The organism is Kitasatospora sp. NPDC056273 (assembly GCF_042268845.1).
Classification (GTDB): domain Bacteria; phylum Actinomycetota; class Actinomycetes; order Streptomycetales; family Streptomycetaceae; genus Kitasatospora.
This window is the reverse complement of sequence record NZ_JBHJSJ010000033.1, coordinates 1-55,402: the sequence shown is the minus strand read 5'-3', so window position 1 is coordinate 55,402 and position 55,402 is coordinate 1. Positions and strand designations below refer to the sequence as shown.

51 protein-coding genes (1 of these 51 cut by a window edge) are annotated in these 55,402 nt (G+C 74.2%); 29 read left to right on the top strand and 22 right to left on the bottom strand.

Annotated elements, in window-relative coordinates; genetic code table 11:
* Positions 1-373 carry the 3' portion of an NUDIX domain-containing protein gene (locus ACFCY1_RS26260; RefSeq protein ID WP_375876249.1) on the top strand. The gene continues 53 nt to the left of window position 1, outside the view, so 373 of the gene's 426 nt are visible here — the last part of the coding sequence; the start codon falls outside the window, past its left edge; its stop codon occupies positions 371-373.
* Between the two features lie 129 nt (positions 374-502).
* Here the strand turns inward: ACFCY1_RS26260 and ACFCY1_RS26255 are convergent, their stop codons facing one another.
* From ACFCY1_RS26255 to ACFCY1_RS26245, 3 genes are all read right to left on the bottom strand, one after another.
* Entirely contained in the window at positions 503-1,915 is a 1,413-nt protein-coding gene (locus tag ACFCY1_RS26255; RefSeq protein ID WP_375876248.1) for an MFS transporter, read from the bottom strand.
* Positions 1,916-2,342: 427 nt separating this feature from the next.
* A complete protein-coding gene (locus ACFCY1_RS26250; protein WP_375876247.1) occupies positions 2,343-2,936 on the bottom strand; it encodes a TetR/AcrR family transcriptional regulator in 594 nt (197 codons plus the stop codon).
* Positions 2,937-2,968: 32 nt separating this feature from the next.
* Positions 2,969-3,931: a quinone oxidoreductase gene (locus tag ACFCY1_RS26245; protein WP_375876246.1), complete on the bottom strand. Its 963-nt coding sequence runs from the start codon at positions 3,929-3,931 to the stop codon at positions 2,969-2,971.
* 403 nt (positions 3,932-4,334) lie between these two features.
* Here ACFCY1_RS26245 and ACFCY1_RS26240 point away from each other — a divergent pair, with 403 nt between their 5' ends.
* The gene (locus ACFCY1_RS26240; protein WP_375876245.1) at positions 4,335-8,180 is read left to right on the top strand and encodes a phosphodiester glycosidase family protein; all 3,846 of its coding nucleotides are present in this window, start codon (positions 4,335-4,337) and stop codon (positions 8,178-8,180) included.
* Between the two features lie 65 nt (positions 8,181-8,245).
* Here ACFCY1_RS26240 and ACFCY1_RS26235 read toward each other — a convergent pair whose 3' ends face one another.
* A complete protein-coding gene (locus ACFCY1_RS26235; protein WP_375876244.1) occupies positions 8,246-9,040 on the bottom strand; it encodes a pyridoxamine 5'-phosphate oxidase family protein in 795 nt (264 codons plus the stop codon).
* Positions 9,041-9,521: 481 nt separating this feature from the next.
* On the opposite strand from ACFCY1_RS26235, the gene ACFCY1_RS26230 reads away from it, so the two are divergent.
* The 3 genes from ACFCY1_RS26230 to ACFCY1_RS26220 all read left to right on the top strand — a co-directional run bounded on the left by ACFCY1_RS26230 (position 9,522) and on the right by ACFCY1_RS26220 (position 12,623).
* Positions 9,522-10,049, top strand: coding sequence for a hypothetical protein (locus ACFCY1_RS26230; RefSeq protein WP_375876243.1), 528 nt, complete (start codon positions 9,522-9,524; stop codon positions 10,047-10,049).
* Complete coding sequence (locus ACFCY1_RS26225; protein ID WP_375876242.1) at positions 9,968-10,534, top strand: hypothetical protein; 567 nt, start codon at positions 9,968-9,970, stop codon at positions 10,532-10,534. Before ACFCY1_RS26230 ends, ACFCY1_RS26225 begins: the two co-directional genes overlap by 82 nt.
* A gap of 250 nt (positions 10,535-10,784) precedes the next feature.
* Positions 10,785-12,623 carry a serine/threonine protein kinase gene (locus tag ACFCY1_RS26220; protein ID WP_375876241.1) on the top strand — a complete coding sequence of 613 codons (1,839 nt, stop codon included), beginning with the start codon at positions 10,785-10,787 and terminating at the stop codon, positions 12,621-12,623.
* A gap of 173 nt (positions 12,624-12,796) precedes the next feature.
* On the opposite strand, the gene ACFCY1_RS26215 is transcribed toward ACFCY1_RS26220, so the two are convergent.
* The gene (locus ACFCY1_RS26215; protein ID WP_375876240.1) at positions 12,797-13,354 is read right to left on the bottom strand and encodes a hypothetical protein; all 558 of its coding nucleotides are present in this window, start codon (positions 13,352-13,354) and stop codon (positions 12,797-12,799) included.
* 134 nt (positions 13,355-13,488) lie between these two features.
* A complete protein-coding gene (locus ACFCY1_RS26210) occupies positions 13,489-16,494 on the bottom strand; it encodes a BTAD domain-containing putative transcriptional regulator (protein WP_375876239.1) in 3,006 nt (1,001 codons plus the stop codon).
* Between the two features lie 142 nt (positions 16,495-16,636).
* Here ACFCY1_RS26210 and ACFCY1_RS26205 point away from each other — a divergent pair, with 142 nt between their 5' ends.
* The 3 genes from ACFCY1_RS26205 (at position 16,637) to ACFCY1_RS26195 (ending at position 18,470) form a co-directional block, all read left to right on the top strand.
* Positions 16,637-17,419, top strand: coding sequence for an alpha/beta fold hydrolase (locus ACFCY1_RS26205; RefSeq protein ID WP_375876238.1), 783 nt, complete (start codon positions 16,637-16,639; stop codon positions 17,417-17,419).
* 111 nt (positions 17,420-17,530) lie between these two features.
* A complete protein-coding gene (locus tag ACFCY1_RS26200) occupies positions 17,531-17,836 on the top strand; it encodes a hypothetical protein (protein ID WP_375876237.1) in 306 nt (101 codons plus the stop codon).
* Positions 17,837-17,930: 94 nt separating this feature from the next.
* On the top strand, positions 17,931-18,470 hold the full coding sequence (locus tag ACFCY1_RS26195) for an NUDIX hydrolase (protein ID WP_375876236.1): 540 nt from the start codon (positions 17,931-17,933) through the stop codon (positions 18,468-18,470).
* A 52-nt stretch (positions 18,471-18,522) separates the two neighbouring features.
* Here the strand turns inward: ACFCY1_RS26195 and ACFCY1_RS26190 are convergent, their stop codons facing one another.
* The 4 genes from ACFCY1_RS26190 to ACFCY1_RS26175 all read right to left on the bottom strand — a co-directional run bounded on the left by ACFCY1_RS26190 (position 18,523) and on the right by ACFCY1_RS26175 (position 20,837).
* A complete protein-coding gene (locus ACFCY1_RS26190) occupies positions 18,523-19,098 on the bottom strand; it encodes a GNAT family N-acetyltransferase (RefSeq protein ID WP_375876235.1) in 576 nt (191 codons plus the stop codon).
* A 127-nt stretch (positions 19,099-19,225) separates the two neighbouring features.
* Complete coding sequence (locus ACFCY1_RS26185) at positions 19,226-19,789, bottom strand: hypothetical protein (RefSeq protein WP_375876234.1); 564 nt, start codon at positions 19,787-19,789, stop codon at positions 19,226-19,228.
* A 14-nt stretch (positions 19,790-19,803) separates the two neighbouring features.
* Positions 19,804-20,238, bottom strand: coding sequence for an ATP-binding protein (locus ACFCY1_RS26180; protein ID WP_375876233.1), 435 nt, complete (start codon positions 20,236-20,238; stop codon positions 19,804-19,806).
* A gap of 110 nt (positions 20,239-20,348) precedes the next feature.
* On the bottom strand, positions 20,349-20,837 hold the full coding sequence (locus tag ACFCY1_RS26175) for an NUDIX domain-containing protein (RefSeq protein WP_375876232.1): 489 nt from the start codon (positions 20,835-20,837) through the stop codon (positions 20,349-20,351).
* A 393-nt stretch (positions 20,838-21,230) separates the two neighbouring features.
* Here ACFCY1_RS26175 and ACFCY1_RS26170 point away from each other — a divergent pair, with 393 nt between their 5' ends.
* From ACFCY1_RS26170 to ACFCY1_RS26110, 13 genes are all read left to right on the top strand, one after another.
* A complete protein-coding gene (locus ACFCY1_RS26170) occupies positions 21,231-22,124 on the top strand; it encodes a helix-turn-helix domain-containing protein (protein ID WP_375876231.1) in 894 nt (297 codons plus the stop codon).
* A gap of 8 nt (positions 22,125-22,132) precedes the next feature.
* Positions 22,133-22,366 carry a DUF397 domain-containing protein gene (locus ACFCY1_RS26165; protein WP_375876230.1) on the top strand — a complete coding sequence of 78 codons (234 nt, stop codon included), beginning with the start codon at positions 22,133-22,135 and terminating at the stop codon, positions 22,364-22,366.
* Between the two features lie 454 nt (positions 22,367-22,820).
* A complete protein-coding gene (locus tag ACFCY1_RS26160; RefSeq protein WP_375876229.1) occupies positions 22,821-23,033 on the top strand; it encodes a DUF397 domain-containing protein in 213 nt (70 codons plus the stop codon).
* A gap of 10 nt (positions 23,034-23,043) precedes the next feature.
* Positions 23,044-23,256 (top strand): DUF397 domain-containing protein, encoded by a 213-nt coding sequence (locus tag ACFCY1_RS26155; protein ID WP_375876228.1) that lies wholly within the window; start codon positions 23,044-23,046, stop codon positions 23,254-23,256.
* A gap of 104 nt (positions 23,257-23,360) precedes the next feature.
* The gene (locus tag ACFCY1_RS26150; RefSeq protein ID WP_375876227.1) at positions 23,361-23,567 is read left to right on the top strand and encodes a DUF397 domain-containing protein; all 207 of its coding nucleotides are present in this window, start codon (positions 23,361-23,363) and stop codon (positions 23,565-23,567) included.
* A gap of 4 nt (positions 23,568-23,571) precedes the next feature.
* Entirely contained in the window at positions 23,572-23,817 is a 246-nt protein-coding gene (locus ACFCY1_RS26145; RefSeq protein ID WP_375876226.1) for a DUF397 domain-containing protein, read from the top strand.
* On the top strand, positions 23,807-24,013 hold the full coding sequence (locus ACFCY1_RS26140; RefSeq protein WP_375876225.1) for a DUF397 domain-containing protein: 207 nt from the start codon (positions 23,807-23,809) through the stop codon (positions 24,011-24,013). The genes ACFCY1_RS26145 and ACFCY1_RS26140 overlap by 11 nt, the downstream gene beginning before the upstream one ends.
* A 10-nt stretch (positions 24,014-24,023) precedes the next feature.
* Positions 24,024-24,236 carry a DUF397 domain-containing protein gene (locus ACFCY1_RS26135; RefSeq protein WP_375876224.1) on the top strand — a complete coding sequence of 71 codons (213 nt, stop codon included), beginning with the start codon at positions 24,024-24,026 and terminating at the stop codon, positions 24,234-24,236.
* A 9-nt stretch (positions 24,237-24,245) separates the two neighbouring features.
* Complete coding sequence (locus ACFCY1_RS26130) at positions 24,246-24,470, top strand: DUF397 domain-containing protein (protein ID WP_375876223.1); 225 nt, start codon at positions 24,246-24,248, stop codon at positions 24,468-24,470.
* A 141-nt stretch (positions 24,471-24,611) separates the two neighbouring features.
* A complete protein-coding gene (locus tag ACFCY1_RS26125) occupies positions 24,612-25,991 on the top strand; it encodes an alpha/beta hydrolase (RefSeq protein WP_375876222.1) in 1,380 nt (459 codons plus the stop codon).
* A 274-nt stretch (positions 25,992-26,265) separates the two neighbouring features.
* Positions 26,266-26,709, top strand: a complete 444-nt coding sequence (locus tag ACFCY1_RS26120; RefSeq protein ID WP_375876221.1) for a peptidase inhibitor family I36 protein — start codon at positions 26,266-26,268, stop codon at positions 26,707-26,709.
* 47 nt (positions 26,710-26,756) lie between these two features.
* Positions 26,757-27,197 (top strand): peptidase inhibitor family I36 protein, encoded by a 441-nt coding sequence (locus tag ACFCY1_RS26115; protein WP_375876220.1) that lies wholly within the window; start codon positions 26,757-26,759, stop codon positions 27,195-27,197.
* A 56-nt stretch (positions 27,198-27,253) separates the two neighbouring features.
* Complete coding sequence (locus ACFCY1_RS26110) at positions 27,254-27,688, top strand: peptidase inhibitor family I36 protein (protein WP_074005337.1); 435 nt, start codon at positions 27,254-27,256, stop codon at positions 27,686-27,688.
* Positions 27,689-27,785: 97 nt separating this feature from the next.
* Here the strand turns inward: ACFCY1_RS26110 and ACFCY1_RS26105 are convergent, their stop codons facing one another.
* The 4 genes from ACFCY1_RS26105 to ACFCY1_RS26090 all read right to left on the bottom strand — a co-directional run bounded on the left by ACFCY1_RS26105 (position 27,786) and on the right by ACFCY1_RS26090 (position 33,211).
* Entirely contained in the window at positions 27,786-28,964 is a 1,179-nt protein-coding gene (locus tag ACFCY1_RS26105) for a hypothetical protein (protein WP_375876219.1), read from the bottom strand.
* Between the two features lie 206 nt (positions 28,965-29,170).
* Positions 29,171-29,902: a hypothetical protein gene (locus tag ACFCY1_RS26100; RefSeq protein ID WP_375876218.1), complete on the bottom strand. Its 732-nt coding sequence runs from the start codon at positions 29,900-29,902 to the stop codon at positions 29,171-29,173.
* A 151-nt stretch (positions 29,903-30,053) separates the two neighbouring features.
* Positions 30,054-31,475 (bottom strand): uracil-xanthine permease family protein, encoded by a 1,422-nt coding sequence (locus ACFCY1_RS26095; RefSeq protein WP_117485036.1) that lies wholly within the window; start codon positions 31,473-31,475, stop codon positions 30,054-30,056.
* Positions 31,476-31,735: 260 nt separating this feature from the next.
* Entirely contained in the window at positions 31,736-33,211 is a 1,476-nt protein-coding gene (locus tag ACFCY1_RS26090) for a helix-turn-helix domain-containing protein (RefSeq protein ID WP_375876217.1), read from the bottom strand.
* Between the two features lie 181 nt (positions 33,212-33,392).
* On the opposite strand from ACFCY1_RS26090, the gene ACFCY1_RS26085 reads away from it, so the two are divergent.
* The 4 genes from ACFCY1_RS26085 (at position 33,393) to ACFCY1_RS26070 (ending at position 38,223) form a co-directional block, all read left to right on the top strand.
* A complete protein-coding gene (locus ACFCY1_RS26085; RefSeq protein ID WP_375876216.1) occupies positions 33,393-34,130 on the top strand; it encodes a DUF4232 domain-containing protein in 738 nt (245 codons plus the stop codon).
* Between the two features lie 148 nt (positions 34,131-34,278).
* Complete coding sequence (locus tag ACFCY1_RS26080; protein ID WP_375876215.1) at positions 34,279-37,290, top strand: BTAD domain-containing putative transcriptional regulator; 3,012 nt, start codon at positions 34,279-34,281, stop codon at positions 37,288-37,290.
* A gap of 148 nt (positions 37,291-37,438) precedes the next feature.
* Positions 37,439-37,924: a hypothetical protein gene (locus tag ACFCY1_RS26075; protein ID WP_053112619.1), complete on the top strand. Its 486-nt coding sequence runs from the start codon at positions 37,439-37,441 to the stop codon at positions 37,922-37,924.
* Complete coding sequence (locus ACFCY1_RS26070; protein ID WP_074005344.1) at positions 37,921-38,223, top strand: hypothetical protein; 303 nt, start codon at positions 37,921-37,923, stop codon at positions 38,221-38,223. Before ACFCY1_RS26075 ends, ACFCY1_RS26070 begins: the two co-directional genes overlap by 4 nt.
* A 97-nt stretch (positions 38,224-38,320) precedes the next feature.
* Here ACFCY1_RS26070 and ACFCY1_RS26065 read toward each other — a convergent pair whose 3' ends face one another.
* On the bottom strand, positions 38,321-38,971 hold the full coding sequence (locus tag ACFCY1_RS26065) for a CatB-related O-acetyltransferase (RefSeq protein ID WP_375876280.1): 651 nt from the start codon (positions 38,969-38,971) through the stop codon (positions 38,321-38,323).
* A gap of 280 nt (positions 38,972-39,251) precedes the next feature.
* Here ACFCY1_RS26065 and ACFCY1_RS26060 point away from each other — a divergent pair, with 280 nt between their 5' ends.
* Complete coding sequence (locus tag ACFCY1_RS26060) at positions 39,252-42,371, top strand: phosphocholine-specific phospholipase C (protein WP_375876214.1); 3,120 nt, start codon at positions 39,252-39,254, stop codon at positions 42,369-42,371.
* Between the two features lie 135 nt (positions 42,372-42,506).
* Positions 42,507-43,832, top strand: a complete 1,326-nt coding sequence (locus tag ACFCY1_RS26055; RefSeq protein ID WP_375876213.1) for a M14 family zinc carboxypeptidase — start codon at positions 42,507-42,509, stop codon at positions 43,830-43,832.
* On the opposite strand, the gene ACFCY1_RS26050 is transcribed toward ACFCY1_RS26055, so the two are convergent.
* From ACFCY1_RS26050 to ACFCY1_RS26020, 7 genes are all read right to left on the bottom strand, one after another.
* Positions 43,829-46,078, bottom strand: coding sequence for an MMPL family transporter (locus ACFCY1_RS26050; protein WP_375876212.1), 2,250 nt, complete (start codon positions 46,076-46,078; stop codon positions 43,829-43,831). The two genes, ACFCY1_RS26055 and ACFCY1_RS26050, sit on opposite strands and share 4 nt — an antisense overlap.
* A gap of 178 nt (positions 46,079-46,256) precedes the next feature.
* Positions 46,257-48,263 carry an NHL repeat-containing protein gene (locus ACFCY1_RS26045; RefSeq protein ID WP_375876211.1) on the bottom strand — a complete coding sequence of 669 codons (2,007 nt, stop codon included), beginning with the start codon at positions 48,261-48,263 and terminating at the stop codon, positions 46,257-46,259.
* 144 nt (positions 48,264-48,407) lie between these two features.
* Entirely contained in the window at positions 48,408-49,427 is a 1,020-nt protein-coding gene (locus ACFCY1_RS26040; protein WP_074005349.1) for a TIGR03571 family LLM class oxidoreductase, read from the bottom strand.
* A gap of 71 nt (positions 49,428-49,498) precedes the next feature.
* On the bottom strand, positions 49,499-50,335 hold the full coding sequence (locus ACFCY1_RS26035; RefSeq protein WP_375876210.1) for an aldo/keto reductase: 837 nt from the start codon (positions 50,333-50,335) through the stop codon (positions 49,499-49,501).
* A 50-nt stretch (positions 50,336-50,385) separates the two neighbouring features.
* Positions 50,386-50,820 carry a heme-binding protein gene (locus ACFCY1_RS26030; RefSeq protein WP_375876209.1) on the bottom strand — a complete coding sequence of 145 codons (435 nt, stop codon included), beginning with the start codon at positions 50,818-50,820 and terminating at the stop codon, positions 50,386-50,388.
* Between the two features lie 62 nt (positions 50,821-50,882).
* Entirely contained in the window at positions 50,883-52,085 is a 1,203-nt protein-coding gene (locus ACFCY1_RS26025) for an MFS transporter (RefSeq protein ID WP_049659333.1), read from the bottom strand.
* Positions 52,086-52,298: 213 nt separating this feature from the next.
* Entirely contained in the window at positions 52,299-52,766 is a 468-nt protein-coding gene (locus tag ACFCY1_RS26020; protein WP_375876208.1) for a MarR family winged helix-turn-helix transcriptional regulator, read from the bottom strand.
* A 327-nt stretch (positions 52,767-53,093) separates the two neighbouring features.
* Between ACFCY1_RS26020 and ACFCY1_RS26015 the strand changes: the two genes are divergently transcribed.
* On the top strand, positions 53,094-53,684 hold the full coding sequence (locus ACFCY1_RS26015; protein WP_049659083.1) for a lytic polysaccharide monooxygenase: 591 nt from the start codon (positions 53,094-53,096) through the stop codon (positions 53,682-53,684).
* Between the two features lie 226 nt (positions 53,685-53,910).
* Positions 53,911-55,008, top strand: coding sequence for a chemotaxis protein (locus ACFCY1_RS26010; RefSeq protein WP_375876207.1), 1,098 nt, complete (start codon positions 53,911-53,913; stop codon positions 55,006-55,008).
* Positions 55,009-55,402: the final 394 nt, after the last annotated feature.

The following is a 55,402-nucleotide window of genomic DNA, read 5'->3' as shown; positions in this document are numbered from 1 at the left end:
CGCCGTGATCATCCGGGACGGCCGGCTCCTGGTCGTCAGCAAGCAGGCCGCCCCCGAGGTCTTCTACCTCCCCGGCGGCAAGCCCGACCCCGGCGAGGACGCCCTCCAGGCGCTGGCCCGCGAGCTGGGCGAGGAGCTCGGCGCGGCCCCGGTCGACCCCCGCCACCTCACCGACATCCGCGCCACCGCCGCCCTCGAAGGCGTGCCCATGCTGATGACCGTCTTCACCGCCACCCTGGACCGCGAGCCCGTCCCCGCCGCCGAACTCGCCGACCTGCGCTGGACCGACGGCCGCGACGACACCCTGCGCCTGGCCCCCGCCGTCCGCGACCACCTCCTGCCCCTGCTGCGCGAACGCGGCGACCTGGCCTGACCCGCAGGCCCGGCCCGCCCGGAGGCCCAGAGGCCCGCAGGCCCAGAGACCCGCAGGCCCAGAGGCCTACAGACCGCGACGGCCCCCGCCCGGGCGGGCGGGGGCCGGAACGGCACGGACGGTCCTCCGTCAGCGCGCCGTCTGCGCCACCCGCTGCGCCGGAACGGCGCCCCGCGCGGTCCGCGTGCCGGCGGAGGCGCCGGCGGGGGCAGCAGGGGCGGCCGGGGAGGCGCCCAGCGCGGTGCCGCGGGTCTCCTCCGCCCACGCCACGCAGACCAGCAGCCCGAGGGCGGTGACCCCGGCGGCGATCAGCATGGTCGGGCCGGTGCCCAGCCCGGTCAGCGACAGCGGCAGCAGGTAGGTGCCGACGGCCGCGCCGATCCGGCTCACCGAGGTGGCGACGCCCACGGCGGTGGCCCGGATCTCGGTCGGGAACAGCTCGTTGGGGTACGTCCAGTCGAGCACGTTGGGCCCGCCGCACAGGAAGGCGTACGCGCACAGCGCCAGCAGTGCGACCGCGGCCGGGGCGGTGGGCCACACGCCCAGCAGCGCCAGCGGGACGGTCATCAGCGCGAAGGACCAGATGATGACGGGCCGCCGGCCGCGGGTGTCGATCAGGCGCAGCGCCGGGTAGCAGCCGAGCAGGAAGACCAGGCTGATCAGGCCGGTGCCGAGGGTCTCCATCACGGTGCCGCCCGGCATGCCGAAGGAGGAGAGGATCTGCGGGCCGAAGGTGAGCATCGCGAACAGCGGGCCGACCTGGCACATGAAGAACAGGCCGCAGAACAGGGTGCGGCGCCGGTAGGGCTGGGTCATCAGCAGGCGCAGTCCGGCGGGGCGGCCGCGCTCGGCCGGATCGGGCATCAGCTCCCGGCCGTCGACCCGGACCCCGAGGTGCTTCTCGACCACCCGCACCGCGTCACCGACCCGCCCGTTGGCGGCCAGCCAGCGCGGCGACTCCGGCGAGCCGCGGCGGATCACCAGGAACACCACGCACAGCACCGTGGAACTCGCCAGCATCCACCGCCAGCTGCCCGGCCCGGCCAGCTCCAGGAACAGGTAGCCCACCACGTAGGCGAGCACCGAGCCGGCGTACCAGGCGACGATCTGCTGCCCGAGCAGGCGGCCGCGCTTCTTGGCGGGCAGCCACTCGGCGAGCAGCGAGGTGGCGATGGGGTAGTCGGCGGCCACGGCCATGCCGAGCACGAAGCGCAGCAGGGTGATCGCCCACACCGCGTCCACCCAGAAGGAGAGCACCGAGCAGGCGACCATCACGAGCAGGTCGGCGGTGTACATCACCTCCCGGCCGATCTTGTCGGTCAGCACGCCGAAGAGCGCGCCTCCGACGAACATGCCGACCAGGGCGGCGGCGCCGATCAGGCTGACCTCGGCGGTGGAGAGCCCGAGGTCGGGGCGCATCCCGATCAGGGCGACGCCGACGATGCTCAGGATGTAGCCGTCGAGCAGGGGTCCGCCCGAACAGGCGAGGGCCAGCCTGCGGTGGAACGCGGTATACGGGGCGTTGTCGATGGTCTGGGACATGTACTTGGGGTCCTCCGGAGCGTACGGCACGCACTGCGCACCGTGCGCCGGGTAGACGGCAGGGGAAGACGCCGCCCACCTCGGACGGCGCCACCGCCCGGTCACAACGGGCGACCGTCCACGGTTGCCCCGGTTCCGAGGGGGCGCCACCGGGGCGAAGGTCGAGGGGATTCGCGACCAAGGTCCCGAAGCGGACGGGCCCTTCGCCCGTGCCGCCACGGCGCCCGCCCAGTCCCGCCACGGGGCCGCGCCGCCGGGCGCCGCGAACGCGCGCCGGACGTGACCCTGGTCACTTCGGACCGTCAACGACCCCTGGAATGTGGCCCGTTCCACACCGGGGCGGTGCCCGTCCGTACGGGACCGACCCCGCCGCGTCACCGCCGAGGCGCCGTCACGGGCCCTGGGCCGGTCCTCCGTCAGGGCGTCGTCAGTCCTCCGTGAGCCCCAGCCGGGCGAGGCCCGAGTCCAGTGCCGCCTCCAGATGGTCGGTGGAGCCGGTGGCCATGAGGATCAGCACCCCGCCCTGGATCCCGGCCAGCAGCGCCGCGGCCTCCCGCTCGGCATCCAGGCCGGCGGCGCCCGCACCGCCGTCCCGCAGGTGGCGGATGCCCGCGGCGAGCTGTCCCCGCCACTGCCCCAGCAGCTCGGCGGCCACCGTCCGGCCCGCACCGGTGGCCGTGCCCAGCTGGGACAGGGCCGCGTGCAGCGGGCAGCCGACGCCCTGGGCGCGGTAGCGGGCGAGGACCTTGTCGCGCCACCGCAGCCAGGCCTCCCGGGAGGTGAGGGCGCCCAGCTCCGGCTGCTGGTCGTCGAGCACCCGGGCCGCCTCGAAGCGGGCCACGGCCAGCAGCAGTTCGTCCTTCCCGCCGGGGAAGTAGTGGAACAGCTGGCTCTTGCTGGTCGCGGTGCGGGCCATCACGTCCTCCAGGCGCAGCGCGAACACGCCCGCCTCGCGGATCTCCCGGGCGGCTCCCTCGACGATGCGCTGCCTGGTGGCGGCGCCCTTGCGGGTCGGCGGCACGGAGCCCGTGCTCCTCGGTACGGTCCGCGCGCTCACGGCAGCAGCACCAGCTTGCCCGTGGTGCGCCGGGACTCCAGGTCCGCGTGCGCCCGGGCCGCCTCGGCCAGCGGGTAGCGGCCGGTGATCCGCGGGGTGAGCCGCCCCGCCAGGACGAGGTCGAACAGCTCGCCGGTGCGCCGCACCAGCGCCTCGCGGGTGGGGACGTGGTGGTGCACCACCGGGTACGTCAGCAGGATGCTGTTCGGCAGGTCGGTGGGCCGCAGTTCGGGCACGCCCATGAAGGGGCCGTAGTAGGCGTGCACCCCGTGCGGGCGCAGGGCCAGCTGGGAGGAGCGGAAGGTGTCGGCGCCGCCGCCGTCGTAGACGACGTCGGCCCCGCGCCCGCCGGTCAGCTCCTTGACACGGTCCTCGAAGCCGCCGCCGGAGTGGACCAGTACGTGGTCGGCGCCGGCCTCCCGCGCGACGCCGGCCTTCTCCTCGCGGGAGACCAGCCCGATCACCTTCCCGCCGCGCGCCTTGACCAGCTGGGTGAGCAGCCGGCCGACCCCGCCGGCCGCCGCGTGCACCACCGCCGTGTCGCCCGGGGCGACGGGGTGGGCCTCGGTGCTCAGGTGGCTCGCGGTCAGGCCCTGCATCAGCAGGCCTCCCGCGACCTCGTCCGGCACCCCGTCGGGCACCGTGACCAGCGACGCGGCCGGGACGGCGAGCAACTCGGCGTAGCTGCCCGGATGGTAGAACCAGGCCACCCGGTCGCCGACGGCCAGTTCCTCCACCCCCTCGCCGAGGGCGACGACGTACCCCATGCCCTCGGCACCCAGCACCACCGGCGCCGCCCAGCCGGGACCGCCCTGCGCGCGGGCGCCGACGTCCATGTAGTTCACCCCGGCCGCGCCCAGGCGCACCAGCGCCTCGCCGGGGCCGGGGACCGGGTCCGGCAGCTCGGTCCAGTGCATGGCCTCGGGGCCGCCGTGCTCCTCGATCCGGATCGCGTGCATGGGCTGGCACCTTCCTGTGCGGGCTCGTTCGGGAGGAGAAGAAGGGAACGCGCAGCACGGTAGGCAGCCGAAAATGGACCCACAAGTCCAGAAACCCGTACGGCGACGGACCGCCCCGCGGGCGGCGGCGGGGACGGCGGGCAACCCGGCCGGGGCGGGGCGGCAGCACCCGCACCCCCTTTGTGGCGGTACGTCAGCCTTCCCACCGGATCCGCCCGCCTGTTCGCGACGCCGAGCGGGCCGGTTCACCGGCGCGTGAACTGGAGGCCGTCCGTGCACGGTTGACTTCCCGCGGCCTGGGAGGAAACGCCCCCGGGCCGCACCGTCCGCGGGCGAACGGCACTTCCGGCGCCCCGCACGCCGCCGGAGACGCCCGAGCCCGCCGCCGCACGAGGAGACCCCCATGCCACCCCCGCCCGCCGGCACCCGCACCCGCACCCGCCGCCGCGCCCTGGGCGCGCTCGCGCTGGCCACCGCGCTGGCCGCCGGCCTGCCCGGCCTCGCCGCCCCCGCCTGGGCCGCCCCCGCCCCCACGCCGAGCCGGGCGCAAGCCGACCCCGGCCTGGTCCTGGACCGCCCCGGCGAGTCGGTGGTCACCCGCCGCGAGGTCACCCCCATCGCCCCCGGCCTGACCATGACCTCCTTCGACCGCCTCGGCGGCCCGGGCTGGATCCGCGGCAAGGTCCTCGTCGCCGACCTGGACACCGAGGGCCTGAGCGTCGACTACCTGTCCTCCGGCAAGGTGACCACCCGCCAGAGCGTCACCGACATGGCCCGCGGCGCCGGAGCCGTCGCCGCGATCAACGGCGACTACTTCGACATGAACGCCTCCGAGGCCCCCCTCGGCGTCGGCGTCTCCCGCAAGGACGGCCTGGTCCAGGCCCCCGTCGAGGGCTGGAACCAGGCCGTCACCGTCGGCACCGACGGCCTCGCCCGGATGGCCCAGGTCTTCCTGGAGGGCCACGCGAGCCTGCCCGGCGGCCGCGAACTGACGCTGAACGGCGTCAACACCTACGGCCTGCCCGCCGACGGCGTCGGCGTCTTCACCCCCGCCTGGGGCGACGCCAACCGCGGCAACGTCGCCAACGGCTCCGCCGAGGTCACCGAGGTCGAACTGCGCGACGGCCGGGTCACCGCCGTCCGCGACACGCTCGGCGCCGCCGTCCCCGAGGGTGCCACCGTCCTGGTCGGCCGCGAGGCCGGCGCCCGCGCCCTGCGCGACCTCGGGCCCGGCGACCGGGTCTCCGTCGGCTACCGCCCGCGCGCCTCCTTCGGCGAGGTCGCCGTCGCCGTCGGCGGCTACCAGGTCCTGGTCGCCGACGGCGTCGCCCAGCGCTCCGGCGAGAACGACGGCAACGAGCTCAACGCCCGTACGGCCGTGGGCTTCTCGGCCGACAATCGGCGCATGTACCTGGTCACCGTCGACGGCCGGCAGGCCGACAGCCCCGGCATCAGCCTGCCCGACCTCGCCGTCCTGCTGCGCGACATGGGCGCCCACAACGCCCTCAACATGGACGGCGGCGGCTCCGCCGCGATGGCCGCCCGCCTGCCCGGCGCCGAGCGCGCCGGCACCGTCAGCAGCCCCTCCGACAACGGCGGGGAGCGCGCCGTCGCCAACGGCCTCGGCCTGTTCTCCACCCCCGGATCCGGCCAGGCCAGGGGCTTCCGGCTGCGCCCGGCCCCGGCCGTGGACACCGCCGCCCGCCTCTTCCCCGGCCTGCACCGCACCGTGCGCGCCCTGCCCCACGACGAGGCCTACGGCGCCGTCACCGCGACGGTGCCCGCCACCGCGTGGTCCACCGCCACCGGCGCCACCGCGAGCGTCGAGGGCCGCGGCCTGGACGCCGTCGTCACCGGCCGCGCCCCCGGCGCCGCCGAGGTCGCCGTCACCGCCACCGGCGCCGCGAAGGCCGTCCTGCCGCTGACCGTGCTCGGCCCGGCGGTACGCGTCAGCGCCGGCAGCGCGCCGATCGCCCTCGAAGGCGCCGGCGCCACCGCCCGCCTCACCGTCACCGGCTACGACGCGCTCGGCCACACCGCACCCGTCGAGGCCGCCGACGTCAAGGTCGCCGGCGGCGAGGGCGTGGTCGAGACGAGCGCCGCCCCCGACGGCACCATCGCCCTCAAGGCCCTGGCCGACGGGAAGTCCGCCACCCTCAAACTGACCGTCGGCACCCTGGAGAGCGCCGTCGCCGTCACCGTCGGCATGACCGAGAAGCCGTTCGCCGACTTCTCCGATGCCGCCGCCTGGAAGTCCGGCAACGACCGCGCCCCCGGCGGCTCGACGGCCCCCGCCCCCGGCCCCGACGGCACCCACGGCCTGCGCCTGGCCTACGACTTCACCCACTCCACCGGCACCCGCGGCCAGTACGCCATCGCCCCCGAGAGCATCGTGCTGCCCGGCCAGCCCCGCTCCATCACGATGTGGATCGAGGGCGACGGCAACGGCGCCTGGCCGCGTATCCAGTACCGCACCGCCGCCGGCGTCACCGCCAACCTCGACGCCCCGATGGTCACCTGGACCGGCTGGCGCAAGGTCGAGTTCCCCGTCCCCGCCGGCGTCCAGTACCCGCTCACCTTCCAGCGCTTCCGCCTGATGGAGACCAGCGCCGCCCGCTCCTACACCGGCGCCCTCACCCTCGCCGACCTGCGCGTCAAGGTCGCCCCCGACGTCGAACTGCCCGTCCAGCCCAAGGTCACCGACCCCGTCGTGCTCACCAACGGCACCGTCGACGGCCGCCCGCTGCGTGTCGCCGTCATGTCCGACGCCCAGTTCATCGCCCGCAGCCCCGACAGCGACATCGTCCAGGCCGCCCGCCGCACCCTGCGCGACATCGCCGCCGCCAAGCCCGAACTCCTCGTCATCGACGGCGACTTCGTCGACGAGGCCGCCCCCGCCGACTTCGCCCTCGCCCGCACGCTCCTCGACGAGTTCGACCAGCTCACCGGCCACACCGTCCCCTGGCACTACGTGCCCGGCAACCACGAGGTCATGGGCCCCGGCACCATCGACAACTTCAAGGCCGCCTTCGGCGACACCACCCAGGTCTTCGACGTCAAGGGCACCCGCTTCGTCACCCTCAACAGCTCGCTCGGCACCCTGCGCGGCAGCGGCTTCGACCAGATCGCCACCCTGCGCACCGCCCTCGACAGCGCCGCCCAGGACCCGTCCGTCACCGGCCTGCTGCTCTTCGAGCACCACCCCACCCGCGACCCGCTGCCCGACCAGGGCAGCCAGCTCGGCGACCGCAAGGAGGCCGCCCTCGTCGAGCAGTGGCTCGCCGACTTCCGCACCAAGGGCAAGTCCGCCGCCATGGTCACCGGCCACGTCGGCGCCTTCCACGCCCAGAGCATCGACGGCGTCCCGCACCTGATCAACGGCAACTCCGGCAAGGGCCCCGCCGCCGAACCCGACCGCGGCGGCTTCACCGGCTGGACGATGCTCGGCGTCAACCCCGCCGCCGGCCGCGTCACCGACCCCTACGCCACCGCTGACGACGCCTCCGCCTGGCTGCGCGCCGAGGTCCGCGCCCGCGCCGACACCGTCGACCTCCAGGCCCCCACCGCCCTCGGCCTGCTCGAAACCGCCCCCGTCCACGCCACCTTCACCCAGGACGGCGAGCGCACCGTGCCCGTCGCCTGGCCCGTCACCGCCCAGTGGGGCGGCACCGCCGTGCACATCGGCACCGCCGCGAGCGCCCCGCGCACCGCCGTCGCCGCCTACGACCCGGCCACCGCCACCCTGACCGGGCTGCGCCCCGGCAGCGGGACGCTGAGCGTCACCGTCGGCGGGGTGACGGCCGAAGGGCCGCTCACCGTCGGCGCGTTGCCCGCCTGCACCACCACCGTGCGCGGCCGGCACTCCTCGCTCGCCGTCACCTCGGGCGTCACCTGCCTCCAGGGCGCCACCGTCGACGGCCCGGTCCTGGTGCAGCCCGGGGCCTCCCTGGTCGCCGTCGACTCCACCCTGTCGGGCCCGCTCTCCGCCCGCGGCGCGACCACCCTGGTGCTGAGCGACACCACCGTGAACGGCCCGGTCGCCGTCAGCGGTACCACCGGCACCACGGCGGTCCTGCGCGCCACCCTGTCCGGCCCGCTCCACCTCGCGCTCAACCGGGGCGCCACCCTGCTGGCCGGCACCACCGTGCGCGGCCCGCTGGACTGCTCCGGCAACACCCCGGCCCCGGTGGACGGCGGCCTCGCCAACACCGTGAGCGGCCAGAAGAGCGGTCAGTGCAAGGCACTGTGACGAATCGTCAGTGAAGCGCATCGCGGGCCCGGACCGTTCGACGGTCCGGGCCCGCGTGCCGTGTCCTACGTGGCCTTGCTGTTCTTGACGAGGTCCTGGACGGACTCGGGGACGGGGGTGCCCGGCTTGACGTGCTTGTCGGGGACGGGATCGCCGTAGGTCCGGCGCAGGGCGAGGACGCCGCCCCAGGCGTGGGGGTAGTCCCGGTCCCGCTGGGTCTCGTGTTCGGGGCCGTCGGGGTGGGTCGCCGTCTTGGCGTGGACCGTCGTGCCCTCCTCGCCGAGGTCGACGGAGAGGACCCCGGTGGTGGGCATGTGCTGCCCGTCCGTGTTCAGGTCCTTGTCGTCGATGGGGCGCAGCTCGCCCCATCGACCGGGGACGACCTGGTCGCTGAGCGCTTCGAAGGCCTTCGCGCGCCCGGAGGGGTCGACCTTCCTGGCGGTGCCGTTGACGACGACGGAGCGGTAGTCGAGGGAGGTGCTGATGGCCGCGCGTCCGACGACGAGGCCGTCGACGAGGGCGACGGCCACGCTGACGGACATGCCGTCCTCGCTCCACAGGTGCTTCAGCGAGACCGGGATCCCGGTCGGGTAGTAGATGGACCCGTGCAGGTAGAGGCGCTTCTGGCCGCCTTCCTCGTGGTAGGCGTAGACCATGGGGACGCATCTGGGCCTGATCGTCAGCCGGTCGTCCGGGGTGCTGATCTCGAGGTGGGCGACGGTGCAGACGAAGCCGGCCTTGAGGACGGGGACCCAGTCCTTCGGGTCGGTGCTCACCAGTGTCCTCTTGCCGAACGTCGCGGTGTCCGACGGTCCGGTGGCGGGGTCCGGTTCCTGGGAAATGGCGGGCATGGCGGGCATGGCGGCTCCTTCGAAGTGGGGGGCGGGAGGCCGGCTCCGCCGGTGACGGGAGCGGGCCCGGAACACGGGTCATGCCTACGGCACGGCGGGCGCCCGGCGGTCCCCAACCTGCGCGCGGCGGTGGCGGATCACACCGCCGGAGCGGCGGCCCCCGCTGGCCGGTCCCGGCCGGCCGGCGGGACGTCGCGATGCGCCATCCGGCCGTCCGCCGTTGGGACGGGAGCGCCCCGCGGCCACGGCCGCAGGCCTCGACCGGTCGGCCGGCGGGGGCCGGTCGAGGCGGCCGGAAGAACGTTTTGGCTCTCCCGATCGGCCGCCGGAGGGGATCAATTCCTCATACCGGCAAGGGGGTTCACGGACCGGTGACGCCCATGCGTGTCCGGCCGGCCGCGGGCCGGGCCGCAACCATACTCGTGGACGCCGAGACCGGAGAGGCGATCCGAAAGGGGACGCCTCCTCGGCGGATGCGAAAGGGAGAGCCATGCCGGACAACGGTGAGTTCTCGAAATCCCTCAAGGAATTCCTCACGAAGATCGACGGCTGGTACGCCGGCAATCACGAGGGTTTCAGGACCCTGTTCGACGCGACGATCGCCAACGTGGTGAAGTGCCCGGCGGACTCGAATGACCCCGACGGGAAGAAGGTCTACTACGACTGGCGAGGGAAGGGCATCGAGGACCTGAAGAACCTCTTCACCGACTGGTACAACGACTGGTACAAGACCAAGCCCAATGACGGCCTGGACTACATCGAGAAGTTCAGCTGGCTCACCTACGAGAACGACTACGGGATGGTCTTCGTGACCTGCGGTCCCGGCCTGGCGATGACCGCGGACTACGCGAGGAGCTGCTCCGGGACTACGCGAAGGTCCAGGCCGAGATCAAGGAAGGCAAGACAGCCGACGCCACCAGGGACGGCAACGCCCTGGTGGACAAGACCCTGGGCTACGGCGGGAACTTCGACGTCTACGACGTGCGGAGGTGGAAGGGCCTCCCGTGGGAGGCGGTGAAGGCGTACCTGAAGACCGATCCCGTCAAGAAGGCCCTGCACGTGCCGGTCGACGTCGAGTGGACCTGTGAGGACAACGCCGGTCCGGTGGCCGAGAACCTGAAGAACGACATCATGGTCGATGCGTCCGACAAGTACGGCGCGCTCATCGACAGGAGCGACGGGGGCATCAAGCGCTACAAGGTGCTGCTCTACACCGGGAACTTCGACACCGCCTGCGGCTTCCGGAGCACCGAGGAGATCCTCGACAGGCTCATGCGGGACCGCGACCCGGAGTGGCACGGCGCGCCCCGCCTGATCTGGCAGCAGCCGCCGGGCGACCCCAAGGGCTTCGTCCGTCAGCGCGGCAACCTGACGCAGGTGTCCATCCCCGACTCCGGTCACGAGGTGCCGGCGTACCAGCCGGAGACCTGTCGGGAGATGCTCTACAACTGGCTCTTCGAGCGTCCCTTCCACGGGCACGACCCGCAGGGACCGCTCGCGTAGCGGACCGGCGACGGCGCCGGGGAGTTGATCGGACGGCGGGGCGGCACTGCGGTGCCGCCCCGCCGTTCGTGGTGCCGCGGGCGCGGGGTGGTGATGGCCCGAGCTGAACATCATTCATATGATGGCAAGTCAGTAACTATCAGCCGGTGCCACGATCCTCGGAGGGCGTCCCGGACCAGGGCGCGCCCAGGGGACCGGGCCGGCCCCCGGATCCGCTCCGGCCCCCTCGGGCTCGATTCAGGGAGAAGCATTGCGCGGCACCGTGCTCGCCGACCGCTACCGGCTGGTGGACTGGCTCGGCGGCGGGTCGATGGGCGACGTGTGGCTCGCCGAGGACGAGGTCTTGGGCCGCCGGGTGGCGGTCAAGGTGGTGAAGCCGGCCCTGCTGGACGAGCCCGGCTTCGCCGAGCGCTTCCACGCCGAGGCCCGCGTCATGGCCCGGCTGCGGCACCCGGGCATCGTCGGCGTGTACGACTACGGGCACAGCGGCGGCGACGGGGCCAGCGGCGACGGGCACGGCGGTGCGTACGGTGACGCGCCCGGTCGGCGCCCGGTCGGCTACCTGGTGATGGAACTGATCGACGGTCAGCCGCTGAGCGCCGTCCTGGAGCGGCGCGGAGCCCTGCCGGTGGCCGAGGCCCTGCGGCTGGCCCTCCAGGTGCTGGAGGCGCTGGAGGCCGCGCACGCGTCCGGGGTGGTCCACCAGGACATCAAACCCGCCAACCTGATGGTCAACGGCGACCGGACGGTGATCGCGGACTTCGGCATCGCCGGCCCCGCCTGCGACCCCCGGCTCACCGTACCCGGGGTGGTGCTGGGCACCGCCGCCTACCAGGCGCCGGAACAGGCCTCCACCGGGACGGTCACCGCCTCGGCGGACCTCTACGCGCTCGGCGTGGTCCTCTACGAGTGCCTCGCCGGGAGGCTCCCGTACGACGGGGAGACCGCCCTCGAACTGATCCTCAAGCACCTGACGGAGCCCGTGCCGCCGCTGCCCGGGGACGTGCCCGCGCCGGTGCGCGCGGTGGTCGAGCGGGCGATGGCCAAGGACCCCGGCGAGCGCTGGCCCGACGCGGCGACGATGGCCGCGGCGCTGCGCCAGGCCCTCGCGGCGGGCGAGGCGGCGGGCGAGGCGGCGCCGCCGTCGGGCCCGGAGCGGCCCGTCGCCCGGCAGGCACCGAGGGCCCGGCGCATACCCCGCCCCGGGCGCCGCCTGCGGGCGCTGGCCGGGGTGACGGCACTGACGCTGCTCTGCGTCGCCGGGGCCGCCGGGGCGACGGTGGTACGGCCCGGCCGGGACGCCACGCCGCCCGGCGCCGCCGTCGCCGGGCCCGCGGTAGCGGGCGCAGCCGCCCTCGTCGAGGCCGGCCGCCCGCCCGCCGGACAGCCGTCCGCCCCCGCGCAGGCCCCCGTACCGTCGGGCGGACCGGGCACGGGCGAGAGCCCCCCGCCCGCCGCCGGGCCCGGACCGGCCACCGCCCCGCCGTACGCCACGTCCGCAGCCCCGCCGCCCGCGCCGGTCCCCGCCGCGCCCGCCGCTCCGGCCCCCGCCCCCGCCGTGGGCCAGAGCCCGGCCGCGCCCGCGCCGACCTCCGCCGCCCCGGAGCGCCCCGCCCCCGGCGAAACGGCCACCCCCACGACGCCCGCGACCCCGACGCAGTCCGCCCAGCCCACGCCGCAGCCCAAACCGCAACTGCCCGCCGAGGCGCGGATCACCGGCACCAACGGCGCGCTGGACAACTACTCCTCCAACGACCAGGACGGCAACACGGTCGGCACCTACTTCGCCAACGGCACGGCGGCGCAGCTGTGGCGGCTGGACCGGGTCGCCGACGGGATGTACTACCTGCGCAACGCCTCCAGCAACTTCACCAAGGTGCTGGACCAGGACCGCAGGAGCGGACTGGTGCAGATCTGGACGAGCCCGCCGGCCGACTGGAACCAGGTCTGGGCCATCGCGCAGGTCCCGGGCGGCTACCGGATCGCCAACGTCGCCACCCAGCTGTGCCTGACGTCCGAGGGCATCGGCGTCGGGACCCACGTGGCGTCCTGCACGGGCGCGCAGAACCAGGTGTGGACGTTCAACTGAGCCGTCGGCCGGGCATCCCCGCTCCCGGGCCCCCGCCGCCGCCCGGATCCGACCGGAGACCGCCGTCGACCGGGGCCGCGACGGCGAGCTGTACGACTACGACGCGGACGACGCCGGGTTCGTCCGCGATCCGGGGGCCGGGGCGGCGCTGTGGTCGGTGCCACGGCCCCGGGTCACCACGGGGCCATCACCAGCTCGCCGATCACCTGGAGGCCGACTCGTGCCGCCAGCCACGGGGCGCGTTCGGCCTCGACATGCTTGACGTGCACGAACACCGTGTGGTCGGCCGCCGGCTCCGTCAGGTCGAGGTCCCGGGCATGCGCGCAGACCGTCACGTAGGCGCCCCTGGGACCTCCGGCACCGAGGCCGATGTCGGGAGCCTCCGGCCAGCCGGAGAAGTCCCAGCGGACCGACACCGGGCATGCCCCCGCCGCCGCCAGGACCGGCCCCACCACGTCCGCGGACATGCCCCAGCCCATCAACCGGACCGGGAGGTGGGCCGACGGCGGGTCACCCCTGTCGGAGGCGCCGTGTCCGGCGCCGTCGGCCCACCACTCGGCACCCGGCAGGAGGCCCAGGAGCCGTTCGAGGGCCCGCGCGTCGGGAACGCGCGCGTCGAAGTCGACCTCGAGCTCCCGGGTGTCGGCGAGATCCAGCAACCGCCCGGCGGCTCGCAGGGCCTCGTCGAGGTCCGCCGTCCTCAGGACCGGTCGCGCGTAGGAGTTGGCCATGGCGGGGAGTCTGCCAGGGCGCCCGCACTCGGAGATACCGGTTTTGTCCGCGCCCTGGACCTGCCGGCGTCCCCCTGTCCTCCCTCGGAGGCGCCCCCAGGTCGGCTCGCCGGACCGGGCGGACCTCCGGCGGGTCACGCCGGCAGCCAGGACGGCCACTGCCGGCGCGGCCGGACGGCGGGCCGGGCCGGGCCGATCAGCTCGCGCAGCCGGGCGGCCTCGGGGGAGCCGATGGAGGCCAGGATGTCGTAGGCCTCCGACCGGTGCGCCCGGGCCGCGTCCTCGGTCGCGTCGTGGTCGGCGAGCGCGTCGCCGAGCGCCGCCAGGGCCAGCCCCCGCCCCCGGCGGTCGCCGTCGAGCGTCAGCACCTCCACCGCCCGCCCGGCCGCCGCCACCGCCTCCTCGCCGCGGCCGACGGCGCGCAGCGACTCGGCGAGCCGCAGCAGCGTACGGCCGGTGCGGCGCCGGTCGTCCGGCCGCAGCAGGGCCAGGGCGTTGCGGTGGTGGCGCAGGGCCTGCTCGTACTCGCCGCGGTCGTGGGCGATCGTCCCCAACGAGTCCAGGGCGAGCGCCTGGAGTTCGTGGTCGGCGAGCTCGTGGCAGATCAGCAGCGACTGGTCGACGACGCGCACCGCCGCCTCGGACCGGCCGAGCCCGGTGAACGCGCCCGCCAGGTTGAGCAGTTCGGCCGCCACCGAGCGCCGGTCGCCGAGCCGCTCCCACACCGAGATCGCCGCCGTGAAGCCGTCGACGGCGTCGCCCGGCCGGCCGACCTGGGCGAACAGGGCGGCCAGCGAGGCGTGGGCCAGGGCGAGCAGCGGCCCCGGCAGGTCGTGGGCGGTGCACAGGTCGCGGGCCCTGAACAGCTCGGCGAGGGCCGCGGGTTCGGAGCCGACCTCGGTCAGCAGCCGTCCGAGCACCAGCCGGGCCCTGACCTCGCCCGTCCGGTCGCCCGCGCGGACGGCGGCGTGGAGCAGCACCTTGGCCGCGTGCCCGAGCGGCCGGGCGGCCTGGCCGGTCTCGCACAACAGGACGTAGCCGAGCAGCAGTTCGGCCGCCAGGTCGAGCCGGGGCGGCTCGGGGAGGGCGGCGTACTGGCCGACCAGCGCGCCGATGCCGCGGTAGTCGCCGCGGCCGTGGGCCGCCGCCGTACCGCAGCCACCGCCACGGGCGGCGGCGCCGGTGAACGGCAGGGCGGCGCGGGCGGCGGCCGGGCCGAGGGCCGCGACGGTCTCGCCGTGGTGGCGGGCCACCAGGCGGGTGAGGACGGCGGCCGGCCGGTCCCCCTCCGCCTCCGCTTCCCCCTCCGGGGCGAGCTGCAGGGCGAAGGCGCGCAGCAGGTCGTGGTACCGGTAGCGGTCCGGCGGCGCGGTCTCCAGCATCGAGCAGTCGACCAGCGACTCGGCCAGCTCCTCGGCCTCCTGCTCGGGCAGGCCGAGCACCGCCGCGACCGCCCCCGGCGACAGGTCGGGCACCTCCGGAACCGCCAACAGGCGGAAGGCCCGGGCCTGTTCGGGCGTCAGCTGGTCGTAGCCGAAGCGGAACGCCGACTCGACGGCGAGGTCCCCGGCGCGCAGCACGTCCAGCCGGCGGCGGTCCCCGGCCAGCTTGTCGAGCAGCCGGGCCATCGACCAGCCCGGCCGGCAGGCGAGGCGCGCGGCGAGGATCCGTACGGCCAGCGGGAGGTGGCCGCAGAGCCGCACGAGCTCCCCGGCCGTGTCCGCCTCGGCCCGCAGCCGCTGCCCGCCGACCACCCGTTCGAGCAGGCCCAGGGCCTCCTGCGGGGCGAACGCGGTCAGCTCGACGACGTGCGCGTTGGGAAGCGAACCGAGCCTGGCCCGGCTGGTGACGAGCACGGCGCAGCCCGCCCGGCCGGGCAGCAGCGGCCTGATCTGCTCGGCGTCCCGGGCGTTGTCGAGGACCACCAGCACCCGCCGGCCCGAGAGCAACGAGCGGAACTGGGCGGAGCGTTCGGCGAGCCCGGGCGCCAGCCCCTCCGGCGGCACGCCCAGGGACCGCAGGAAGGCGCCCACCGCCTCCTCGGGCCGGGTCGGGCGGCCGTCGGCCCCGTGCAGGTCCAGGTAGAGCTGGCCGTCGGGGAAGTCCGCGGCCAGCGTGTGCGCGACGTGGACGGCCAGCGCCGTCTTGCCCACGCCGCCCAGGCCCGACACCGTCGCCACGGGCATGGTGCCGGGGGAGAGCAGGACGGCCCGCAGCGCCTCGGTCTGCGCCTCGCGGCCGGTGAAGTCGGCGAGGTCGGCCGGGACTTGGGTCGGCCGGACCGCCGCCGGGTACGGCGCGCGGGCCGCGGCGGCGGGCCGGGCCGTTGTCGGTGCGGGCGAGGAGGTGGGCGTGGCCGAGGGCGAGGACGTGGACGCCGAGGTGGGCGCGGGCGCCACGAGCGCGGCGTCGGCCACCAGGATCCGCCGCTGCAACTCGCGCAACCCGGGCCCGGCCGAGACGCCGAGCTGCGCCCGCAGCCGCCGGTCCGCCGCGCGGTACACGCCCAGGGCCTCCGCCTGCCGGCCGGTCCGGTAGAGGGCGAGCATCAGCAGTTCGGAGAACCGCTCCCGGAGCGGGTACTCGGCCACCACGGCGGCCAGTTCGGCGACGGCCTCGCCGGACGGCCCGGCCTCGACCTCGGCCTCCAGACAGGACTCCAGGACGGTCACCCGGCGTTCGGCCCACTCGCCGCGCTGCCGCTCGGCGTACGGGCCGGGCAGCCCGGTCATCGGCTCGCCCTGCCACAGTGCCAGCGCCGAGCGGAGTACGGCGGCGGCGCGGGCGTGCTGCCCGCCGGCGCGCAGCCCCCTCGCCTCGCCGAGGAGTTCCTCGACCCGGTGGGTGTCCAGCCCGCCGGCGTCCAGGGCGAACAGGTAGCCCCCGCTGAGCGTGGTCGGCGCGGCGGGCCCCAGGACGCGGCGCAGGCGGTGGACGTACGTCCGGATCACGGCGGAGGGCTTGGCGGGCGGATCATCGCCCCACAGGTCGTCGACCAACTGACCGGTCGACACCGGGTGGTTGGCCCTCAGCAGCAGCGCGAGCAACAGGCTCCGCTGCTGCGGCGATCCGAGCACGAGCTCGCCGCCGTCCCGCCACCCCCGCAGCGGCCCCAGCACCGTGAACCGTAAACCACCCACCGGCCAATCCCCCTCCGCCCGCACACGATCCCCCGGCCGCGCATTTTACCGACCGCATCCCCCCTGGTCAGGGACGAGGCCCCGGGCCCGTCCGGGAGTACGGGGATACCCTGGCCGCCGGACCGGGAACGAGGGGGAGACCATGACGCGCGCGACGGCACCGGACGGCACCCGGATCGCCTACCAGTTGCGCGGCGAAGGGGCGCCACTGGTCCTGCTGGCCGGCCAGGCCAACGACCACCACTGGTGGGACGCGGTCCGCGCCGACTTCCACCCCGCCCGCGCCACCCTCACCCTCGACCACCGCGGCACCGGCGGCAGCGACAAGCCCGACACCCCGTACAGCACCGAACAGTTCGCCCGGGACGTCGTCGCCGTCCTCGACGACCTCGGCATCGACCGGGCCGACGTCTACGGCACGTCCATGGGCGGACGGGTGGCCCAGCAGCTCGCGGCCCGCCACCCGCACCGGGTGCGCGCCCTGGTCCTCGGCTGCACCTCACCCGGCGGCCCGCACGGCGTCGAACGCGGCGCCGACGTCCGCCGCGCCCTGGCGCAACCCGACCCCGAGGCCGCGCGACAGGCCCTGCTGGAGCTGATGTACACCCCCCGGTGGCTCGACTCCCACCCCGGCCCGCACCACACCCTCGGCGACCCCGCCATGCCCGCCCACGCCCGACGCCGCCACCTCGCGGCCAGCAACCGGCACGACGCCTGGGACCTCCTGCCGGCCATCGGCGCCCCCACCCTGGTTCTCCACGGCGCCGACGACCGGCTCAACCCCGCCGCCAACGCCCCGCTGCTCGCCGCCCGCATCCCCGGCGCCCGCCTGCACCTGCTCCCCGGCGCCCGGCACGCCTACTTCGAGGAGTTCCGCACCACCGCGAGCCCCCTCGTCCTGGACTTCCTCACCACCGCCCAGTAGGTAAGCGGAAGGACCGGTTTCGGCCAGTCGTGTCGCCGGTGGATACAACCGATCACATCTTCGGCATGCTGACCGCTCACGTTGTCCGGACACACGACAAGGGAGAAGGCCATGCGTCGAATCGCGGCTCTGGGGGCGGGTGCGGCACTGCTGGTGGCCGCCGGTGTGATGGCGGCGCCGAGCGCCTCGGCGACCTCGTACTGCAGCACCACCCAGGGGACGAACTGGGGCTCGGTGAGCTGTCAGACCACCGCCACCAAGAACCACTGGCAGCTGGTGCTGGTCTGCAACAACGACAACGTCAAGGGCAACCAGACGACCGTCTACGGCCTCTGGCACATGGGCAACGGCAGCGACACCCTCTACTGCCCGACCGGCTACAGCGCGGCCTACACCAAGGTCAACAACGACAACTGACCCGCCGGGCCCGGGAGTGGACGCTCGGTCGCCGGACCCTCCGCCGCCCGCGGTGGGCGGTCCGGCGACCGAGCAAGCCCGTACAGTCCCGGCCATGACCGACACCACCGCGTCGTGGCGCGAACTCGAACGCGCCACCGTCTTCAGCAAGTTCGGGCGGTCCGTCGACCGCGTCGGGTTCGAGCTGCCCGACGGCAGGCGGGACGAGTTCTACCTCAAACGCGAGAGCCCGGCCGGCGCGGTGCTCGCCCTCACCCCCGACCGGCGCGTCATCCTCGCCCGCCAGTACCGGCCCGGCCCCGACCGCGTGCTGTACGAACTGCCCGGCGGCCTCCTGGACCCCGGCGAACAGGCGGTGGACGCCGCCGCCCGCGAGCTGCTGGAGGAGACCGGCTACCGGGGCCAGGTCCGCGCCGCCGGCTCGTACTGGCTGGACGCCTACTCCGACGTCCGCCGCTACGCCTTCGTCGCCACCGACTGCGTCAAGGTCGCAGAACCGCGCCCGGAGCGCAACGAGTTCATCGACGTCACCACCGTCGACCTGCGGGAGTTCCGCACCCGCGTCCTGCGCGGCGGCGAGATGACCGACACGGCCGCCGCCTACCTCGCCCTGGACGCGCTGGGCCTCCTGTGAGCCGGGCGATTCCTGGGCCCGGACCGCGTGCACGGCGGTCCGGGCCTGAGGGTCAGCCGGCGGTGTCGGTCAGCAGCCGTCCTGGGGCCGCCTCCCGCAGTCCGCGCCCGGACATGAGGCCCGGCAGTTCCGGCAGGCGCTCGGCCCGGCGCTGGAGGAGGTGGACCTTCGCCTCGGGGAGATCGGCGACGCGCAGCAGCTGCCAGCCCTGCTCCCGCTGGTAGTAGCGCGACAACTGCTCCTGGGCGGTGCCGCGACGCACCCAGCGGATGCCGTCCACGGCAGCGTGGTCAAGGGCCCACCAGGCGAGCAGGCGCCCGAGGCGGTAGGGATTCGGCCGGGTGAAGCTGGTCGTGAGGAAGAGGCTGGGCTCGGCACGTTCCTCGTCCGTGAAGCCCCACGGGGGGAGGGCGTCCTCCCGCATGATCGTCGTGCAGCCGACGACACCGCGTTCCCGGTGCTCCAGCACCCACACGGGAATGTCCGGGTTCGCGGCCTGGGCCCCGAACTCGTCGGCCGCCGCCTCGCACTCGCCGAGCCCGCGCTCCGACAACCAGCGGGAACGCTCGCGGATCATGTCGGCGATCGCGGCAGCGTCTGCCGCGATCGCCTCGCGCATCCGAAACACCGGTGGCTCCTCTCCTGCGTGATGGTCCTTCGGATTGGTCGACGGCATGGCCACCACCGCGGCGTACGGCGAGCCCGTCAGCGTGCTGCGCAGGAAGTCGGACCCGCCGACTTCCTGCGCAGTGGGGTCAGGTGCGGGTGTTGCGGGTGGCTGCGCGGGCGCGGCAGTGGGCGAGGGCGTACTTGATGCGGGTCTCGGAGTGGTGGGTGGTGGTGAGGAGTTCGCCGGCGGTGGTGAGGGCGGTCCAGTAGCGGGCGGGGCTTCCGGTGCGGGGGTGGGGGTGGGTGGCGGTGAGGGAGAGGTAGGCGGTGGTGAGGTTGCCGGTGGTGAACCAGCGCTGGAGGCCGTGGTGGTGGCCGGGGCGGAGGCTGCCGTGGGCGTCGAGGGCGGTGAGGAGGTGGTCGACGACGGCGAGTTCGGTGTCGGTGAGGGACTTGGGGATGTCGAAGACGCCGAGGGCTTCGAGGAGTTCGCCGGTGTCGGTTTCGGTGCCGGGGGTGGGATCGGCGAGGAGGGCGTCGTAGCAGTCGTTGAGGCGTCGGGTGGTTTCGGCGTGGGGGATGGTGAGGGCGAGGCAGACGGCGCGGGCGGAGGGCAACGGCTTGCGGGTGCGGCGGGAGAGGAGGGCGTACGTCTCGGCGGGGGTCCGGCCGCGGGAGAGGGCGTGGCGGGCCAGGGTCGTGAGGTGCATGGGGGTTCGGGCTTTCAGGCGGTGACGAGAGCGGGGGCGGGCACGGGGGCGATGTGGGCCCAGACGTACTTGCCGATGCCGTCGGGCTGGGAGGAGCAGCCCCAGCGTTCGGCGAGTTCGTTGACGAGGAGCAGGCCGCGGCCGTGTTCGGCGTCCGGCGCGGCGGCTCGGAGGGTGGGGTGGGTGGTGCCGGCGTCGTGGACTTCGAGGCGGAGGCGGGAGTTGACGAGGGCGAAGCGGATCTCGATGGGGTGGTCGTCGGGGGCGTCGGAGTGCTGGACGGCGTTGGCGAAGAGTTCGCCGAGGAGGAGTTCGGCGGTGTCGGCGTAGCGGTCGCCGGAGGGGAGGCCGGAGAGGTACGCGCGGAGGAGGTAGCGCGCGAGGGGCGTGGACTCGATGCGGGAGTCGAGGCGCGCGACGAACATGCGGGGGCGGCGGGTTTTGAGCATGGCGAAGTACCTCGGGGGAGGGTGCGTGCGGGGGGAGTGCGCCGTGCGCGACTGTTGCTGAAGGCCCGGACCGCGCCCATGGCGGTCCGGCCAGGGGGGTGTCGCCTTGGTCAGCCGACCGGGACCGGGACGCCCTGGATGAGGAGGGGGAGGCCGTCGCCGTGCTCCCAGGCGTCCCAGGCGTCCTCGACGCGGCGGTACTGGTCGTCGGCCATGGTGCCGCGGAGCTCGGACCGGGGGACCCAGTGGAGGGCGTGGATCTCCTCCGGGGGCTGGTGGTGGCGGACGAGTTCGGCCTGCTGGGGCGTGAGCATCCCGCCCGCGTAGACGAGGTCGAGGCCCTCGGGGAACTCGGCGGCGGGCACGTAGTCGATGGTGAGGATGGTGCGGAGGGGCAGGACGAGCCCGGTCTCCGTTTCGAGGTGCCGGCGGGCCGCGAGGTGGGGGAGCTCGTCCTGCTCGGCGCTGCCGCCGGGGAGGATGAGGCCGTCCCGGTAGAGGGGATCGACCAGGAGGACGAGGAGTTCGCCCGACCCGCCGGGGTCCTCGCGCAGGATGAAGGCCTGCTGGTCCGACCGGCGGGCGGGGGGCTTGGTCAAGATGCGGGTCCTGCTCAACTCTGCTCCAAATGTGATGGGTTGGAGGTCACAGCTAGCGGTGGTTGGGGCGCTCACCGGTGCCGGGCTCGAACTCCATGGCCGGGGCTACATGCAGAACCGGCCGGAAGGGCTGGAGTGGTGCTGACGGGGTGCCCGGGTGCGGGGGCAGGGCGCAGCAACTCATGCATGGGAAACCCCCTGTGAGCACGGCGATAGACAGATCACCGAGAGTGTGAAGTGCGCCACTCTCGGTGAGTATGCTGCTACAGTCTCGTACTCGGGGCAGATTTGCAACATGCGTCATCACCGTCAATTGACGGTGGTGACTAGACGTCGGTTACTTGTGGACGCCAGACTTGACGAGACGTCAGGGGCAGCTGATAGGGGTGAGGCATGGATCAAGAGGCCACGAACGACGAGCAGGACGAGCGACCCTCCGGCGTGCCGTTCCTTCGACATCTCCTCGGCGGCCGGCTCCGCCGGATCCGCGAGCGGAACAAGCTCACCCGCGAACAACTCGGCGATGCCCTCGGCCTTTCGGCTGCGATCGTCCGCCGTCTGGAGACCGGCCGGAACATCATCAAGGTCCACGATGTGAACTCATGGGTCGCGCAGTTCAGCCTGGACCAGGCCACCGCCAATTCGCTCAGGGAGATGGCCAAGCAGAGCAAGGAACACGGCTGGTGGTCGGAGCTCGACGCTCACCCCTCGTTCAGCGCCCTCGTCGAGGCTGAGAAGCTCGCCAGACTCGTCAAGAACTGGGAGCCGAGCATCATCCCGGGCCTTTTGCAGACCGCGGACTACACCGAGGAGGTCATCGCCAGCGCCCGGTTCCGGTGGAAAGAGGATAGTCCGCTGCCGCTCGACAAGGCCGTCGGGCGTGCCGAGCGGCGCAAGCAGGTGCTCTTCGGGGAAGACCCGCCGAAGGCCTGGTTCATTCTCGGAGAGGCCGCGCTGCGGATGGCTGTCGGCGACGCCGATCTGATGCGAGCCCAGGTCGCGCACCTGATCGAGGTGTGCGCGTTGGACAACATCACGATCCAGATCCTCACCGATAGATCCGGTTACCACGTGGGAACCACCGGGCCGTTCGCCGTCTACCTGTTCAGTGACCTGCCGGGCGACGGCGTGGCCTACGTCGAGCAGGACCTGACGTTCAAGGACCAACCGGCAAAGCTCGCCCGCCATAACCGTCAGTTCGAGCTGCTCATGTCCCAAGCACTCGACCCGCAGGCGTCGCGGTCATACTTGCAGGCAACCCTGACGAACAGTGCGAGTTGGGGATAACCGAGAGGATGACCATGCACGACGGCACCACCCTCGACCAGGGCGGCTATAGCTGGGCCAAGTCCAGCTACAGCAGCAGCGAGAACGGCAACTGCGTCGAGGTCGGCCGGACCCCGGCTGGCACCGTCCCGGTGCGCGACACCAAGCAGCACCAGCGCGGCCCCGTCCTGGAGTTCACCCCCGCGGCGTTCCAGGGCTTCCTTGACGCCGTCAAAGCAGGCGAGTTCCCGGTCCAGCTGTAACGGGTGAATGGCGGATGGGTGGACCCCGGCGAATCAGCCGCCGGGGCCCATCCATCTTCTTGCATACCACCTGGCCGCGACAATGAACGCAAGTGGCCCGCACAACAATTCTGGCGAGCCCACCTTAATCGTCAACTGACGCATAGCAGTCCTGCCTTAGGGAGGATCGACCGTCGGCCAGCGTCCGACTCACTTGGAGGCTTGCTCTGCCCCGACAGCACCACTGCGTCGTAGTCCGGGGGATGCGTCATGTTCAGCACGTTCGGGCACCCTGCGTCCTGAACCGCAGGCCCGGACCGCGATCGGTCCGGGCCTGCGGTCTGTTCGTTCCCGTGCTTTGGCCAAGTGCTGGGCGGGTAGAGAAGCCCGGAAGTGCGATCGACTCCAGGGGTGACGCCCTGCCGTGGGGTGTCACTTTCCCTATGATCAGCCAGGTGTGAGGGGACTCTTCAGCATGGGCGAGAACGTTGACCTGACGGGCGCTTCCTGGAGCAAGAGCAGCTATAGCAATAACGGTGGCACCTGCGTCGAGGTGGCTCCCGGCTTCCCCGGCCTGGCCCCCGTCCGGGACTCCAAGGACCCCCAGGGTCCGGCTCTCGTCTTCCCGACTGAGGCCTGGAAGTCGTTCGTGGCCGCTGTCCGCAGCGGCGAATTCGACGTGCTTTGAGAGGAATGCCATGGCCGACCGACGAGATCTGTCCGGTGCTTCCTGGGTCAAGTCGACGTACAGCCAGCAAGGTGGCGACTGCCTTGAGGTCGCGCGTGGCTCGCGTGAACTGATGCCCGTCCGGGACTCCAAGGACCCCCATGGCCCCACTCTGGTCTTCCCAGCCGAGGCCTGGGTGTCGTTCGTTACGGCTGTCCGCAGTGGCGAGTTCGGCGAGGTCTGAGCCGTAGCCTGGGAGAGACCGAGGCCGTGAAGAGGCAGTCAAACGCTCGGCTGGGGAGCCCCGGCCGAGCGTTTTGCGTGAGCGGGGGAGGGCACGGGAGGGTCATGGAACTTAACCTCGCCGGCGCCGGGTGGCGGAAGAGCACGTACAGTAACAACGGGGGCAGCTGCGTCGAGGTGGCGGATGGCTACCCGGGTGTCATGCCGGTCCGGGACTCCAAGGATCCGGAGGGGTCGGCCCTCGTCTTTCCGGTCAAGGAGTGGGAGTTGTTCGTTGCCGCTGTCCGCAGTGGTGAGTTCGACGTACTTTGAGGGGATGACGATGCACGACGGCATCGCCCTCGACCAGGGCGGCTACTGCTGGGCCAAGTCCAGCTACAGCAACAACGGGGGCAACTGCGTCGAGGTCGGCCGGACCCCGGCCGGCGCCATCCCGGTGCGCGACACCAAGCAGCACCGACGCGGCCCTGTCCTGGAGTTCACCCCGGCGGCGTTCCAGAGCTTCCTCGACGCGGTCAAAGCGGGCGAGTTCCGGAAGGGCTATGAGGGCTATGGAACTTGATCTGGCCGGAGCTGGGTGGCGGAAGAGCACGTACAGCAATGGTGGGGGCGGCTGCGTCGAGGTGGCGGACGGGTACCCGGGTGTCATGCCGGTCCGGGACTCCAAGGATCCGGAGGGGCCGGCCCTCGTCTTTCCGGTCAAGGAGTGGGAGCTGTTCGTCGCTGCGGTCCGCAGCGGCGAGTTCGACGTACTTTGAGGGGAATGTCATGGCCGACCGCCGAGATCTGTCCGGTGCTTCCTGGGTCAAGTCGACATACAGCCAGCAAGGTGGCAACTGCCTTGAGGTCGCGCGTGGCTTCCGTGAACTGATGCCCGTCCGGGACTCCAAGGACCCCCACGGCCCCGCTCTGGTCTTCCCGGCCGACGCGTGGAAGTCGTTCGTGGCCGCCGTCCGCAGCGGCGAGTTCGGCGAGTTCTGAAGGATGACCATGCACGACGGCATTGCCCTCGACCAGGGCGGCTACTGCTGGGCCAAGTCCAGCTACAGCAACAACGGGGGCGACTGCGTCGAGGTCGGCCGGACCCTGTCCGGCGCCATCCCGGTGCGCGACACGAAGCAGCACCGGCGTGGCCCTGTCCTGGAGTTCACCCCGGCGGCGTTCCAGAGCTTCCTCGATGCCGTCAAAGCGGGCGAGTTCCCGGTTCGGGGCTGATCGGCAACAGGGGGCCGTCCGGGTCGTGACGGCTCGCTCCCCGGGCGAATCCCGCCCGGGTGCTCGCCATCGAAGTCCCCTGGGGCGCAGGCTGCTTCCGTGACCGCGTCGCACGGGCGCGGTGCGAGCGGAAGGACTCACATGACGAGCACGCGCGGCCGCATCGCCGCTCTGCTGGGCGCCGTCGCGGTGGTCGCCGGCACCACCCTGGCCACCCCCGCAGCCGCCACGGACCGGCCAGGCGGCGGGATCACCGGGCAGGCACCCTGCCCGGACGCGCCCGAGTTCACCTGCGGGACCCTCACCGTCCCGCTGGACCACAGCGGAGCCGTCCCCGGCACCCTTGACCTCGCCGTGGCCGTCGGCGGCAACACCAAGGCCCCCAAGGGCGACCTGCTGTTCCTCTCCGGCGGCCCCGGCCAGGCCAGCGTCCCGACGGTGAGGCAGATGGCGGGCAAGCTGGAGCCCGTCCTCAAGGACTACCGCCTGGTCATGTACGACCAGCGCGGCACCGGCCGGGGCGCACTCCAGTGCCCCGGCCTCCAGGAGGACATGGGCTCCTCCGACCTCGCCGTGCCGCGCAAGCAGTCGATCGCCGACTGCGCCGCCGCCCTCGGACCGAACGCCCGCTTCTACAGCACCGCCGACACCGTCGCCGACATCGACCTGCTGCGCCGCGCCCTCGGCGCCCGGCGCCTCACCCTGGACGGCGTCTCGTACGGCACCATCGTCGCCGAGCGGTACGCGTTCGCCCACCCGTCCCGGGTGGCCCGGCTGGTGCTCGACTCGGTGGCGCCGCCAGGGGGTTTTGACCCCCTCGACCTGGCGGCGATGCCCGCGACCGCCCGGGTGCTGCGGGCCGCCTGCCAGGCCACCGGCTGCACCACCGACCCGGCCGCGGACCTCGCCGCCACCGTCCGCCGGTACGGCAACGGGGTGCAGGTCCTGAGCGCGCTCACCGGCTACGAGTTCATCGACCCGGACTTCGGCGGGGTCCCGGAGGCGCTGCACGAGGCCGCCGCCGGGCAGCCCGCCAAGCTCCAGGACCTCTTCGACCTCGTCCACCAGGTGGTCGACGCCGCCCCGGCGGAGGACCTCAGCCAGGGCCTGCACTCCGCCACCGTCTGCGCGGACGCGCGCTTCCCGTGGGGCAGCACCGACACCCCCGTCGAGGGCCGGGCGGCGGGGCTGGAGCGCACCCGGCAGCGGCTGACCGCCGAGCAGACCTGGCCGTACGACCCGGCGACCGCGACCGGGCTCGGCAGCCTCCTGGTCTGCCTGGACTGGCCGCGCGAGCCGGTGCCGCCGATCCCGCCGGCGCACCGCAAGCTGCCGGACGTGCCGGTGCTGCTGCTCGGCGGCGACCGCGACATCGCGACGCCGTACGAACTGCTCTACGAGCAGGCGAAGTTGGCGCACGACCCGCAGATCGTGATCGTCCCCGGGGCGGCGCACTCGGTGCAGAACCGGGCGGCGAACCCGGCCGGGCGGCAGGCGGTGTACGACTTCCTGCTGAAGTAGCCGAAGCAGCCGGGGAACGGAAAGCCCGGGGCCCGGACCGCACCCACCGCGGTCCGGGCCCCGTCGGCGTCCGCGGGCCGCGCTACCTGTGCCCGGACGCCTACGGTCCGGCCAGGTCGCCGACTTAGGTCGCCGACTGGGTCACCGGCGCCGGTTCCGCATGCAGTCGGATGACCGATGCGTCCCGCCTGCCCTCGCCGCCACAGTGGTGCTGCTCCGCGAACGAACGTCGGAGCGCCCCCTGGGCAGTCGAAGAGCAGAGGAGACCATCATGATGAACCTGCGACGAATGGCGACGAGGCTCGCGGTGGGTGCCGCCACCGTGGCCGGGGTGCTCGCCGCCACGACGACGACGGCGAGCGCCGACATCCTCACCTCGATCGAGACCGGTCCCGGCAAGTGCCCCGCCAACTGGGTGTGCCTGTGGAGCGAGAACAACTACATCGTGGGGAACCCGAAGGGCGGGGTCGACTACGGGGCCGTGGGCGCGAACGAGAACATCGCGGACCTGGGGAAGTTCAAGTTCGAGAGCAAGCTCTGGCGCTGGAAGGGCATGGCGGATGAGGCCTCCTCGGTCGTGAACAACACCGGGAGCAGCATCTGCTTCTACGAGCACACCAACTACGGCGGCCTGGAGTTCAAGATCGGCCCCTGGGAGAAGTGGGCCTCCGTCCCGTCGTGGATCAACGACAAGATCAGCTCCTTCAAGTTCTGCTGACCTGCCCCTCCCCCTCCTCCCCCTTTCTTCGAACTGAACGGATCGTCATGAAGCTCTCCAGGAACCTGGCCAAGCTGGGCCTGTCCGCCGCCGCCGCCGTCGGCCTGATCGTGACCGGGGCGACCTCCGCGAGCGCCACCAACGTCTACGACATCGGCCACGGGGCCGGGTCGTGCCCCGACGGCTACGTCTGCCTGTGGTCGGAGGCCAACTTCATCCGGGGCGGGACCATCAACGACGCGAAGTTCGGCTCCTTCGCGTCGAACCAGGACACCGGCGACATGGGCAAGCTCCAGAAGCGCAGCTCCGGTGGGGACAAGGGCATGCAGGACATCACCTCGTCGGTGCTGAACAACACCGGGAGCAGCATCTGCTTCTACGAGAACAACTGGTACACCGGCCTGGAGTTCAAGATCGGCCCTGGGGAGCACTGGCCCTACATCCCGTCGTGGATCAACGACAAGATCAGCTCCTTCAAGTACTGCTGACCCCTCATCGCCTCGACCCCCACCTCGACTCCCCACCTCGACCTGAACGGATCGTCATGAAGCTTTCCCAGAAGATGACCAGGCTCGGCCTGTGCGCGGCCGCCGCCGTCGGACTGGTCGTGACCGTGTCGGGCTCCGCCAGCGCCAACACGATCCTCGGCATCGGTCAGGGCGCCGGCGCGTGCCCCACCAACTACGTCTGCCTGTGGACCGAGAACAGCTACGTCGGCAACACGGGCTCCACCGGCAAGTTCCCGGCGATCGCCTCGGACCAGAACATCAGCGACATGGGCAAGCTGGAACGGAAGAACGGCCTGTGGACGGGGATGCAGGACGTCACGTCGTCGGTGGTGAACAACACCGGGAGCAGCATCTGCTTCTACGAGAACAACGACTACGGCGGCCTGGAGTTCAGGATCGGCCCCTGGGAACGGTGGCCCTCCCTCCCGTCGTGGATCAACGACAAGATCAGCTCCTTCAAGTACTGCTGATCCGCCGCAGGACCCGGCCGACCCCCGCGGCCGTGTGAAGCCGCGGGCCCGGACCGCATCCACGGCGGTCCGGGCCCGCGGTCCGGGGCGGGATCCCTCAGTCCGTCGGTGGCCGCTCGATCAGCTTCTGCTGCCGCCTGGCCTGCTTCGCGGCCTTGCGGTCGGCCTTGGTCATCGCGCCGGAATCCGTGCCGGCGGGGGCGTCGACGGCCGCCGGGGTGGTGCCGGAGGGGCTCGCCGGCTGTGCCGGTTGCGCCGGGGGCTCGGCCTTGGACTTGCGCAGGCTCTTGGCGACCCTCTCCAGGGTCCGTCCGATCTCCCGGAGGCGCTCCCACTCCGCGGGCTCGAAATCGCCCGTGTGGTCCTTCCGGTAGCGGCCCAGTTCCTGCGTGAACTGGGCCGCTTTCTTCAGGCCGTGGTGGATGAGCTCGTCGTTGTCCGCGTTCGCGGCCAGTACGTCCGCCAGTTCCCCCTCGGCGGTGATCTGCGAGTGGAGGGTCAGCAGATCACGGGCGTCCCTCTGCCGCTTCTCCGCCAGGACCTCTCCCTCCTTCTCCTTGCGCATGGCGAAGGCGGTCACCTTGTCCGTGAACAGGCGCAGCGGCGCCACGACCGTCAGGGGAACCCGGGCGGAGCTCTCGTGCACCTGCATGTCCCGCGTCTCCGTGGGCACTTTGCCCAGCGTGACGCTGACCTCGGCCCCGCCGAACGTGCCCTTCACCGTCGTGCCGTTGGCGTCCGTGCCCGCTTCGTCCTGCAGCAGGGCTTCGAGGTACGCGACGACCTGCCGGCGCAGCTCCGGGTCCTGGCCCTCGGGGTCGGCGATGTGGAGCCGCAGATCGAGGTCCTGGACGGGCCGTGCGGCCTTCAGTGCCGCCACCCCGCCTCCGCCGCCGATGCTCAGGTGCAGCCCGCTGAGACCCAGCCGGTCCTTGACGTCGTCGTTGATGACCCGCTCCAACGTGGCCGCGACGCCCAGCCGGAACTCGGATTCGGCGTCGGTGTCCGATCCGCCTTCGGCGCGCTGGACGGCGGCCGGAGGACGGGCCGGGACGTGGCCGACGGTGTGTCGGTGCTGTTCGGACCGGGCCTGGGAGTGGCCGGTCTGGGAGTGGCCGGTCTGGGATCGGCCGGTCTGGCGGAGCATCTGGACGACCGCGGCGTTGCCGACCGTGGCCTGGAGGCCGAGCAGCCGCGTGGGCGGGGCGGGGCTGGGCTTGCGGGCGGGGGTACGGCCGCCTGTCTCGGTGGCTCTGGTGGTCTCGTGATCGTGCAAGGAAGGCTCTCCACGGGCGCGGGGCGGTCGACTCCTCCTTGATACTGGGCGGGGGCGAACCAGTGCCAGGTACGGGCGGGCAGCAAAGGTTGCCCGGGCGGGCAACGCGCCGGTACGTGCGCGAACTCGCCTGCGGGGCAGGTGGCCACGACTGCGCCGAACAGTGGGCCCGGACCGCGTCCGGCGCGGTCCGGGCCCACGGCTGTTCACGAGCCGGCGGTGGCCGCCTCCAGGGTGGTGGCCATCACCGGGCTGGTGAAGGTGTTCGTCGCGTCGCCCGTGGAGGGGTGGTACGAGCCCCACTTGAGGTAGTTGCGGTCGCCGTCCCAGGTGGTGCCCTTGAACGTGCCCGAGCCCGTGGTGAACGTCTGCTTCACGCCGTCGAACCAGAAGTCGATGGTGCCGTCCGTGCGGCCCAGGCGGATCTTCAGCGCGTACGAGTGCCAGGTGTTGTTGGCGGTCTGCGCGGTCCACAGGGAGTGCGACACGTGGGCGGTGTCCCACTCCTGGAGGCGGACGCGCCCGTTGACGATGTCGATCTCGATCGGGTGGTTGGCGGTGTCGGTGCTCGGCGAGCACTTCAGCTGGAAGACGTACCGGCTGTTGGTGTCCTTGATGTCCACCTTGGACGACCAGCCCAGGTAGAAGGTGTCGCCCTCCTTCAGGTCCGGGCTGAGCGTCTCGCAGCGCTCCTCGCCGGCGGCCTGGAAGGCCCGCCACACGCTGCCCTTGGCGGGGTCCTTCACCACGCCGAAGTTGTTCGCCGCGCACTGGACGGCCTTGAACGAGGACGGGCCCGTGCTGGTGCTCGGCGTCCACAGGACCTTGCCCGCGTCGGCGGCGGGGCTGCTGGCGGAGGCCTGGCCGCAGGTGAGCGCCAGCGTGGCGAGGGCGGCGGCCGCGGTGGCGGCCTTGCGGCGGTGGGTCAGAGGGGACATGCCTCTCCCGGGGGGATGAGTGGCCGATACGAGCGAGCAGTGATTCGACCAGCAACCGGCCCGCCCGGCCAGACGAAACGGCCGGCGGAAGTGCTTTTCGGTCACTTCCGCCGGCCGTCCTCCGGGGTGAACCCGGCCCCGCTCCCGTCCGTTACGGGGTGCGCGGTGCCCCGGTGCCCCCGGCGCCCTCAGCGCCTTCCGCGTTCTCGTCGTACGAGGAGGTGCCCTCGTCCAGCAGCGGCTCCTGCGTCTTGAGGTGCGCCGGCGCCAGCGCCCGCAGCGCGTGGTAGCCGGTGATGACGACCAGCGTGCCGAGCGCGATGCCGCTGATGCTGAAGGTGTCGGTGAACTTCAGCGACACGTTGCCGATGCCGATGATGATGCCCGCCGCGGCCGGCACCAGGTTCAGCGGGTTGCGCAGGTCGACCTGGGCCCTGGTCCAGATCTGCGCGCCGAGCAGGCCGATCATGCCGTAGAGGATCACGGTGATGCCGCCGAGCACCCCGCCGGGGATCGCGGCGACGATCGCGCCGAACTTCGGGCACAGGCCGAACAGCAGGGCGAAGCCGGCGGCGCACCAGTAGGCGGCCGTCGAGTAGACCCGGGTGGCGGCCATGACGCCGATGTTCTCCGAGTACGTGGTGTTCGGCGGGCCGCCGACGGCGGTGGAGAGCATGGAGCCGATGCCGTCCGCCGAGATCGCGGTGCCGAGCTTGTCGTCCAGGTTGGAGCCGGTCATCTCGCCGACCGCCTTGACGTGCCCGGCGTTCTCGGCGACCAGCGCGATCACCACGGGCAGCGCCACCAGGATCGCCGACCACTGGAAGGACGGGCCGTGGAAGGTCGGCAGGCCGATCCAGTCCGCCTTGCCGACACCCGACAGGTCCAGGCGCCAGTGGTCGGTCATGTGCCCGCCGCCGTCCACCGAGTGGATCTTCCCGAAGACCCGGTCGAACAGCCAGGAGATCCCGTACCCGAACAGCAGCCCCAGGAAGATCGCCACCCGCGACCAGAAGCCGCGCAGGCACACCACGGCCAGACCGGTGAACAGCATCACCAGCAGCGCCGTCCACTGGTCCTGCGGCCAGTACGTCGAGGCGGTCACCGGGGCGAGGTTGAAGCCGATCAGCATGACCACCGCGCCGGTGACGATCGGCGGCATCGTGGCGTGGATGATCCGAGCCCCGAACCGCTGGACCGCCACCCCGACCAGGAACAGCACCACGCCCACCACGAACACCGCGCCGGTCACCGTCGCGCTGGTGCCGCCCTGCGCCCGGATCACCGCCGCCACGCCCACGAAGGACAGCGAGCAGCCCAGGTAGCTGGGCACCCGGCCCTTGGTGGCCAGCAGGAAGATCACGGTCGCCACGCCGGACATCATGATCGCGAGGTTCGGGTCGAGCCCCATCAGCACGGGCGCCACGAAGCTCGCCCCGAACATCGCCACCACGTGCTGGGCGCCCAGCCCTACCGTGCGGGGCCAGGAGAGCCGTTCGTCGGGACGGACCACCGCCCCCGGCGCGGGCGTACGCCCGTCGCCGTGCAGCTTCCAGCGCACGCCGAGATCCATGGTGTTTCGCTTTCTCTGTACTTCCGAGGAACTGTCCGCACCATTGTGGTGGCCGCCGGGCGTCCCGGCGATCACCCGGCCCGCGCGTGAGCTGCGCGGACGTGTGGTAACAGCCGTCGGAGTCGGTTCCTCCGCTTGGCCCCGGCCCGCCCGGCGCGGGCGGTTCGTCCGGCCCGCCCGGCGCGGAAGGCCCGCCCGGCCCGCCCGGCGCGGAAGGCCCGCCCGGCCCGCCCGGCCCGCCCGGCTCGGCTTCCGAGGGCTCAGCGCGGCCGGCGCTCCCACTCGCTGCCGCCCAGCGGGTAGTCGTAGCCCGGCCGCCCGGTGGCCCCGCTGGTACGAAACGGCGTGTTGCCCGCGGCGACGCGCATCGTGCCCTTGCGCCCGCCGCTGGACCAGTCCAGGGTCAGCTCCCAGCGCACGTCGTGCGCCCGGGTGTGCGCGGTGACGTAGAAGACCTCGGGATCGGACTCGCTGACCTTGCGCGGGAAGGAGCGCTGCCCGCCCCGGGCGGTGACCATCGGACTGCCGCTGTCCAGGTCGATGTCGAAGGAGGCGCTCTCCACCCCGCCGCCGCAGCCCACCCCCATCGCGTAGTCGTTCCAGGGGAGCGGCGCGCCCTTGGTGACGACCCGTACGTGCAGCGCCTCCAGGACGACGGTGTCCTTCCCGGTGCCCTGGACGGTCAGCGCGACCCGCTGCTCCCCGGAGGCGACCGCGCCGTACGCGGCGGCCCAGCGCGGCGCCTCCGGCTCGTTGGCGGGCGGGCCGACCTGCTGGGGCGGGCTGTCGACGAGGAAGTGCTGGTAGCACGGGTTCTCGTAGACGTAGGGGCGGGTCGCGATCCTCAGCGGCGACGGGTCGGCGGTGGCGGTGGGCGAGGCGCCGGCCGGGGAACCGCCCGGGTCGGCGGTGGCGGCGCCGGCCGGGTCGGAGCTGGTGAGGCCGGAACCGGCCGCGGTGCCGGGAGCGGAGTCGGAGGGCGAGGGGGCGGCGGAGGGCGCCTGGCCCGCGCCGCCCGGGGGAGTGGACGCGGAGGCGCCCGGCGTCGAGGGCTCGGCACCGCCCGGCTGGCCGGTGTCGGTGGCCACCGCCTCGGCGGCGCCGGCCGGGCGCTGGTCGGCGGCCGCCTCCGCGCTCCCACCGTTGGCCCCGTTCCCGTGCCCGCCGGAGGGGACGAGGCTGAAGGCCACCGCCCCCAGCACGGCCGCCGCGGTGACGGCGGCCAGCAGCACCCGGCGCCGGCCCCGCCCCGGCGCGGGGCCCCCGGACGGCACGCCGACGGCGACCGGCTCGTCCTCCTCGCCGTCCGGCGGCCCGTCCGGCGTCGGTTCGGACGGCGCCGGCTCGGACGGCGCCGGGCCGGTGTCCGCCTCCCGTACGGGCTCCGGGACGGGAGCGGGTACGGCCGCAGGTACGGCGGCGGCGGCAGCAGCGGGAGCGGAAGCCCCCGCCTCCTGCCCCGGCCGGGCCCGGCGCGCCCCGTCGGCCAGGATCCAGCGCCGGTGCAGCTCCATCAGCTCCTGCGGCGTCGCCCGGCAGAGCCGCGCCAGGCGGTCCAGCGGCGCGAACTCGGGCGGCACCACGGCGCCGATGCAGTAGCGGTGCAGCGTCGAGGTGCTCAGGTGCAGGCGCTTGGCGAGCGTCCCGTAGCTGAGCCCCGAACGCTCCTTCAGTTCCCCCAGCAGCGCCGCGAGATCGTCCGCCGCCGGGCTCCCCGTCGCGTGCGGCATTCCCATCGTCCAACCCCCATGTCTCATCCCCGTGTTCCAGGGCCCCGGCATCCCCCCTGCTCAGGGCCCCTCCCAGTGTCCCAGCGTCCCTGACCGGCCGTCGACCGTGGCGGCTGGGACGGGCCACCGGGCAGGCTCCGGTCATCCAAGCACCACACCGAACGATCTTCGAAGAGGCCACGCCCACATGCTCGGCATCCGCACCGCCCGTACCTCCCGCACCCGCCTCCTGGCCGCCGTCGCGACCGCCGCGCTCGCCGCGCTCACCCTGACGGCGTGCAACGACGACGCGGGGGACGCGGGCGGCAAGGGGACCTCCGCGAACTCCCCGGCGCCCACCGCCCCGCCCGCCGCGAGCGCCCCCGCCCCGGCCCCCGCACCCGCCACCGGTGCCCCCGCCGCGACCGGCGCCCCGGCCCAGACCGGCTCGCCCGCCTCCGCCAAGCCCTCCGCGAAGGCCCCCGCCGCCCCGAAGCCCCCGAGCCCCGCGGACGGCAAGGCCGTCACCTGCGAGGGTTCCGTCACCAAGACCGTCGCGGCCCCGCTGACCCGCCCGGTCAACCACCTGCTGCTGACCGTCACCAACACCGGCAGCGTCCCCTGCTACCTCTACGGCTACCCGGCCGTGCGCTTCGGCGAGGCCCAGTCGGTGCCGCCGGTCATCGAGGACTCCAAGCCGCAGGCCGTCGTCACGCTCAAGCCCGGCGAGTCCGGCTACGCCTCGGTGAACCTGTCCGCCACCGACGGCAGCGGCGCCCACGGCCGCACCGAGACCTCGCTGGCCGTCTACTTCCACGGCCCCTCCGGCAACGAGAGCGTCGGCGCGGGAAGCAACCCTTCGCTGCCCGCCAAGGGTCTGTACATCGACGACTCGCTCAAGGTGGGCTACTGGCAGCAGTCCATGGACGACGCCGTCACCTCGTAGTCCCCGGACCATGCGGGGCGGCGGGGCCGGTGCCCGCCGCCCCGCCGCCCGCGGTGCGCCGCCCCGCCCGTTCGTGGGCGACGCTCCGCGACCGACGGATCGCGTGCTGTCATATGCTTGTCATATACATCTGATCCAAGGGGGGTGCGTGGAGTTCCGACTGCTGGGCTCGGTGACCGTGGTGGCCGCGGACGGCCGCGAGCTTCCGGCCGGATCGGCCAAGCGCCGCAGCCTGCTGGCCATGCTCCTGCTGAACCCCGGAGCACCGGTCACCGTCGAACGGCTCACCGAGACCCTCTGGGACGAGGAACCGCCCCGGCACTCGCGCACCGTCATCCACAACCACGTCTCCGGGCTGCGCTCCCTGCTCACCGCCCACGACGCCCCCGCCGCCGGCGTCGAACTCGTCACCGACAACGGCGCCTACCGGCTGCGGACACCCGACCAGGCCGTGGACACCGTACGGTTCGACCGCCTGGTGGCCCGCGCCCGCTCCCTGGACGACGCCGCCCGGGCCGCCGCCGACCTGCGTGAGGCACTCGCCCTGTGGCGGGGCCCCGCCCTGGCCGGCACCACCGCCGGCCTGCCGCTGCAGTCCGCCGCCCGGGCCCTGGAGGAACGGCGGCTGGCCGCCGTCGAGGACCTGGCCCGCGCCCACGGCCGGCTCGGCGACCACTGCGCGGCCGCCGGCCTGCTGCACACCGAGGCCACCGCCGACCCGCTGCGCGAACCGCTGGTCGCCCACCTCATGCACGCGCTCGGCCGCGCGGGGCGCCGCTCCGAGGCCCTCGACTGGTTCCACCGCACCCGCCGGGCCCTCGCCGAGGAACTCGGCATCGACCCCGGACCGGAACTCACCGACGCCTACGCCCGCCTGCTGCGCACCGACACCCCGCCGAGCCGCCCCGACGCCTCCCCGCGCCCCGCCCGGCCGCCGGGCCGCTCCGACCGGGTGCCGCCCGCCCGGCACCCGAGCGACCAGGAACCGCCGGACCGCCTGGCCTTCGACCGGCAGGCCTTCGAGCCCGTGCCGCCCACGCGGGTCCCCACCGTCGGCGGCCTGGCCTCCGTCCCCGACCAGCGGCCCGCCCCCGCACCCGTACCCGCCCCCGCACCGGTCACCGCCCGCCCCCCGGCAGCACCCGCCGCCACCGCCGCGCAGCACACCCCCTGGCCCTTCCCCCGCCGCCCGCGCGGCTTCGCCGGCCGGGAGGACGAACTGGCCGCGCTCGACCGGGCCACCGCCGCCCCCGGCGCCGTCGCCCTGCTCACCGGCGGCGCCGGCGTCGGCAAGACCACCCTCGCCCTGTCCTGGGCGCACCGCCGCCACCAGGACTTCCCCGACGGCCGGCTCTTCGTCGACCTGTGCGGCCACAGCCCGCTGCCCGAGCGCGACACCGCCGCCGTCCTGCGCGAACTGCTGCTCGCCCTGGGCCTGCCCGTCGAGCGGATGCCCGCCACCGCCGAGGCGATGGGCGCCCGCTACCGCGAACTGACCGCCGGGCGCCGGATGCTGATCGTCCTGGACAACGCCCGCCGCTCCGACCAGGTGCGCCCGCTGCTGCCCGACGGCGACGACTGCGTCACCCTGGTCACCAGCCGCGACCGGCTCGGCGGCCTGGTCGCCTCCGACGCCGCCCGCCCCGTGCCGCTCGCCGAACTCTCCTCCCCGCAGGCCGTCACCCTGCTCGCCGCGACCCTCGGCCCCGACCTGGTCGCCGCCGAACCCGAGGCCGCCGCCCGCCTGGCCGACCTGTGCGACGGCCTGCCGCTGGCCCTGCGGCTGGCCGCCGCCCGCCTGGCCACCGGCCCGGCCCGCGCGCTGGCCGCCCTCGCCGACGAACTCGCCGACGAGCAGGACCGCCTGGACCTCCTCGACGTCGAGGACACCAGCGTCGCCGCCACGCTCGCCCTGACCGTCCAGCACCTGGGCGAACCCGCCCGCCGGACGTTCCGCAGCCTCGGCGCCCACACCGGCGCCACCCTCGACAGCCGCACCGCCGCCGCCCTGGCCGGCTGCCGCCCCGACGAGGCCGCCGCCGCCCTGGCCCAACTGGCCACCGCCCACCTGATCGTCCAGATCGGCCGGGACGCCTACACCCTGCACGACCTGGTCCGCCTCTACGCCCGCAGCCTGCCCGGCGACACCGACACCCAGGTGCTGCCCCGCCTGCTCGACCACCTGCTCAACACCCTCCTCACCGCCTGCGCCGCCGCCGAACCGGGCAGCGAACCGTGCTGCGCCCTGCCGCCCGGCACCCGACGCCCCGCCGAGGTCCGCCCCTTCCCCGACCGGGCGAGCGCCCTCGCCTGGTACGCCGCCGAACGCGACACCCTGCGCGGCGCCGTCGAGGCGGCCGTCACCGCCGGACTGCACGACCGCGCCTGGCGCCTGGTGCTGCTCCAGTGGCCGCTGATCGTCTGGCAGGTCCGGGACGGCTGGGCGCCGCTGCTCGAACACGGCCTGGCCGCCGCCGAGGCCGACCGCGACCCCGGCGCCCAGTCCCGCGCCCGGGCCCTGCTCGGCTGGGTCCTGCTGGAGGAGGGCCGCCCCGACCAGGCCCTCGACCACCTGGAACGCGCCCCCGACCTCGCCGCCCGGGCCGGCGACGGCTGCGCCCAGGCCGTCGCCCTGGTCAACCACGCCGTCGCGCTCGCCCGCCACGGCGACCACGCCGGCCGGTCCCGGGTGCACGGCCTGCTGCTGAAGGCCCTGTCCCTGGCCGAACGGGCCGGCCGCGCCGACCTCGTCGGCCTCGCCCGCCAGCACCTGGCCCACGAGTGCCTGGCCGCCGGCGCCCACGAGGAGGCCGCCCAGCACGCCGCCCGCGGCCTGGCCGTCGCCGAACCGCCCTTCCCGGTCACCCGCCGGGTGGTCCTGCAGACCCTCTACGGCCGCGCCCTGGCCGCCACCGGCCACCCCGAGGAGGCCGCCCGCCACCTCGGCGCCGCGCTGCGCACCGCCCGCGCGCACCAGTACGGGGAGGGCGAGGCGGAGGCGGGCGCCGCGCTGCGCGCCCTGTCGGACGGCGGCGCCGCGGTGGCCGGCGCCGTCGCGCCCGCCGTCGCGTCGCCGGGCACCGCGGCGCCCGGCACGGCCGTGCACGCCACCGCCCCCGGCGGCCCGGCGTACGCGCGGCCGTCGACCTACCCGCGCTGACCGGACCCTCGCCGACCGGACCCACCGCCGGCGGCCGGGCACCCCCGCGCAGCACTGGCGGGCCCGCCCGAAGGGAAGGATGGACACAACGGGGGAAGCCCGGGCAGCGGGCGAAGCCGGCACACCACCTGCCCGAGGGGGATGCGCGATGACCACGCCGCCGGAGCCGAACCGTCGGTCCGAACTGCTGGAGCTGTACCTGCTCGCCGTGGAGATGGCCGACCGGGTCTCGGCCCGCCGGGGCAGCGCCAACACCTTCTTCCTGTCCGTGCAGACCGCGCTGGTCACCCTGATCGGCTTCGGCATACCGAAGTTGTCCGAGTCCCCGTGGTGGGTGCCGACCGCCGTCGCGCTGGCCGGCATCACCCTCTCCGGCGCCTGGTGGATGCAGTTGCGCAGCTACCGGGACCTCAACGGCGCCAAGTTCCAGGTCATCAACAGCCTGGAGGAGAAGCTGTCCGCGCGGATCTACACCGACGAGTGGGACGCCCTCAGGAACACCGCGGCGGCCGGCCGGCGCCACCGGCACTACACCGAACTCGGCACCACGGAACGGCTCGTGCCGATGATATTCGCGGCGGCCCATCTGATCCTGCTCACCGGCACGCTCGTCAGCGGCACACTGGCCGTATGAGCCACCTCGACCCCATCGCCGACCTGATCCGCTCCTGCCTGCCCACGGAGGCCAGACCCCCCGAGGGCGCCGACGACCTGTTCCGCCTCTACGCCGTGCTGCTGCAGGCCAAGGGCGAGCAGGTCACCGACGAGGACGTCCACAACGCCTGGACGGCCTGGACCCAGACCACCGACGACACCCACCGGGCCCTGGTGCCCTTCCACGACCTCGACGCCCGCACCCGCGCCCTGGACGCCCCGTACACCCTCGCCATCCGCACCGCCGCCCGCCGGCTCCACCGCCCCGCCACGGCCTGAGGACGGCCGCGGCCCGGGGACGGCCGCAGCCGGGGGACGGCGACGGGCCCGCGGCGGGGGAGCGGCCCCGGCCGCGGGCCCGGCACCGTACGCGGGATCAGGCGCCGGGCATGCCGGGCGCGGCGGCCGCCAGCTCGTCGACGGTGCCGGACATGACGGTGCGCAGGTGGCGGGTGAGGTGCTCGGCGGGCCAGTGCCACCAGGCGAGGTCCAGCAGGCGGGCGATGTCGGCCTCGTCGTACCGCGGCCGGATCACCTTGGCCGGGTTGCCGCCGGCGACGGCGTAGTCGGGGATGTCGGAGGTGACGACGGATCCGGCGGCGACGACCGCGCCGTGGCCGATGCGCACCCCGGGCATGACGGTGACGCGGTAGCCGAGCCACACGTCGTGGCCGACGACGGTGTCGCCGCGCCCGGGCAGGCCGGTGATCAGGTCGAGGTGCTCGGCCCAGGAGCCGCCCATGATGGGGAAGGGGAAGGTGGAGGGCCCGTCCATCCGGTGGTTGGCGCCGTTCATGACGAACCGCACCCCGGTGGCGAAGGCGCAGAACCTCCCGATGACGAGCTTCTCCGGCCCGTAGTGGTAGAGCACGTTGCGGGTCTGGAAGGCCGTCGGGTCGTCCGGGTCGTCGTAGTACGAGTACTCGCCGACCTCGATCAGCGGCGAGGTGAGCAGCGGCTTGAGGAGCACCACCCGCGGCTGTTCGGGGAAGGGGTGCAGCACGGTCGGGTCGGGCACGGCGGGGATCACCAGGGGGCACCGCTCTCGCGTTGACGGGACATCAGGGGTTCCATGATCCACCGGACGGCGCGGCGGTCCGGCGGTTTTCCCCGCACCGGCCGCCTTCCTTGATCAAATGACGTCAAGTTGTCTGTACAGCTCGGAGCCTCCTGACGGTCATCGGCCGGTCATCGGACACCACGGCCGCGTCCACTTCGGTCTCGTACACATAACGGGTCCGGTCCGAACCGCGCGGCCGGCCCCCGTACCGAAGACCCGCGGTCCGTCAGCAAGGAGCCCCACCCCGATGAGTCCGAAGCCCGAACTGTCGCGCCGCAGCGTCCTCGGCGGCGCGGCGGCGGCCGCGGTGCTGTCCGCCCTCCCCATCAGCGTCCAGCAGGCCCTCGCCGCACCGGCCCGGCCCGGACGGCTGGCGGACATCCAGCACGTCGTGGTGTTCATGCAGGAGAACCGCGCCTTCGACCACTACTTCGGCACCCTGGCGGGCGTGCGCGGCTTCGGCGACCGCACCGCCGTACGCGGCGTCGACGGCCGCTCGGTGTTCCACCAGCCCGACCCCGGCCGCAAGGAGGGCTACCTGCTGCCCTTCGCGATGAACGCCGCCCACACCAGCGCCTACCAGCAGGGCGCGCCGTCCTTCGGCTACGGCGACTCGATGAGCGCCTGGAACGACGGGCGCGCCGACGGCTCCGTCACCCGCCGCTCCTCCGGCTGGCTCGGCCAGGGCTACTACGAGCCCGCCGACATGCCCTTCTACCACGCCCTCGCCTCGGTGTTCACGGTCTGCGACGCCTACTACTCCTCGACGCAGTGCAACACCAACACCAACCGCGACCACGCGATGACCGGCACCAGCGGCGGCACCGTGCGGGACACCCCGGTGACCGACAACACCGAGATCCCCGGCGGCTACGAGTGGACCACCTACGCCGAGCGCCTGGAGAAGGCCGGCGTCAGCTGGAGGACCTACCAGGCCCTCGACAACTTCGACGACAACGCCCTCGCCTGGTTCACCCCCTTCGTCAAGGCCAAGCCCGGCGAGCCGCTGTACGAGCGCGGCATGCGCGCCGTCGGCGACCCGGCCAAGGCGAAGGACCCGTTCGCCATGGGCGACGCCCTCGTCGAGGCCTTCACCGCCGACGTCCAGGCCGACCGCCTCCCGCAGGTCTCCTGGATCGTCGCCCCCGCCGCCCTGTCCGAGCACGCCAACTACGCGCCGCCGAACGGCGAACACCTCACCGCCCGGCTGCTCTCCGCGCTCGCCGCCAAGCCCGAGGTGTTCCAGAAGACCGTCTTCATCCTCAACTACGACGAGCACGGCGGCTTCTTCGACCACCAGCTGCCGCCCGTCCCGCCGCTGGCCGACGGCCGCGGCAAGTCCAACGTCCCGGTCGACGGCGAGGTCGTCGTCCGCGTCGCCAAGGGCGGCTCCACCTACCACCGGGTGGTGGGCCAGGACGGGAAGTACCGGGTCAAGGCCGCCGACGGCACCCTCACCTGGTCCGCCACCCTCCCCGCCGGCGAGACCCTGGTCTCCGGCCCCTACCCGATGGGCCTGGGCGTCCGGGTGCCGATGGTCGTCGTCTCCCCGTGGACCCGCGGCGGCGTCGTCGACTCCACCGTCTACGACCACACCTCCGTCCTGCGCTTCCTGGAACAGCGCTTCGGCGTCCAGGAACCCAACATCAGCCCCTGGCGGCGCGCCGTCTGCGGCGACCTCACCAACGTCTTCGACTTCTCCGGCCGCAACCCCGCCTGGCCGCAACTGCCCGACACCAGCGGCAACCGCCGCAAGGTCGACGACACCGGCAAGCTCCCCGCCCCCACCGTGCCCAGCCCGCAGACCTTCCCCCGGCAGCAGCGCGGCACCCGCTCCTCCCGCCCCGCCCCCTACAACCTGCTGGTCAAGCCCCGCCTCAAGGGCGACGAACTCACCCTCGACTTCGTCAACCAGGGCCGCCAGGGCGCCGTCTTCGCCGTCTACCCCGCCCCCGGCGAGGCCCCCAAGCACTACACCGTCGCCGCCAGGAGCCGCCTGTCCGACGTCTGGAAGGTCGGCCCGGCCGGCTACGACCTGCGCGTCCACGGCCCCGACGGCGCCCTGTGGCACCTGCGCGGCGACACCGCCTCCGGCTACGAGGTCTCGCTCTCCGAGGAGGGCGGCGGCAAGGTGCTGGAGGTCGACGTCATCAACCGCTCGCGCACCGCCCAGACCTTCCTCGTCGGCGACCTCGCCTACGGCGACGGCCTGCGCGAGGTACGGGTCGCGGCCGGCGACGACCGCACCGTCAACCTCAAGGTCGGCCCCGAGGGCTGGTACGACGTCGCCGTCGCCGTCCAGGGCGACCTCGCCTTCCGCCGCCGCATCGCCGGCCGCTTCCCCTGGGACGACCGCACCGTCACCGACCCCGCCCTCGGCCTGGCCGACCCCCTCACCGTCGACCTCGCCCTCGGCGCCGCCTCCACCACCATCGACGAACCCGTCCTGCTGCCCGGCCGCCCCGCCACCGTCACCGCCACCCTCACCGCCACCACCGCCCTCACCCGCCTGGAGACCCAGCCGCTGCTCCCGCCCGGCTGGACGGCCACCACCGTCACCGCCGCACCCGACAAGCTCGCCGCCGGCGCCACCGCCACCGCCATCTGGCAGGTCACCCCGCCCGCCCAACTGCCCGCCGGCGCCACCCACCGCCTGCTGGTCACCGCCCGCGCCCAGGCCGACGGCCGCCTCGCCCTCGCCGACGGCGAACTCGCCGCCCGCCCCGCCCCGGCGATGACCGGCCACCTCCTCGACGAGGACTTCGAATCCCTCGCCGGCGCCCTCAAGCCGGAATCCGGCCTGCTCGGCTGGACCGCCCAGGCCCCCAAGGGCTGGACGGTGGTCAACGCCCCCGCCATGCCCCAGGGCACCGTCCGCCTCCAGGGCTGGACCTTCCACACCAAGCGCGAATGGGCCGCCCTCGGCGCCCAAGACCGCGGCAACTTCACCCGCGCCCTGGGCGTCGTCGCCGTCGCCGACCCCGACGACTGGGACGACACCGGCTCGCCCTCCCGCAAGGGCGTCTTCGACTCCACCCTGGTCTCGCCCGCCGTCGCCATCCCGGCCGGCACCGACACCCTCCACCTCGCCTTCGACTCCCACTACCGCCAGGAGGCCCCGCAGAAGGCCTCCGTCACCGCCGTCTTCGACAACGGCACCGAGACCCGCCTGCTCGCCTACAGCTCCGACACCACCGGCAACGACAACGCCGGCAAGGACGTCCAGAACACCCGGATCACCCGCAGCCTCGCCGTCCCCGCCGGAGCCCGCTCGGTGACCCTCCGGTTCCGCATGTACGACGCCGGCAACAACTGGTACTGGGCCGTCGACCACATCCGCCTCGACACCCGCCCCGTCACCGACTGACCCCGCCGGCCCCTCCAGTCCCTCCAGCCCTACCGGGCCCGCCCGAGCCACCGCGCCCGGGCGGGCCCGACCCGTACCGGCGGCCCCGCGTGCCAGGTAGAACTACTGCCACGACCACAGGGGAGGAAACCGAAGGTGACCGACACGACGACCCCGGCCGGCCGGGCCGCCCGACTCCACGACCGCTACCCGAGCCTCGACGAACTCACCGCCACCGCCCACCAGTTGGCCGCCCACCGGCCCGACCGCTGCCGGGTGCGCACCGTCGGCACCTCCCGCGCCGGACGCCCCCTGACCCTGCTGACCGTCGGCCCCGCCCCGCACGGAACCGGCCGCGCCCCGCACAACCTCCTCGTCGTCGCCGGCGCCCACGCCGACGAGTTCGCCGCCCGCGCCGCCGTCAACGACCTCGCCCACCACGCCCTCACGGCCCAACACCCGTACCTCGCCTGGCACTTCCTGCTCTGCCTCGACCCCGACGGCGCCCACCTCGCCGACGGCAGCCGCCACGCCCGCACCCTGCCCGACTACTTCGCCCACTACTACCGCCCCGCCGCCGAGGAACAGCCCGAATGGGCCCCCGCCGCCGGCGCCGACCTCCCCGAGAGCCGCGCCCTCCTCGACCTCATCGACGAACTGCGCCCCACCCTCCAGTTCTCCCTCCACAGCACCGACGTCGGCGGCACCTTCCTCCAGGCCACCAGCGACCCCGCCGCCCTCGCCCACCCCTTCGCCCGCTCCGCCGCCCACCACGGCATCCCCGTCGAGACCGGCAACTTCGACACCTTCCGCCTGCACGAATCCGGCCCCGGCCTCTACCTCATGACCCCCCACCACATCGACCGGCAGGAGACCACCACCGGCGTCCTCACCCCCCACCACGGCGCCGACGAAGCCCGCGCCGGCACCTGGTTCGCCCCCCAGCGCCACGGCGGCCAGACCGTCCTCGTCGAAGTCCCCGCCTTCACCAGCGCCCACCTCGGCGACAACCGCCCCGCCACCGCCGTCCGCCTGTACCTGCGCACCTGCGCCGACCGCCTGCGCCACCGCGGCACACTCCTCACCGCACTCCTCGACGCCGCCCTGCCCCACGTGCGAAACCCCGACACCCCCCTGCTGCGCGCCGCCCGCACCCCGCTCACCGCCCTGCGTCAACTCGCCGACGCATGGGACCCGGACGGCCACGGACAGGAGCTCCTACAGACCCCGATCACCCGCGCCCGCCTCACCGGCATCGACCTGTGGGCCCACCGCGTCCCGGTGCGCGCCGCCGCCCTGCTGCGCCGCGCCGTCCGCGTCGCCGGCGCCCCCCAGGCCGCCCGCCTCGACCACCTCCTGCGCGACTGGTGCGCCCAGTACCAGCGGACCTTCCAGCCCGTCTGGCTCCCCGTCGCCCGCCAGGCCGCCCACCAGGCCGCCACCGTCCGCGCCGCCGTCGCCCTGCGCCACCCGGCGAGTTAGGAGTTCACGCCCTCGGTGTCGATGTGCGGCAGCACCCGGTCCAGGAACCGCGGCGTCCACCAGGCCGCCGGGCCCAGCAGCGTCATCACCGCCGGCACCAGCAGCAGCCGCACCACCGTCGCGTCCACCAGCACGCTCACCGCCAGGCCCAGACCCATCATCTTGATGACGACGTTGTCGCTGACGACGAACGCGGCGAACACGCTCACCATGATCAGGGCCGCGCAGGTGATCACCCGCGCGGTGATCTCCAGCGCGTGCGCCACCGCGTCCCGGCTGTGCCCGGTGCGCAGCCAGGCCTCGTGCACCCGGGAGAGCAGGAAGATCTCGTAGTCCATGCTCAGCCCGAAGACGATCGCGAACATCATCATCGGCACGTAGCTCTCGATCGGGACCTTCCCCGCCACCCCCAGCGCCGGCCCGCCCCAGCCCCACTGGAACACCGCCACCACCACCCCGTACGAGGCCGCGATCGACAGCAGGTTGAGCACCGCCGCCTTGACCGCGACCAGCACGCCGCGGAAGACCAGCAGGATGATCAGGAAGGCCAGCCCGACCACCACCGCGATGATCGGCACCAGCCGGCTCGACACGATGTCCAGGAAGTCGACCTGCGCCGCGGTGTTGCCGGTCACGTACGTCCGCGCGCCGCTGCCGGCCACCGCGTCGGGCAGCACCGTGTCCGCCAGCCGGTTCACCAGGTCGGTGGTGGCCCGGTCCTGCGGGGCGCCCGCCGGGACGACGGTGGCGAACAGCACCGCGCCGTCCGGGCTGGTCTGCGGCGGGGTGCTGCTCGCGGCGCCGGGCAGGCCGGTGAGCGCCCGCTGCACCGAGGCCTGCACCCCGGCCCGCGCGTCGGCGGGCACCGCGCCCTGGTCGACCACCACCGTCAGCGGCGCGTTCGAACCCGGCCCGAAGGCCTGCGACATCAGGTCGTAGGCCCGCCGGTCGGTGAAGTCAGTGGAGTCCGCGCCGTCGCCGATGTGGCCCAGCTGGATGGAGAACAGCGGGACGGACAGCACCGCCAGCACCACCACCCCGGCCACCAGGTACCACCACGGCCGCGCCTCCACCCGCCGGGCGTAGCGGTGCCACGCCCCGCCCCGCCCGCCCCCGCCCCGCCCGTCCCCGCCCTGCCCGTCCCCGCCCGCCTCGGCGACCGGACGGCGCACCGCGAACCGGTCCATCCGGCGCCCGATCAGCCCCATCAGCGCCGGCAGCAGGGTCAGCGCCCCCAGCACCGCCGACACCACCGTGACGGCCGCCGCCGCCCCCAGCTTGGCGATGAAGGAGATCCCCGACACCGACAGCCCGGACAGCGCGATGACCACCGTGCAGCCGGAGACCAGCACCGCCCGCCCACTGGTGGCCACCGCCTGCCCGGCCGAGGCCACCGGATCCACCCCGTCCATCAGGTTCTGCCGGTGACGGGTCAGCAGGAACAGCGCGTAGTCGATCCCCACCCCGATGCCGATCATCGTCGCCAGCGTCGGCGCCACGGTCGCGAACGTCGACAGCGCCGCCACCAGCCCCAGCACCCCCAGCCCGACCACCACCGCGACCAGCGCCGTCAGCAGCGGCAGCCCCGCCGCGATCGCACTGCCGAACCCCACCAGCAGCACCACCACCGCCACCGCGAAACCGATCACCTCGCTGGACCGGTCGTCCGCCGCCGGCCGGGCCAGCTCGCCCAGCGGACCCCCGTACTCCACCTGCACCCCGGCCGCCCGCAGCGGCGCCACCGCCGCGTCCACCCCCGGCAGGTAGTCCTTGCCCAGCAGCGTCGGATTGGTGTCGAACCGCACGGTCAGGTACCCGGTCAGCCCGTCGGCGGACAGCGGCCCGCCCGGCACCGGACCCTGCCCCGGCGGCGGCAGCGGACTCTGCACCGACAGCACGTGCGGCAACTGCTGCAGCGCCGCCACCGCCCCGGCGATCTGCGGCTGGAAGCCCGTCAGCTGCGCCGCGTCGTGCAGCACCACCTGGGAACTGGTGCCCGCCGCGGCCGGCTCGTGCGCCTGCAGCACGCTCCGGCCCTGCTGCGCCTGGGTGCCGGGCAGCGAGAAGTCGTCCGAGTAGGAGCCGCCGACGGCCCGGTTGGCGGCCTGGACGCCGGCCAGGGCGACGAGCCACAGCAGGATGACGGTCAGCCAGTGGCGCGCGCACCACTCGCCCAGGCGGCGCAGCGCCGAGCGCCGGACCGGTGGCGCGGCGGCCGAGGGGGCGGGGCGGGCGGACGGCGGCATGGAAGGCTCCCGGGTCTCCTGCACGGCGGTGCGCCGATTCGGCGCAGTGTCCCCGACGGCCCGCGGCCCGCCACCGGTACCGGCGGGTAGTCGCCCCTACGGCCCCGGGGGCCCGACGGCTCCGGCGGCACCGGCCCGTAGGCCCGCGCCGCCGGGCGGAGGGGCGGCCGGTCCCCGGTCAGGGCCGGGCGGCGGCCCCGCCGAGTCCCGGGGCCGGCACGGGCGCGGCGGCGCCGACCAGGACGACGAGTTCGTGGCCGCCGGGGTTGGTCTGCAGGGGCAGGGTGCGCCAGTTGTTGGCGAGCCAGACGTTGCCGGACGGGTCGATCCGCAGGCCGGTGTTGCGCTCCAGCCCGTCGCTCGGGTAGCCGGTGTCGGGCGGGGACAGCGGCTGGCCGGTGGTGAAGCCGGGCGGGCAGGCGGCGAGGTCGACGCCGCACAGCCGGGCGACGCGGTGGCCGCCGAAGTTGGCGATCCAGACGGTGTCCTCGCCGTCGACGGCGACGCCCCAGGGCAGGAACAGGCCGCCGCCGGTGAAGGGTTCGGGGGCCGGGGTGCCGTCGGAGCGGATCAGGGTGACGGAGGCGCCCGGGCGCGGGCCCGCGTCGCCCGCGACGGCGGCGTCCGCGAGGTCCCCGGCGGTGGTGTCGCCGCAGGGCACCGGCAGGATGCCGCTGTTGGCGACCCAGGCGTTGCCCCGGCTGTCGGTGGCGATGCCGAGCGGGCGGCGCAGCCCGCCGCCGGTCACCGCCCGTTCCAGGGTGCCGTCGGGGCCCAGGACCTGCACGCTGTCGCTGCCGTTGCCGCTGACCCACAGCCGCCCCGCCGGGTCGACGGCGGCGCCGAAGGGCTTGTGCAGCGCGGGGGTGGGGACCTCCCGGGCGCGGGTGGCGTCGCCGTCGGGGACGCGGGTCACGCTGTCCGCGCCGCAGCCGGCCGCCCACACGGAGCCGGAGCGGTCGGCGGCCAGGCCCTGGGGCTGGACGATGCCGCCGGCGCGCCACCCCTCGGGCGGGGAGAGCGGGGTGCCGTCCGGGGCGAACTGCGAGAGGCTGCGCTCCAGCGGGGCCGGGTCGATCGGGCAACCATGGCCTTGGAAGCCGAAGTTGGCGACCCAGGCGGAGCCCCGGGCGTCGACGGTGACGCCGAACCCGGCGCCGTACAGGCCGCCGCCCCGGTAGGGGGCGCCGGGGGCGTCCCGGCCGTCCGGGGTGAACTTGAGGACGGTGTCGCCGCCGCAGACCGGCACGGTGGGGTCGGCGCCGTAGCGGTAGTTGTTGCTGACCCAGGCGTTGCCGTCGGCGTCGAAGGCGATGTTGCCGGGGCCGTCGAGCTCGTGGCCGTTGCCGTCGTAGCGCAGGGCCACGGTCCAGGCCTCGGGGGCGGCGGGCAGGGCGGGCCGGTAGCGGGGGGCGGTGGCGGCGAGGGCGAACAACTCGGCGGCGTTGTGGCCCGGGTCGTGGGCGATGTCCACGGCGGCCCGCAGGGTGTCGCGGGGCCGTTCGCGCCCGGGGCGCCGGGCCAGGTCCAGCAGCCGGTCGCAGGAGTCGCCGCTGACGCCGCCGCCGCCGCCGGCGCCGTCGACGCAGGCGGCGAGCAGGTTGGCGAGGGTGTTGAACTCGGCCAGGGTCGAGGTGAGCGCGCCGTTGGGCGGGGCGGCGAGCGGGGCGGCGATGCCTCCGGTGCCGGTGTCGGCCAGATTGTGGGCGACGGCGGCGGCGTTGCGCAGCCCGGGGTCGGGGCCGGCCACGCCGTCCGGGCCGGTGAAGCGGGCCAGGGCGTAGGCGACGGCCACGGTGGTGCGCTCGTTGACGACGAGTTCGGGCGGCGCCCCGGCCCCGCTCAGGACGGCGGCGAGCACCGCCGGCCCGCCGGCGCCGCGCGCGCCCCCGGGCCCGGGCAGGCCGGCCAGCACGTACAGCACGGCGCGCGGGTCCTCGGGGCGGCGGTAGTCCAGGACGAAGCGCCCGTCCCGCGCGCTGCGGGTGCGGGCCAGCACCCGGGGCGCGGCGCCCGCGCCGTCCCCGGCCTGGTAGAGCGTCACCTCGGCGCCGCCCAGCGGGGTGTCGCCGCTGCGCACCACCCCGCACTGGCCGGTGGGGGCGGCGGCCGTGGCGTGGGAGGGTCCGGCGGCGAGCTGGGCCAGGAGGGCGGCGGTCAGCAGGACGCCGCGGCGTCGGCGCATGGGGGCTCCGTTTCGGCGGTAGGGGGACGAACGGCGGTTCGTCCCCCTACCTGCCACACCGGCCGGCCGCCCGGGCGCATCCGGCCGCGGGACGCGGCGGAAATTGCCCGGTACGGGCGAGCCGGCGCGGGGCCCGTCCCCGGCTCAGCCGCGCCGGCCGGCCGCCGCGGCGGAGGGGACGGCGGCGGGGGCGGCGAAGCGGGGCAGGACCTCCTCGGCGAGCTCCTGGAGCAGCTCGTCGACGGGGCGGTCGTTGGGGCGCAGGTTGAAGGAGACGTGGGCGACGCCGAGTTCGGCCATCAGCTCCAGGTGCTCGATCAGGGCGGTGCGCCCGGTGCTGAGGCCGAGCCGGATGGGGCGCGGCGCGGCGGCCGGGTCCTCGGCGAGGGTGAGGACCATCGGCGTCAGGTAGGGCTTGTCGCCGGCGAGGTCGCGCCACTGGCGCAGCCGCGTGCGCAGCGCGTCCGGGTCGCGGGGGTAGTTGAGGGAGGCGTCGGCGTGCTCGGCGATCCACTCGGGGCTCTGCTGGGCGCCGCCGGCGACGGCGATCGGGATGCCCCCGGGGTGGACGGGCCGGGGCAGGACCTCCAGCTGCTGCTCGGCGCCGAGGCCGGCGGCGGGCAGTTCCAGCGGGCCGGGGCGCCAGGCGGCGCGCAGGGTCTCGACGCCGGTGCGGAAGGCGGCGCCGCGGCCGTGGAAGTCGCGGTCGAACAGCGGGTACTCGACGGGGCGGTCGCCGCTGGCGAGGCCGAGCAGCAGGCGCCCGCCGGAGAGCACGTCGACGGTGGCGGCGGCCTTGGCGACGAGCAGCGGCTCGCGCAGCGGCAGGACGACCGCGCCGGTGGCGAGGACCGCGTCGCGGGTGAGGGCGGCGAGGTGGCCGAGGTGGGTGAAGGTCTCGAAGACGCTGCCGGCGTCGCCGAACCGGACGGGGTCGTAGAGCGGGACGTCGCGTACCCACAGGGCGGCGAAGCCGAGGCGGTCGGCGAGGGCGGCGAGGCGGGCGTGCCCGGCGAGGTCGGGGACGCCGAAGGGGCGGCCGGCCGCGCGGTCGGCCCGGCCGCGGTCCTGGCCCCAGTCGTTGTCCAGGGGCAGTTCCAGGCCGATGGTCAGCCGGCCGTCGGCGGGGGCCAGTCGGGCGAGTGCGGGGTGGGACGGGGCCATGGCGGGTCCTTCACAAAAGATCCCGTCCCGGGCGGCGGTGCGACCGCCCGGGACGGGAGAGTGGGGCGGGGTCAGCTCGCGTTGAACTGGTCCGGGTGCGGGCCGGTGCGCAGGTCGCGGTCGCCGGCGGCGATCGCGGCCATGTCCTGCGCGGTCAGCTCGAAGTCGAAGACGTCGAGGTTCTGCCGGATGCGGGCCGGGGTGACGGACTTGGGGATGACGATGTTGCCGAGCTGCAGGTGCCAGCGCAGGACGACCTGGGCGGGGGACTTGCCGGTGCGGGCGGCGATCGCGGTGATCGCCGGGTCGTCCAGGACGGCGCCCTGGGCGAGCGGGCTCCAGGCCTCGGTGGCGATGCCGTGCTCGGCGTGGAAGGCGCGCAGCTCGGCCTGCTGGAGGCCGGGGTGCAGCTCGACCTGGTTGACGGCGGGCACCAGCGCGCTGGTGTCCAGCAGGCGCTGGAGGTGGGCGGGCTGGAAGTTGGACACGCCGGCGGCGCGGACGCGGCCCTCCTCGACGAGGCGCTCCAGGGCGCGCCAGGTGTCGAGGTAGAGGTCGCGGGCCGGGGTGGGCCAGTGGATGAGGTAGAGGTCGACGTGGTCCAGGCCGAGCTTGGCGAGGCTGGCGTCGAAGGCGCGCAGGGTGGCGTCGTAGCCCTGGTCGGCGTTCCACAGCTTGGTGGTGACGAACAGGTCCTCGCGGGCCACGCCGGAGGCGGCCAGGGCGCGGCCGACGCCGGTCTCGTTGCCGTAGATGGCGGCGGTGTCGATGCTGCGGTAGCCGGCCTCCAGGGCGGCGGCGACGGCGGCGGTGGTCTGGTCGTCGGGGACCTGGAAGACGCCGAAGCCGAGCTGGGGGATCTCGACGCCGTTGTTCAGCTTCACGGTGGGGACGGTGGGGGTGGTCATGCGCTGGTCTCCTTCGGAGGGTGTGGTCGGTGGGGTGGGGCGGAGGGTGCTCACCGGGCGAGCTGGGCGAGCCGGTCGAGGGCGGCGGCGGCGAAGGAGTGGTCCTGCGCGGGGGCGCCGCCGCCGACGCCGAGGGCGCCGACCAGCCGGCCGTCGCGGTGGACGGGGATGCCGCCGGCGATGAACAGCAGCGGGCGGTCCAGCGCGGTGGGCAGGGTGTGGAACGGCCCGTCGGGCTTGACCAGGTCGACCAGGTCGGCGGTGGGGGCGTTCAGCTGGAGGGCGGTGTAGGCCTTGCGGGTGCTGGTCTCGCCGGAGATCAGCACGGCGCGGTCGTCGCGGCGGAAGGCGAGCAGGTGGCCGCCGGCGTCCAGGACGGTGACGCTGACCGGCACGCCCGCGGCCTCGGCGGCGCTGCGGGCCGCGTCGACCAGGAGCTCGGCGTCGGCGGTGGTCAGCGGGGCGACTGCGGTGGTGGTGCTCATGGTGGTGCTTCTCCGGGGGTGGGGTGGGTTCCGGTCGGGGCGGTGGCCGGTGGTGTCGATGGTCAGTGCTGCAGGGCCGCGTGGCGGGGAGCCGCGCTCGTGGTGGCGGCCTCCCGGGTGCGGTCGCGGCGCTCCAGGGCGGCGGACCAGAAGGCCAGCAGCAGGGCGGCCGCGGCGAGGACGGCGCCGACCCAGTTCGGGGCGGTGTAGCCGAGGCCGGCGCTGATCACCATGCCGCCGAGCCAGGCGGCCAGCGCGTTGCCGAGGTTGAAGGCGCCGATGTTGACGGCGGAGGCCAGGGTGGGGGCGCCGTGGGCCTGGTCCAGGACCCGCTTCTGCAGCGGGGGGACGGTGGCGAAGCCGAGGGCGCCGACCAGCAGGACGGTGACGGCGGCGGCGACCTTGTTGTGGGCGGTGAGGGTGAACAGGGCGAGCACCACGGCGAGGCCGCCGAGGGTGGTGTAGAGCATCGGCATCAGCTTGCGGTCGGCGTAGCGCCCGCCGAGCAGGTTGCCGAGGAACATGCCGACGCCGAACAGGACCAGCAGCCAGGTGACGGAGCCGTCGGCGTAGCCGGCGACGTTGGTCATCATCGGGGCGATGTAGGTGATCGCGGCGAAGACCCCGCCGAAGCCGAGCACGGTCATCGCCATGGCGAGCAGCACCTGGGGGTTGCGGAAGGCGGTCAGCTCGCGGCGCAGGTGGGCGCCCTCGGCGCGGGGCATGGCGGGGACGAGCTTGGCGATGCCGAGCAGGCCGACCACGCCGAGCGCGGCGACGCCGGCGAAGGTGGTGCGCCAGCCGACGGCCTGGCCGATGTAGGTGCCCAGCGGGACGCCGACGATGTTGGCGACGGTCAGCCCGGTGAACATGGTGGCGATGGCGCCGGCCTTCTTCTGCGGGGCGACGAGGTCGGCGGCGACGACGGAGCCGATGCCGAAGAAGGCGCCGTGGGCGAGGGAGGTCACGATGCGCCCGGCGAGCATCACGGGGAAGGACGGGGCGAACGCGGAGAGCAGGTTGCCGGCCACGAACAGGCCCATCAGCAGCATGAGCATGGTCTTGCGGCTGATCCTGGTGCCGAGGACGGTCATCAGCGGCGCGCCGATGACGACGCCGAGGGCGTAGCCGGTGACCAGCAGGCCCGCGTTGGGGATGGAGACGCCGTAGTCGCCGGCGATCTGGGGCAGGAGTCCCATGATCACGAACTCGGTGGTCCCGATCCCGAATGCGCCGATGGCCAGGGCGATGAGAGCGAGAGGCATGGGCCCGAACCCTTCTGTGATTGCTTGAGCTAGCGCCTTGCGTGCCCTAACAATAGTTGCAGACGCGCGATAAGTGCAAACGCGGATAGGTGGCACGCGCCATAGGGTCGGGGTCGGGAGGCCGGAAACGCGGCCGGGCCCGGCCCGTCCGGACCGCGTGTGCGGTTCGGACGGGCCGGGCCCGGGGGAGTGGCGGCGCGGGGCCGGCCGGGGTCAGCGGGTGGGCGCGGCGGCGTCCACGGCCTCGACGGCCTGGACCAGCGAGGCCAGCGCGGGGGTGCGGGCGGCCTGGTCGAGCGCCTCGCGCAGCGCGGCGTCGTTGGTCGGCCGGGCCTGCTCCAGGAGCCTCAGACCGTCCTCGCTCACGTTGGTGTAGATGCCGCGGCGGTCGGTCGGACACAGGTAGCGCGACAGCAGCCCGCGGTCCTCCAGCCGGGTGACCAGGCGGGTGGTGGCGCTCTGGCTGAGCACGACCGCGTCGGCGACCTGCTTCATCTGCAGGTGCCCGCCCTCGTCGTCGTGCTGGCGGCTGAGCACGTCGAGCAGCGAGTACTCGCGCACGCTCAGGTCGTGCTTCGCCTGCAGGGCGCGTTCGATGTGGGACTCGATCCTGCCGTGCAGGAGGGACAGGGCGCCCCAGCCGTTGGCGAGCGCGGTGAGCGCGGGGTCCGTGGCGGTCATGGGCCCCTCCTTCCGGGTATGGCTGGGTCCAGGATAAGCCATGAACAGAAATATCGGCCAGAGCTTGTATAGCGCTTGTGCAAATAATCTCCCGTGCGATTCGGGAGCGGGTGGGGCCGCGGGATGCCGGTCGGAGCCCAGTCATCACGCGGCTTTGGCGCAAATGGTTCAGACCATTGACGCGGAGGGAAGGCAGATCCTACGGTGTCGGGCAACCGGTCTGGCGCGGGCATGCCATGTCTCGGGCAGACCGCCGTGCGCACCCCCACGCGCACGCGCACGCCCCGCGCCGGGCGCACACTCCATCCACCCCCACGGAGGAGCACCATGCGCAAGCGCCACCTGATCGCCGCCGCCGCGGCCGCGATCGCCCTGCCGATCGCGGCGGCCCTGCCGGCCCAGTCGCACGGCTTCATCAACCTGCCGCCGAGCCGCTCCGCGCTCTGCGGGGCCAACGCCGTCCCGTGGGACTGCGGCGACATCCAGTGGGAGCCGCAGAGCGTCGAGGGCCCCAAGGGCTTCCCGACCCGCGGCCCGGCGGACGGCACCATCTGCGCCGGCGCGGACGCCCGCTGGGCCCCGCTGGACAACCCCCGGGGCGGCAGCTGGCCCACCACCAAGGTGACGGCGGGCCAGCAGCTCACCTTCACCTGGGAGATCGAGGCCCGGCACTCCACCAGCAGCTTCAGGTACTTCCTGACCAAGCCCGGCTACGACGCCAGCCAGCCGATCACCCGGGCCTCCCTGGACCTGACCCCGTTCCTGACCGTCCCCTACAACGGCCGCCAGCCCGCCGCCACCACCACCCACACCGCGACCCTGCCCACCGGCCGCACCGGCCACCAGGTGGTCGTCGCCGTCTGGGACGTCGCCGACACCGGCAACGCCTTCTACTCCTGCACCGACGTCCAGTTCTGACCGCTCCCCGCCCGCCCCGACGGCCCCGGCCGTCGCGTGCCCGCCGACGCCGCCGCCCGAACCCGGACGGCGCCGGCGGGCCGCCCGCCCCCGTGCTGAAGGCCCCTCCCCGTCCGTGCTCGCGCGCCGCAGAAGCCGCAAATAGGTACATTGGCGACATTTGGCAGCAGTGCCAAGGCTCCGCGCGTCCACGCAAGAAGGCCGACCGCCTTCGGAAAGGGTCTCCATGCGCCCCGACCTCAGCCCCGCCGTCCTCGCCGAGCTGCGCCGGCCGCGGCCCTACCCGGCGGTGTCGATCCTGATGCCCACCCACCGCCGCGAGCCGGACAACACCCAGGACCCGGTCCGGCTGCGCAACCTGCTGGCCGAGGCGAAGGAACGCGTCCAGGCCGACCCGGAGGTCTCCCGCGCCGACCGGATCGACGTGCTGGAGCAGCTCGACCGGGCCCTGACCGAGGTCGACCTGGTGCACGCCGAGGACGGCCTGGCGCTCTTCGCCGCGCCCGGCGAGCACCAGGTCTGGTCACTCGGGCGCACCGCCCCCGCCCGGGTGGTCCTGTCCGACACCTTCCTCACCCGCAACCTGGTCGCCTCGCACGCCGCCGAGCGCCCGCACTGGGTGCTCGCGGTGGCCGCCGACAAGGTGGTGCTGTGGGGCGGCACCGAGGAGCGGGTCACCGAGGACAAGGGGCACGGCTTCCCGCTGACGCGCGTCTTCGACAACCCCGACCCCGAGCGGCAGGAGCAGATCGGCGACACCCCCAGCACCTTCCGCGACGAGGCGACCAAGACCTTCCTGCGCCAGGCCGACACCGAGGTCGGCAGGCTGCTGGCCGCCGCCCCCCGCCCGCTGTACGTGGTCGGCGAGGCCGCCGCGCTCGCCCTGCTGGACGCCGTCGGCCCGATCGCCAAGGAGGCCGCCGCCCAGCTGCCGCACGGCGGCCTGGCCCAGGCCGACGCGGAGACCGTCAGCAAGGTGGTCGAGCCCGCCGTGCGCGCCCACGCCGACCAGGAGGTCGCCGAGCACCTCGCCCAGCTCGACAAGGCCCGCGGCGCCCAGCAGTTCGCGGCCGGCCTGGACGAGGTCTGGCAGGCCGTCGGCCAGGGCCGGATCGCCCGCCTGGTGGTCGAGGAGAACTTCCGCGCCACCGTGCGCGACGACGGCGAGCACCTCGTGCCCGCCGAGGCCGGCGAGAGCGGGGCCCGCGAGGACATCGTCGACGAGGTGATCGAGCGCGCCCTGGACACCGGCGGAAAGGTCGGCTTCGTCCCCGACGACACCCTCGCCGACGCCGGCCGGATCGCCGCCGTCCTGCGCTACTGACCCGCCCCCGAACCGCCCCGCCACCGCGGCCGCCCGTCCGGTCACCACCCCGACGGGCGGCTGCGGCGCACCCGGCCCGCCGCGCGTCCGCCGCGCTCGTACGGAAACGAACCGGCCAACCGGCGCACGGAATCCGCCATCTTCGCGCACCGCACGTGCAACGGCCACGAACGGTTCCCGGAATCGTGGCGCCCGGTTCGGCAATCGCCCCTAACCTGCGGCGCATGACACAGAGTCACCGCCCCCGCTCGGCCCGCCGCACCGGCCTGCTCGCCGCCGCCGTCGCCGCCTCGCTCGGCCTCACCGCCGTCGCCCTGAACGTCCCCAGCGCCGTCTCCGCCGAAGCCGCCCCCGCCGCCCCCGCGGCCCCCGCGGCCCCCGCGGCCCCCGCGGC

Excerpts from the sequence above, each read along its gene's own strand:
- ACFCY1_RS26165 (WP_375876230.1), top strand. The coding sequence starts at position 22,133 with ATGACCATGCACGACGGCACCACCCTCGACCAGGGCGGCTATAGCTGG.
- ACFCY1_RS26170 (WP_375876231.1), top strand. The coding sequence starts at position 21,231 with ATGGATCAAGAGGCCACGAACGACGAGCAGGACGAGCGACCCTCCGGC.
- ACFCY1_RS26110 (WP_074005337.1), top strand. The coding sequence starts at position 27,254 with ATGAAGCTTTCCCAGAAGATGACCAGGCTCGGCCTGTGCGCGGCCGCC.
- ACFCY1_RS26215 (WP_375876240.1), bottom strand. The coding sequence starts at position 13,354 with ATGGCCAACTCCTACGCGCGACCGGTCCTGAGGACGGCGGACCTCGAC.
- ACFCY1_RS26025 (WP_049659333.1), bottom strand. The coding sequence starts at position 52,085 with ATGCCTCTCGCTCTCATCGCCCTGGCCATCGGCGCATTCGGGATCGGG.
- ACFCY1_RS26185 (WP_375876234.1), bottom strand. The coding sequence starts at position 19,789 with ATGCACCTCACGACCCTGGCCCGCCACGCCCTCTCCCGCGGCCGGACC.
- ACFCY1_RS26010 (WP_375876207.1), top strand. The coding sequence starts at position 53,911 with ATGCGCCCCGACCTCAGCCCCGCCGTCCTCGCCGAGCTGCGCCGGCCG.
- ACFCY1_RS26060 (WP_375876214.1), top strand. The coding sequence starts at position 39,252 with ATGAGTCCGAAGCCCGAACTGTCGCGCCGCAGCGTCCTCGGCGGCGCG.
- ACFCY1_RS26135 (WP_375876224.1), top strand. The coding sequence starts at position 24,024 with ATGGCCGACCGCCGAGATCTGTCCGGTGCTTCCTGGGTCAAGTCGACA.
- ACFCY1_RS26240 (WP_375876245.1), top strand. The coding sequence starts at position 4,335 with ATGCCACCCCCGCCCGCCGGCACCCGCACCCGCACCCGCCGCCGCGCC.
- ACFCY1_RS26145 (WP_375876226.1), top strand. The coding sequence starts at position 23,572 with ATGACGATGCACGACGGCATCGCCCTCGACCAGGGCGGCTACTGCTGG.
- ACFCY1_RS26070 (WP_074005344.1), top strand. The coding sequence starts at position 37,921 with ATGAGCCACCTCGACCCCATCGCCGACCTGATCCGCTCCTGCCTGCCC.
- ACFCY1_RS26235 (WP_375876244.1), bottom strand. The coding sequence starts at position 9,040 with ATGCCCGCCATGCCCGCCATTTCCCAGGAACCGGACCCCGCCACCGGA.
- ACFCY1_RS26075 (WP_053112619.1), top strand. The coding sequence starts at position 37,439 with ATGACCACGCCGCCGGAGCCGAACCGTCGGTCCGAACTGCTGGAGCTG.
- ACFCY1_RS26030 (WP_375876209.1), bottom strand. The coding sequence starts at position 50,820 with ATGAGCACCACCACCGCAGTCGCCCCGCTGACCACCGCCGACGCCGAG.
- ACFCY1_RS26090 (WP_375876217.1), bottom strand. The coding sequence starts at position 33,211 with ATGGGAATGCCGCACGCGACGGGGAGCCCGGCGGCGGACGATCTCGCG.
- ACFCY1_RS26205 (WP_375876238.1), top strand. The coding sequence starts at position 16,637 with ATGACGCGCGCGACGGCACCGGACGGCACCCGGATCGCCTACCAGTTG.
- ACFCY1_RS26200 (WP_375876237.1), top strand. The coding sequence starts at position 17,531 with ATGCGTCGAATCGCGGCTCTGGGGGCGGGTGCGGCACTGCTGGTGGCC.
- ACFCY1_RS26140 (WP_375876225.1), top strand. The coding sequence starts at position 23,807 with ATGGAACTTGATCTGGCCGGAGCTGGGTGGCGGAAGAGCACGTACAGC.
- ACFCY1_RS26245 (WP_375876246.1), bottom strand. The coding sequence starts at position 3,931 with ATGCACGCGATCCGGATCGAGGAGCACGGCGGCCCCGAGGCCATGCAC.
- ACFCY1_RS26160 (WP_375876229.1), top strand. The coding sequence starts at position 22,821 with ATGGGCGAGAACGTTGACCTGACGGGCGCTTCCTGGAGCAAGAGCAGC.
- ACFCY1_RS26230 (WP_375876243.1), top strand. The coding sequence starts at position 9,522 with ATGCCGGACAACGGTGAGTTCTCGAAATCCCTCAAGGAATTCCTCACG.
- ACFCY1_RS26035 (WP_375876210.1), bottom strand. The coding sequence starts at position 50,335 with ATGACCACCCCCACCGTCCCCACCGTGAAGCTGAACAACGGCGTCGAG.
- ACFCY1_RS26045 (WP_375876211.1), bottom strand. The coding sequence starts at position 48,263 with ATGCGCCGACGCCGCGGCGTCCTGCTGACCGCCGCCCTCCTGGCCCAG.
- ACFCY1_RS26180 (WP_375876233.1), bottom strand. The coding sequence starts at position 20,238 with ATGCTCAAAACCCGCCGCCCCCGCATGTTCGTCGCGCGCCTCGACTCC.
- ACFCY1_RS26015 (WP_049659083.1), top strand. The coding sequence starts at position 53,094 with ATGCGCAAGCGCCACCTGATCGCCGCCGCCGCGGCCGCGATCGCCCTG.
- ACFCY1_RS26125 (WP_375876222.1), top strand. The coding sequence starts at position 24,612 with ATGACGAGCACGCGCGGCCGCATCGCCGCTCTGCTGGGCGCCGTCGCG.
- ACFCY1_RS26155 (WP_375876228.1), top strand. The coding sequence starts at position 23,044 with ATGGCCGACCGACGAGATCTGTCCGGTGCTTCCTGGGTCAAGTCGACG.
- ACFCY1_RS26050 (WP_375876212.1), bottom strand. The coding sequence starts at position 46,078 with ATGCCGCCGTCCGCCCGCCCCGCCCCCTCGGCCGCCGCGCCACCGGTC.
- ACFCY1_RS26255 (WP_375876248.1), bottom strand. The coding sequence starts at position 1,915 with ATGTCCCAGACCATCGACAACGCCCCGTATACCGCGTTCCACCGCAGG.
- ACFCY1_RS26020 (WP_375876208.1), bottom strand. The coding sequence starts at position 52,766 with ATGACCGCCACGGACCCCGCGCTCACCGCGCTCGCCAACGGCTGGGGC.
- ACFCY1_RS26100 (WP_375876218.1), bottom strand. The coding sequence starts at position 29,902 with ATGTCCCCTCTGACCCACCGCCGCAAGGCCGCCACCGCGGCCGCCGCC.
- ACFCY1_RS26120 (WP_375876221.1), top strand. The coding sequence starts at position 26,266 with ATGAACCTGCGACGAATGGCGACGAGGCTCGCGGTGGGTGCCGCCACC.
- ACFCY1_RS26095 (WP_117485036.1), bottom strand. The coding sequence starts at position 31,475 with ATGGATCTCGGCGTGCGCTGGAAGCTGCACGGCGACGGGCGTACGCCC.
- ACFCY1_RS26040 (WP_074005349.1), bottom strand. The coding sequence starts at position 49,427 with ATGGCCCCGTCCCACCCCGCACTCGCCCGACTGGCCCCCGCCGACGGC.
- ACFCY1_RS26085 (WP_375876216.1), top strand. The coding sequence starts at position 33,393 with ATGCTCGGCATCCGCACCGCCCGTACCTCCCGCACCCGCCTCCTGGCC.
- ACFCY1_RS26115 (WP_375876220.1), top strand. The coding sequence starts at position 26,757 with ATGAAGCTCTCCAGGAACCTGGCCAAGCTGGGCCTGTCCGCCGCCGCC.
- ACFCY1_RS26130 (WP_375876223.1), top strand. The coding sequence starts at position 24,246 with ATGCACGACGGCATTGCCCTCGACCAGGGCGGCTACTGCTGGGCCAAG.
- ACFCY1_RS26150 (WP_375876227.1), top strand. The coding sequence starts at position 23,361 with ATGGAACTTAACCTCGCCGGCGCCGGGTGGCGGAAGAGCACGTACAGT.
- ACFCY1_RS26195 (WP_375876236.1), top strand. The coding sequence starts at position 17,931 with ATGACCGACACCACCGCGTCGTGGCGCGAACTCGAACGCGCCACCGTC.